At 70.5% G+C, this 57,671-nt stretch carries 37 protein-coding genes and 2 pseudogenes (2 of these 39 cut by a window edge); 19 read left to right on the forward strand and 20 right to left on the reverse strand.

What is annotated here, in order from left to right; all coding sequences use genetic code 11:
• The 6 genes in view from ACQRUO_RS00930 to ACQRUO_RS00955 are tightly spaced (at most 34 nt apart) and all read left to right on the forward strand, a layout consistent with a single transcriptional unit that may run on beyond the window.
• On the forward strand, window positions 1-3,286 hold the 3' portion of the coding sequence (locus ACQRUO_RS00930; RefSeq protein ID WP_428313691.1) for an amino acid adenylation domain-containing protein. It extends 1,292 nt beyond the left edge of the window; 3,286 of the gene's 4,578 nt are visible here — the last part of the coding sequence; its start codon lies beyond the left edge, outside the window; the stop codon is at window positions 3,284-3,286.
• A complete protein-coding gene (locus tag ACQRUO_RS00935) occupies window positions 3,283-10,701 on the forward strand; it encodes an amino acid adenylation domain-containing protein (protein WP_428313692.1) in 7,419 nt (2,472 codons plus the stop codon). The genes ACQRUO_RS00930 and ACQRUO_RS00935 overlap by 4 nt, the downstream gene beginning before the upstream one ends.
• A gap of 25 nt (window positions 10,702-10,726) precedes the next feature.
• The gene (locus tag ACQRUO_RS00940) at window positions 10,727-10,939 is read left to right on the forward strand and encodes an MbtH family protein (protein WP_428313693.1); all 213 of its coding nucleotides are present in this window, start codon (window positions 10,727-10,729) and stop codon (window positions 10,937-10,939) included.
• A gap of 34 nt (window positions 10,940-10,973) precedes the next feature.
• The gene (locus ACQRUO_RS00945; protein WP_428313694.1) at window positions 10,974-12,821 is read left to right on the forward strand and encodes a non-ribosomal peptide synthetase; all 1,848 of its coding nucleotides are present in this window, start codon (window positions 10,974-10,976) and stop codon (window positions 12,819-12,821) included.
• Window positions 12,821-13,294: a cobalamin B12-binding domain-containing protein gene (locus ACQRUO_RS00950; RefSeq protein WP_428313695.1), complete on the forward strand. Its 474-nt coding sequence runs from the start codon at window positions 12,821-12,823 to the stop codon at window positions 13,292-13,294. The genes ACQRUO_RS00945 and ACQRUO_RS00950 overlap by 1 nt, the downstream gene beginning before the upstream one ends.
• Complete coding sequence (locus ACQRUO_RS00955) at window positions 13,291-14,553, forward strand: methylaspartate mutase (RefSeq protein ID WP_428313696.1); 1,263 nt, start codon at window positions 13,291-13,293, stop codon at window positions 14,551-14,553. The genes ACQRUO_RS00950 and ACQRUO_RS00955 overlap by 4 nt, the downstream gene beginning before the upstream one ends.
• Window positions 14,554-14,951: 398 nt before the next feature.
• Here the strand turns inward: ACQRUO_RS00955 and ACQRUO_RS00960 are convergent, their stop codons facing one another.
• From ACQRUO_RS00960 to ACQRUO_RS00990, 7 genes are all read right to left on the reverse strand, one after another.
• The gene (locus ACQRUO_RS00960) at window positions 14,952-15,323 is read right to left on the reverse strand and encodes a hypothetical protein (RefSeq protein ID WP_428313697.1); all 372 of its coding nucleotides are present in this window, start codon (window positions 15,321-15,323) and stop codon (window positions 14,952-14,954) included.
• Window positions 15,324-15,483: 160 nt separating this feature from the next.
• Window positions 15,484-15,975: a hypothetical protein gene (locus ACQRUO_RS00965; RefSeq protein ID WP_428313698.1), complete on the reverse strand. Its 492-nt coding sequence runs from the start codon at window positions 15,973-15,975 to the stop codon at window positions 15,484-15,486.
• A gap of 104 nt (window positions 15,976-16,079) precedes the next feature.
• A complete protein-coding gene (locus ACQRUO_RS00970) occupies window positions 16,080-16,427 on the reverse strand; it encodes a hypothetical protein (RefSeq protein WP_428313699.1) in 348 nt (115 codons plus the stop codon).
• Window positions 16,428-16,893: 466 nt separating this feature from the next.
• The gene (locus tag ACQRUO_RS00975) at window positions 16,894-17,880 is read right to left on the reverse strand and encodes a hypothetical protein (RefSeq protein ID WP_428313700.1); all 987 of its coding nucleotides are present in this window, start codon (window positions 17,878-17,880) and stop codon (window positions 16,894-16,896) included.
• A 267-nt stretch (window positions 17,881-18,147) separates the two neighbouring features.
• The gene (locus ACQRUO_RS00980; RefSeq protein ID WP_428313701.1) at window positions 18,148-18,594 is read right to left on the reverse strand and encodes a hypothetical protein; all 447 of its coding nucleotides are present in this window, start codon (window positions 18,592-18,594) and stop codon (window positions 18,148-18,150) included.
• 41 nt (window positions 18,595-18,635) lie between these two features.
• On the reverse strand, window positions 18,636-19,202 hold the full coding sequence (locus ACQRUO_RS00985) for a hypothetical protein (RefSeq protein WP_428313702.1): 567 nt from the start codon (window positions 19,200-19,202) through the stop codon (window positions 18,636-18,638).
• A 14-nt stretch (window positions 19,203-19,216) separates the two neighbouring features.
• Entirely contained in the window at window positions 19,217-26,182 is a 6,966-nt protein-coding gene (locus ACQRUO_RS00990; protein ID WP_428313703.1) for an RHS repeat-associated core domain-containing protein, read from the reverse strand.
• 869 nt (window positions 26,183-27,051) lie between these two features.
• Between ACQRUO_RS00990 and ACQRUO_RS00995 the strand changes: the two genes are divergently transcribed.
• The 4 genes and pseudogenes from ACQRUO_RS00995 to ACQRUO_RS01010 all read left to right on the forward strand — a co-directional run bounded on the left by ACQRUO_RS00995 (window position 27,052) and on the right by ACQRUO_RS01010 (window position 32,557).
• The gene (locus tag ACQRUO_RS00995; protein ID WP_428313704.1) at window positions 27,052-30,645 is read left to right on the forward strand and encodes a ricin-type beta-trefoil lectin domain protein; all 3,594 of its coding nucleotides are present in this window, start codon (window positions 27,052-27,054) and stop codon (window positions 30,643-30,645) included.
• A 769-nt stretch (window positions 30,646-31,414) separates the two neighbouring features.
• Window positions 31,415-31,666: pseudogene (locus ACQRUO_RS01000) on the forward strand (LLM class flavin-dependent oxidoreductase); the annotation flags it as partial.
• 73 nt (window positions 31,667-31,739) lie between these two features.
• Window positions 31,740-32,300 (forward strand): class I SAM-dependent methyltransferase, encoded by a 561-nt coding sequence (locus ACQRUO_RS01005; protein WP_428313705.1) that lies wholly within the window; start codon window positions 31,740-31,742, stop codon window positions 32,298-32,300.
• Window positions 32,297-32,557 carry a hypothetical protein gene (locus ACQRUO_RS01010; RefSeq protein WP_428313753.1) on the forward strand — a complete coding sequence of 87 codons (261 nt, stop codon included), beginning with the start codon at window positions 32,297-32,299 and terminating at the stop codon, window positions 32,555-32,557. The genes ACQRUO_RS01005 and ACQRUO_RS01010 overlap by 4 nt, the downstream gene beginning before the upstream one ends.
• Window positions 32,558-32,940: 383 nt before the next feature.
• Here the strand turns inward: ACQRUO_RS01010 and ACQRUO_RS01015 are convergent.
• A pseudogene (locus ACQRUO_RS01015) lies at window positions 32,941-33,024 on the reverse strand (uracil-DNA glycosylase); the annotation flags it as partial.
• Between the two features lie 751 nt (window positions 33,025-33,775).
• Here ACQRUO_RS01015 and ACQRUO_RS01020 point away from each other — a divergent pair.
• The 3 genes from ACQRUO_RS01020 to ACQRUO_RS01030 all read left to right on the forward strand — a co-directional run bounded on the left by ACQRUO_RS01020 (window position 33,776) and on the right by ACQRUO_RS01030 (window position 37,969).
• Window positions 33,776-34,261 carry a hypothetical protein gene (locus tag ACQRUO_RS01020; protein ID WP_428313706.1) on the forward strand — a complete coding sequence of 162 codons (486 nt, stop codon included), beginning with the start codon at window positions 33,776-33,778 and terminating at the stop codon, window positions 34,259-34,261.
• Window positions 34,262-34,320: 59 nt separating this feature from the next.
• Window positions 34,321-35,763: a CHAP domain-containing protein gene (locus ACQRUO_RS01025; RefSeq protein WP_428313707.1), complete on the forward strand. Its 1,443-nt coding sequence runs from the start codon at window positions 34,321-34,323 to the stop codon at window positions 35,761-35,763.
• Between the two features lie 256 nt (window positions 35,764-36,019).
• A complete protein-coding gene (locus ACQRUO_RS01030; RefSeq protein WP_428313708.1) occupies window positions 36,020-37,969 on the forward strand; it encodes a glycoside hydrolase domain-containing protein in 1,950 nt (649 codons plus the stop codon).
• A gap of 75 nt (window positions 37,970-38,044) precedes the next feature.
• Here the strand turns inward: ACQRUO_RS01030 and ACQRUO_RS01035 are convergent, their stop codons facing one another.
• From ACQRUO_RS01035 to ACQRUO_RS01045, 3 genes are all read right to left on the reverse strand, one after another.
• The gene (locus ACQRUO_RS01035) at window positions 38,045-39,250 is read right to left on the reverse strand and encodes an MAB_1171c family putative transporter (RefSeq protein ID WP_428313709.1); all 1,206 of its coding nucleotides are present in this window, start codon (window positions 39,248-39,250) and stop codon (window positions 38,045-38,047) included.
• Between the two features lie 7 nt (window positions 39,251-39,257).
• A complete protein-coding gene (locus ACQRUO_RS01040) occupies window positions 39,258-39,725 on the reverse strand; it encodes a hypothetical protein (protein ID WP_428313710.1) in 468 nt (155 codons plus the stop codon).
• 61 nt (window positions 39,726-39,786) lie between these two features.
• Entirely contained in the window at window positions 39,787-40,320 is a 534-nt protein-coding gene (locus ACQRUO_RS01045; protein ID WP_428313711.1) for a hypothetical protein, read from the reverse strand.
• Between the two features lie 623 nt (window positions 40,321-40,943).
• On the opposite strand from ACQRUO_RS01045, the gene ACQRUO_RS01050 reads away from it, so the two are divergent.
• The 5 genes from ACQRUO_RS01050 (at window position 40,944) to ACQRUO_RS01070 (ending at window position 45,714) form a co-directional block, all read left to right on the forward strand.
• On the forward strand, window positions 40,944-42,632 hold the full coding sequence (locus ACQRUO_RS01050) for an ATP-binding protein (RefSeq protein ID WP_428313749.1): 1,689 nt from the start codon (window positions 40,944-40,946) through the stop codon (window positions 42,630-42,632).
• 17 nt (window positions 42,633-42,649) lie between these two features.
• Entirely contained in the window at window positions 42,650-43,039 is a 390-nt protein-coding gene (locus ACQRUO_RS01055) for a roadblock/LC7 domain-containing protein (protein ID WP_428313750.1), read from the forward strand.
• A gap of 118 nt (window positions 43,040-43,157) precedes the next feature.
• Window positions 43,158-43,523, forward strand: a complete 366-nt coding sequence (locus tag ACQRUO_RS01060; protein WP_428313712.1) for a DUF742 domain-containing protein — start codon at window positions 43,158-43,160, stop codon at window positions 43,521-43,523.
• Complete coding sequence (locus tag ACQRUO_RS01065) at window positions 43,504-44,121, forward strand: GTP-binding protein (protein ID WP_428313713.1); 618 nt, start codon at window positions 43,504-43,506, stop codon at window positions 44,119-44,121. Before ACQRUO_RS01060 ends, ACQRUO_RS01065 begins: the two co-directional genes overlap by 20 nt.
• Before the next feature lie 81 nt (window positions 44,122-44,202).
• Entirely contained in the window at window positions 44,203-45,714 is a 1,512-nt protein-coding gene (locus tag ACQRUO_RS01070; RefSeq protein ID WP_428313714.1) for a cytochrome P450, read from the forward strand.
• A 19-nt stretch (window positions 45,715-45,733) separates the two neighbouring features.
• Here ACQRUO_RS01070 and ACQRUO_RS01075 read toward each other — a convergent pair whose 3' ends face one another.
• Window positions 45,734-46,624 carry a LysR family transcriptional regulator gene (locus tag ACQRUO_RS01075; RefSeq protein ID WP_428313715.1) on the reverse strand — a complete coding sequence of 297 codons (891 nt, stop codon included), beginning with the start codon at window positions 46,622-46,624 and terminating at the stop codon, window positions 45,734-45,736.
• Window positions 46,625-46,708: 84 nt separating this feature from the next.
• Between ACQRUO_RS01075 and ACQRUO_RS01080 the strand changes: the two genes are divergently transcribed.
• Entirely contained in the window at window positions 46,709-47,665 is a 957-nt protein-coding gene (locus ACQRUO_RS01080) for an EamA family transporter (RefSeq protein ID WP_428313716.1), read from the forward strand.
• Window positions 47,666-47,678: 13 nt separating this feature from the next.
• Here ACQRUO_RS01080 and ACQRUO_RS01085 read toward each other — a convergent pair whose 3' ends face one another.
• The 8 genes from ACQRUO_RS01085 to ACQRUO_RS01120 all read right to left on the reverse strand — a co-directional run.
• Window positions 47,679-48,851 carry an FAD-dependent monooxygenase gene (locus ACQRUO_RS01085; RefSeq protein WP_428313717.1) on the reverse strand — a complete coding sequence of 391 codons (1,173 nt, stop codon included), beginning with the start codon at window positions 48,849-48,851 and terminating at the stop codon, window positions 47,679-47,681.
• Window positions 48,848-50,725, reverse strand: coding sequence for an anthranilate synthase family protein (locus ACQRUO_RS01090; RefSeq protein WP_428313718.1), 1,878 nt, complete (start codon window positions 50,723-50,725; stop codon window positions 48,848-48,850). The genes ACQRUO_RS01085 and ACQRUO_RS01090 overlap by 4 nt, the downstream gene beginning before the upstream one ends.
• Before the next feature lie 74 nt (window positions 50,726-50,799).
• Entirely contained in the window at window positions 50,800-51,462 is a 663-nt protein-coding gene (locus ACQRUO_RS01095) for an isochorismatase family protein (protein WP_428313719.1), read from the reverse strand.
• 34 nt (window positions 51,463-51,496) lie between these two features.
• A complete protein-coding gene (locus ACQRUO_RS01100; RefSeq protein ID WP_428313720.1) occupies window positions 51,497-52,282 on the reverse strand; it encodes a 2,3-dihydro-2,3-dihydroxybenzoate dehydrogenase in 786 nt (261 codons plus the stop codon).
• A complete protein-coding gene (locus tag ACQRUO_RS01105) occupies window positions 52,279-53,796 on the reverse strand; it encodes an FAD-dependent oxidoreductase (RefSeq protein ID WP_428313721.1) in 1,518 nt (505 codons plus the stop codon). The genes ACQRUO_RS01100 and ACQRUO_RS01105 overlap by 4 nt, the downstream gene beginning before the upstream one ends.
• 2 nt (window positions 53,797-53,798) lie before the next feature.
• A complete protein-coding gene (locus ACQRUO_RS01110) occupies window positions 53,799-55,742 on the reverse strand; it encodes a prenyltransferase/squalene oxidase repeat-containing protein (RefSeq protein ID WP_428313722.1) in 1,944 nt (647 codons plus the stop codon).
• Window positions 55,739-56,170: a DUF2834 domain-containing protein gene (locus ACQRUO_RS01115; RefSeq protein WP_428313723.1), complete on the reverse strand. Its 432-nt coding sequence runs from the start codon at window positions 56,168-56,170 to the stop codon at window positions 55,739-55,741. The genes ACQRUO_RS01110 and ACQRUO_RS01115 overlap by 4 nt, the downstream gene beginning before the upstream one ends.
• A protein-coding gene (locus ACQRUO_RS01120) for a flavin-containing monooxygenase (protein WP_428313724.1) crosses the window boundary here: on the reverse strand, window positions 56,157-57,671 show its 3' portion. 162 nt of this gene lie beyond the right edge of the window; only the last 1,515 of its 1,677 coding nucleotides appear in the window; its start codon lies beyond the right edge, outside the window — the gene reads right to left on this strand; its stop codon occupies window positions 56,157-56,159. The genes ACQRUO_RS01115 and ACQRUO_RS01120 overlap by 14 nt, the downstream gene beginning before the upstream one ends.

Below are 57,671 nucleotides of genomic sequence, written 5' to 3' on the forward strand. Positions count from 1 at the left end.
GAACGCCTTGACGCCAGTCAGCGCCTTCGACGTGGCCCCGGTCCGGGGCATGCGACTGCTGGCACCCCTGGGGCCGTTCCCGAGCACGGCACCGACCAAGTCCGACTTCCCGCTGACGGGTGGACAGCGTCGCATGTGGACGGCCCACCAGCTTCGTCCGGACTCCGCCGAGCACGCGTGTCCGATGGCGTTGGCCCTGGACGGGCGGCTGGACCGCGCTGCGTTGTTTGAGGCCCTCACCGGGCTTGTTGCCCGCCATGAGGCGCTTCGTGCCCGCATTACCACTTCGGCCGACGGCCGACCGCAGTGGACTCTTCGCCGGCCGGCCCTGCTGATGCCCCGCTTCGCTGACGTGCGCGGCGTATCCGACCCCGCCGCCGCACTGGCGGCATGCTTGACGGACGAGCTCGCTCGCCCGTTCGACCTCACTGCTGGGCCGCTGGCCCGGGTGCTGTTGGTGCGGATCGCTGACAACCGTCACGTCCTGCTTCTGAACGTCGCGCACGTGGCCTTCGACGGTCAGTCCCTGGAACTGGTCCGCGGCGAGCTGCTGCACCTGTACGGCCAAGCCCTCGGAGATGAAGGTTCGGCACTGGCCGTACCGGCCTCGTTCCGTGACTACACCGTGGCACGGGCAGCCGAGGAGGAAGAGCTTGCTCCCGCGCGGCTCTACTGGTGGCGCGAGTACCTGCAGGCGGCCGGGCCCGTGGACCCGCCGGTCGATGTCCCCCGGACAGGACCGCGTAGCGGGAAGGGGGCCGCGCACGCCTTCACCGTCCCGACCGAGACCGTAGCCGCGCTCCGTCTCCTGGCAGCGAGCGCCCGCACCACCCCGAACGTGGTCCTACTGGCCTGCTTCCACGCGCTCATCTCCCGCTGGACCGGAAGCGCCCGGGTCTGTGTCGGCACCCCGACGGCCGACCGCCTGCACGCGAGCGGCGAGGACGTTGTCGGCTTCTTCGTCGACAGCGTGCCCCGGCTGGCTGATCTCTCCGCTGATCCCTCGATGAGGGCACTGGTGGAGTTGGTCCGCGCCGACACTCTGATCACCCACAAGCACACCCGAGGCCGTATCCGAGTAAGCGACGGGTACTCGGCCGCCAGCTGCTCGTTCGAGGGGCTGCTCGATGAACTCCAACGGCGCGGAGAGGTCCGCGAGGGGGCCCTGTTCAACGTGCTGTTCGACGTGCGGCATGTGGACCGGGCACCAGTACATGTCGCAGGTCTGGCTGTCCGTGAGGCGACACTTCCGCGGATCAGCGCCTCAGCGGAGCTGACCTTCGACCTGGAGTTGGACGCGGAGGGCCGCCTCCGCGGCACGGTCGAGTACGCGTCGGACATGTTCACCTCGGAGACGATCGAGAAGCTGGCCGCTCGCTTCCTGGCTGTGGTGGGGCAGACGGTGGCAGTCCCGGACACACGGGTAAGCGCACTCGACCTGGTCGTGCCGGCGGATCCGCCGAGCGTCCGGTCGTGGTCGGCCCCTGCACCGACGGAACCGACGGATCTTCGGCCGGTCCACGAGCTCGTCTTCGAGTGCGCGGACCGCACGCCCGACGCGCTGGCCGTGGTGTGCGGCGCTGACCGGCTGACATACGCGGAGCTGGCCAACCGGGTCGAGCGGCTGGCTCGGCGACTGGCCGCTCTAGGTGTCCGTGCCGAACAACCCGTCGCGGTACACCTGTCCCGAGGTGTCCAGTCGGTCGTCGCGCTGCTGGCGGTGGTCCGGGCTGGCGGGGCTTTCCTGCCGATCGACTCCACTCTGCCGGACGAGCGCAAGAGCATGTTCCTGCAGGACGCCGGTGTCCGCCTCGCTATCACCGACGCCGAACTCGCTCCCCTCCCACCGCACGAGAACCTGGTTCTCCTCGATGCAGCGGACTGTGAGGTTGATGACGAGACGCCGCTGCCCTCCGTGGACCGTCAGCAGTTGGCCTATCTCATCTACACCTCGGGCACGACCGGACGGCCCAAGGCTGTCATGGGCCTGCACGGAGCGTTGACGCAGCACTGCCGGACGATGGCCGCCGCCTACGGGCTCAACGACCGTGACCGGGTGCTCCAGTTCGCCAGCCACTCCTTCGACGCCTCTCTCGAGCAGACCCTTCCGACCCTGGTGTCCGGCGCGACCCTCGTCCTGCGCCCGGACGAGCTCTGGCAACCGGAGGAGTTCGCGGCGGTACTGCGACGACACGCGATCACCGTCGCCGAACTACCCCCCGCCTACTGGGCTGCAGTCGTGAACCGGCTCGGCGACGACACGCCGCCTGCGTGCCTCAGGCTTCTCGTCCTCGGCGGCGAGGCGGTCCCCGCCGAGGTTGCCCGCCGCTGGCTGGTGCGGGCACCCATGTGCCGGCTGGTGAACACCTACGGGCCGACGGAGGCAACCATCACCGCGACCGCGCTGGAGGTCACCGCGGCCGAGGCGGCCACCGGAGTCGTCGCCATCGGCGGGCCGCGGCACGGCGTAAGGGTGAGCGTCCTCGATCCCGCCATGCGATCGGTCCCTCCGGGCACGGTAGGCGAGCTCTACATCGGAGGCAGCGTCACCCGTGGCTACCTGAACCGTCCGGGGCTGACCGCCGACCGCTTCGTGCCCGATCCTGCCTTCCCCGGTGAGCGCATGTACCGCAGCGGTGACCTGGTGCGGGTCCGGCCCGACGGCCTGCTCGACTTCCTGGGCAGGGCCGACGACCAGGTCAAGATCCGCGGATATCGGGTCGAGCTGGGCGAGGTCGCGGCCCGGCTCGCTGAGCATCCCGGCGTGGAAACAGCGACGGTTCTCGACTTCCTGCCGCCGGAACCGGGTGCTGACCGCTTCCTGGTCGGTTACGTCGTGCCTAGCGGTAACGGGCAGCTGAACCCTGCTGCACTGAGCGAGTTCTGCGCCGGTGCGCTGCCGCCGTACATGGTTCCCGCCCTGTTCGTGGAGCTCGGCGGGCTGCCCGTGACCAGCGCGGGCAAGGTGGACCGGCGTGCCTTGCCCGACCCGCTGGTTGCCGGGCTCAGGGGTGCCGAGCAGACGGATCCTCGCAATGAGCTGGAAGAACTGGTGGCGGAACTGTTTGCCGCGGTTCTGGCTGTACCGGTCCCCGGTGTGTTCGAGGACTTCTTCCACCTGGGCGGGCATTCCCTGCGCGCCGCCCAACTGGTCGCGCGGCTGCGCGAAACCTTCGACATCGACTTCTCCCTGACGGAGTTGTACGCGACGCGGACGATCGCCTCGGTATCCGAAGCGGTGCTGAACGCTCTCGTCCCCGCGGACATCCAGGAAGGCACACCATGACCACCCACGTGCTGCCACAGACGGCGCCGGCCCCCGCGGCAACCGAACCGGACCAGCGACTTGCAGCGGTACGCGACCGACTCGCCCGAGCGGGTGCGCGCCTTCGCGGCACCCCTGACGCCGACACACTGCTGGTCCTGCCCCCTGGGCCCGCCCCTCTGGCCGCAGGACAAGCCGGGATCTGGTTCTCCGAGCAGCTCACACCGGGAACGCCCCTGTACAACGTGCCTCTCGCGATCCGGTTGACTGGCCTGGTGGCACCGACCGTGCTGCGCTCCGCGCTGGACTGGGTGGTATGGCGCCACGGCGCGCTTCGCACCACCTTCCAGGTCGGCCCGGACGGGGAGCCCGTCCAGGAGGTCGGTGCCCCCGGAGCTGTGGACCTCGAGGTGCTGGACGTCACCGAGCAGGATCTGCCCGACGCACTGCGGCGGGAAGCCGAGCAACCGTTCGACCTGGAAAAGGGCCCGCTGCTGCGTGCCCGCCTCTACCGGATCAATGCCGAAGAACACGTGCTGCTCACGACCGTCCACCACATCGTCTTCGACGGCTGGTCCGCCGACCTCTTCCTGAAGGACCTGGCAGCCGCCTGCGAGGCTCGCCACACCGACAACGGTCCCGCTCTCGTTGAACGGAGCCCGGCGCTGCCCGAGGGCGTCCCGGCTCCTCAGTTCCGCGACTTCGCCGGCTGGCAGGCTCGCCGTCTCGCGGGCCCGGAGTTGGATGCGCAGCTCGGGTACTGGCGCGAGCGCCTTGCCGGAATGCCCGACCTGGAAATCCCCAGCGACCGCGTGCGCCCAGCCACGCGGGACTGGCGCGGCCACAGCGCAAGGCGGGTGGTGCCCGTTGGCACGGAAGCAGCCGTACGCCGCCTCGCAGAATCCAACGACACCACGCCGTTCACCGTGCTGCTTGCCGCCGTCGCCACGTTCCTCCACCGGCTCAGCGGCCAGGACGACTTCGCGCTCGGCGTCCCGGTCGCCGGCCGCGGCCGCACCGAGTTGGAGTCCGTGATCGGCTTCTTCGTCAACACGGTCCCGGTCCGGATGGACTTCGCCGGTCGGCCCACCTTCCACGAGGTGCTCCGTCGCACGGTCACGGGCTCTCGCGAGGACTTCTCACGGCCGGACATCCCCTTCGACCAGCTCGTCCGCGAGCTCCGCCGGGAGCGGGACACCGGCAGCCAGCCACTGGTGCAGGCCATGATCGGCACCGAGTCGGCCGGTGCACCGATCCGGCTGGGTAAGGCCCTGGGCAGGGAAGTACCTGTCGATGTCGCCTTCGCGAAATGCGACATCGATCTGAGTGTTCAGGACGACGGTGGGAGCATCATCGTCAATCTGGTCGTGCCCGCTGATCTCTTCGGGTCCACCGCCGCGGGGCGGCTGGCTGGTCAGTTCCTCACCCTTCTTGACGGCCTGGTCGCCGCGCCCGGTCTTCCCGTGTCGGACCTGGAACTGCTGAACGCAGCCGAGTTGCACACCGTCCTGCACGATTGGAACGACACAGCACGGCCGCAACCTGAGCGGTCGTTCGTCGAGCGTTTCCAGGAGCGATGCACAGAGACGCCCGACGCGATGGCGGTGGCCTGCGGCGACGAGTCGCTGAGCTACCGAGAGCTCAACGAGCGGGCCAACCGGATGGCGCGGCTGCTGGTCGACCGGGGTGCGGGTGTCGAGCGCTTCGTGGCGGTACTGCTCCGCCGCTCCCCCGACCTCGTAGTGGCGCTGCTGGCGGTGCTCAAGTCCGGGGCAGCGTATCTGCCGATCGATCCCGACTTCCCGGCGGACCGCATCGGCTACATGCTGGAGGACGCTCAACCTGCCCTCCTGGTGACCGACGCCAGCACTGCGGTCCGCCTGGCGATGCTGAGCGACGGCACGGAACGCGTCCTCGTCGACGAGGTCGATGCGTCAACCGTCGTGGACGAGAACCTGCCCGCGGTCCCCTCTGACCACCCCGCCTACGTGATCTACACGTCCGGATCGACCGGCCGGCCCAAGGGCGTGGTGGTGCTGCGGTCCGCCCTCGACAACTTCCTGGGCGCCATGGCCGACCGCTTCGTCCTCACCCCGGCCGACCGCGTCCTGGCAACCACCACGATCTGCTTCGACATCGCCGGGCTGGAGCTGTACCTGCCGCTACTGAGTGGCGCCGGGGTCGTACTGGCCGACACGGACACGGCGCGCGACCCGAAGGCGCTGCTCGAGCTCATGACCTGTCACGGCGTAACCCTCGCCCAGGCGACCCCCAGTCTGTGGCAGGCCCTGCTTCCGGAGGAATCCCGATCGGCGCTGTCTGGGGTCCGGGTACTGGTGGGCGGCGAGGCACTGCCCGTCGAACTCGCCCGTGCCCTGGGTGAATCCGCCCATGCGGTCACGAACATGTACGGCCCGACGGAAACCACGGTCTGGTCCACCAACCGCCCGGTGGACAACGACAGCGCCAGCCGCGGGTCCATCGGCTTCCCCATCGACAACACCCAGGTGTACGTACTCGACAGCGGCCTGCGGCCGACTGCGATCGGTGTCCCCGGCGAGCTGTTCATCGCCGGGGCGGGCCTCGCGCGCGGCTACTGGAACCGTCCGAGGCTGACCGCCGAGAAGTTCCTACCCGATCCGTTCGGGCCTCCGGGCACGCGGATGTACCGCACTGGGGACCTGGCCCGCTGGTCGGCGCGCGGTGATCTCGAGTACTTGGGTCGCAGCGACCACCAGGTCAAACTGCGCGGGTTCCGGATCGAGCTGGGCGAGATCGAGACGGCCCTGACAGGAACCGGCGCGGTACGGCGGGCGGCCGTGGTGGTGCGCGAGGACCGGGTGGGCGATAAGCGGCTCGTGGCGTACGTGATTCCAGTGGGCCCAGCGGACACGGAGCAGCTCCAGAGGGAGCTCTCCCGGACGCTGCCCGACTACATGGTCCCGTCGGCGATCGTCCCGCTGAGCGACTTCCCAATGACCCCGAACGGAAAGCTCGACCGCGCGGCCTTGCCGGCGCCCGACTACGGCACGCGAACCACCAGCCGCCGTCCCCGGGGCCGGCGTGAGGAAGTCCTGTGCGCGCTGTTCGCGGAGGTGCTTGGCCTGCCGGAGGTCGCCGTCGACGACAACTTCTTCCACCTCGGCGGCCACTCGCTCCTCGCATTCCGTCTGCTCGCCTGTATCCAGCAGGAGTTCGGCGTGGAGTTCCCCCTGCGCCGCCTCTTCACCGCTCCGACCGCGGCAGCCGTCGCCGATTTCCTGGCCGCTCTGCCGACCTCGGACAACTGCACGGGCGAGAGCGGACGCACGCCGCTCGTCGCGGTGAGCCGGGGCGAACCCCTGCCCCTCTCCATGATGCAGGAGTCGGTCTGGCTCGCCGACCAACTCGCGTCGGCCGACGGCGGCTACAACGTGCCGCTGGCGCTCAGGCTCACCGGCCGACTTGACCGGGAGGCACTGCGGTACGCGCTCGACCGGATCGTGGAGCGCCACGAGGTGCTCCGCACTCGCATCAGCGTCGGCGCCGACGGGGTGCCCTATCAGCTGGCCGACACGACGGGGCACGGAGCCGTGCTCGATGAGCGCGACGCAGCGGAGGCGGCGGATCTGACTGACCTCGTCCTCATCGAAGCAGCCCGCGGCTTCGACCTGGCCTCAGAGCATCCCCTGCGCAGCGTGCTCTGGCGCATCTCCGGTCGGGAGCACCTCCTGCTTCTGACCGCCCACCATGTCGCGGTCGACGCATGGTCGATGGATCTCGTGCAGCGCGAACTCGCCGAGTTCTACGCCGCAGCAACTGACGGCCGCGGGCCGAGCCTCGATCCGCTTCCCATCCAACAAGCCGACTACGCCGTGTGGGAGCGGGCTCGGCTGGACAGCACGCAGCACGCCGCCGAACTGGCCTTCTGGCGCACCGAGCTGGCCGGCGCCGTTGCCACCGAGGTGCCAGGGGACTTTCCCCGGCCCGCGACGCGCAGCGGTCGCGGCGGCTCGGTCGCCTTCACCGTGGCGTCGGAGGAGGCCCGTGGCATCCGCGAGGTGGCGCGCCGACACGGTACGACGGTGTCCACCGTGGTGCTCGCGGCACTACAGACGCTCCTGTCCCGGATCACCGGCCAGGACGACATCGTCCTCGGCAGCACGGTAGCCGGGCGTGGCGACCCGCTGCTGGAGAAGGTCGTCGGCTGCATGCTCAACACCGTCGTGCTGCGCGGCGACCTGGCCGGTGCGCCGACCTTCGCAGAACTGATCGAGCGCATCCGAACCCGCACCGTGGAAGCCCTGGCCCACCAGGAGATTCCGTTCGACCGGCTGATGGGAGAACTTCGTGCGGCCCGCGATGCCGGCCGAACCCCGCCGTTCCAGATCATGTACAACTTCAGCGCGCAGCAGCCCTCCGAACACCACCTCGCCGAACTGGCTGTCGAGCAAGTTCCCGTGCCCGTAACGACCTGCAAGTTCGACCTCGTCCTCAGCGTCGTCGACGACGGCTCGTGCCTGGAAGGCGCGCTTGAGTACGCAAGCGACCTCTACCTGCACGACACGGCCCGCCGCATCGCCGCATCGTTGACTCGACTACTCACCGCGGCCGTCTCCGCCCCGGACACGCCGTTGACGGGCCTGCCATTGGTGCCCGAGGCGGATCTGGCCCTGATGATGCGGTGGGGGGTGTCCGAACAGCAGCTGACCAGCGCGCTGACGGTACATCAGCTTGTGGAGGACCAGACCGACCGCACCCCACAACGGACCGCCCTGCGCGCAGGCGGCAACAGTCTGAGCTTCGCAGAGCTCGACGATCGGGCGAACCGTCTGGCCAACGCGCTGTTGAGTGGCACGCTGGGGGCACCCCCGATCACGCCCGAAGCCCCGGTGGCCCTCTTGCTCGATCGCAGCCCCGAGCTGGTTGTGGCCATGCTCGCCGTACTAAAGGCCGGCGGGTACTTCATCCCGATGGACCCCGGCTATCCACCTGCGCGCCTGGCCAGGATCGCCTCCGCGGTGGCGCCGGCCGTGGTATTGAGCCGCGGCGATCTGGTCCGGCGCCTGTCCGACCCGCAGCTCTTCGGCGTGGTGCCGGTCGTGGCTGTCGAGGATGCGGCTTCGGTGCTCTCCCGGATGCCGACACACCGCCCGAACCTGTCTGTGGATCCGCGCGGCCTGATCTACTCGATCTTCACCTCCGGCTCCACCGGACACCCCAAGGGCGTCGCGGTCGAGCACATCGGCGCGGTGCGCTACCTCTCGTGGGCGGCCCGGAACTACCCCGGTTCCGGCGAGCACGGCACGCTCGTTCACTCGTCAGTCGGCTTCGACCTGACGATGTCGAGCCTGCTCGAACCGCTCGTGTCCGGGCGAGGCATGACGCTGCTGCCGGCCGACGCGACGTTGGCGGACCTCGCCCATGAGTTGTCCGGGCCACTCGCATTCGACTACGTGCGGCTGACGCCCTCCCATCTTCGACACTTGATCGCCCACTGGAGTGACAACAGCCTGGAGCCTGCCGCGCGCGGCTGGGTTGTGGGCGGCGAGGTGCTGGACCCGCAGCTCGTAGAACGACTGCTCCAGTTACGTCCGGACGCGGTCGTGGTCAATCACTACGGGCCGACGGAGACAGTCATCGGACGGGTGGTCCACCCGGTGCGTGCGGGCGACCACCTGACCCCCGACGCTCCCCTCCCGCTAGGAGCCCCGCTCGGTGCGACCCGGCTCCAGGTCCTCGACCCCCGGCTCGAACCGGTCCCGATCGGGGCGGTCGGTGAGCTGTACATCGGCGGCGAGGGCGTCGCGCGCGGCTACATCGGCAGGGCTGCCCTGACCGCTGAGCGCTTTCTGCCCGACCCCCAGGACCAACCGGGCGCTCGCATGTACCGCACCGGTGATCTGGTGCGCTGGCGCACGGACGGGCTTCTCGACTTCGTCGGCAGGGTCGACCACCAGGTGAAGCTGCGGGGCTACCGCATCGAACTCGGTGAGATCGAAGCTCACCTGACCGAGGCCCCCGGCGTGGATCGCGCCGTAGCGCTGGTGCGTGGCGAGCAGCTGGTTGCGTACCTCGTCCGTGCACAGGGCCAGGCGCCGGCCACCATCTCGGCACTGCGTCGGTTCTGCGCGGAGCAGCTGCCGGAGTTCATGGTGCCGAGCCAGTGGGTGTTCCTCGACTCGTTCCCGCTCACCCCGCATGGCAAGGTCGATCACCAGGCGCTGCCCGAACCCTCTGGTGAACGACCGGAGCTGGAGCACCGGTATGTGGCTCCGCGCACCCCTGGCGAGCAACTGCTGGCGGAGCTGTGGGCCACAGTGCTGGGGCTCGACGAGGTCGGCATCGAGGACAACTTCTTCGACCTTGGTGGCACTTCCGTAGCCGTCATCCGGCTCGCGGCGGCCTGCAACCGAGCCGGTGTCAGGCTCTCACCGAAGGACGTGTTCGAGCACCAGACCGTTCGTGCACAAGCTCTGCGGACGATCGAGCTGGAGCGCGAGGACACGAACGCGCCCCTCCTCGACACCGTCTTCGGCGCGGGGCACACGGGCACCACCCGAACGCTGGTGACGCTGCGGGTCGACGGGGCGGAGCGCCCCCTGTTCTGCGTTCACCCCAGTGGAGGCAGCGTTGGCTGGTACCTCCCGATAGCCCGCGCGCTGCCGCAGGGGCATCCGGTGCATGCCTTCCAGCCGCTCGGCATGGACGGGCGTGAATCGCCGCTGGAGACCATCGAGGAAATGGCTCACGCCTACCTAACCGACATGCGCCAGGTGCAACCCGAGGGGCCGTACGTACTGGTCGGCTGGTCCCTCGGAGGCGCCATCGCTTTCGAGATGGCGCGGCAGCTGGACGACTCGGGCCAGCAGGTCGAACTCGTTCTGCTGGAGCCGACCCTGCCTGGTGTGGACAGGACGATCGAACTGCACCGACCGGCCGTCCTCAGCTATCTGCAGGGCGCCGAGCTGGCAGAGCGGATCCTTCAGCTCCCCGAGGGCGCCCCCGAGCGCGACCGCCTTCGCGAGGAGCTCACGGAGATGCTGGAGGCGGCAGGCTACTCGGCCGGAGAGGTCAGCCTCGGCGACTCCCTCCCGATGCGCGCGTGCGGTCAGATGCTCGCAGCCCTCGCCTCCTACAGGCCGCAGCCCCTCCGAGACGCTTCCGGCGTGCGCACCTGGTTCGTCGTCTCGACCGAGTGCACGGACGCGAGCCCAGAGCACCCATCCGGTACCTCTCACTTTGCCTACGCCTCTTACTTCGAAGGCTGGCAGGCGCTGCTGGGGAGGGACGGGTCACCAGAGACGACGCGGATACCGGGAATCCACGCCACGATGCTCGCCACCGAGCATCTTCCGACCGTCGCCGGCCACTGCACGACTGCGCTACGAGCTGCGGACGCGCGCTCGCGACGCCGTCGCACTCCCGAACCGCTGACCTCTCGAACCGCACAGTAGCTGCAAGTCACAGAAGGGCACCCACGTGTCAGACCGCAATGTCGACAACGAGTTCAAGGTCGTCGTCAACCACGAGGAGCAGTACTCGATCTGGCCGGTCTCCAGGCAGACACCGGAGGGCTGGCGTGAGGAGGGGACCGAGGGCACCCGCGAAGCCTGCCTGGTGCACATCGAGGCCGTGTGGACGGATCTGCGTCCACTGAGCCTCAGGCAGCGCCTGGCAGCCGGGCTCCATTGACTCCTGTCACCACCCATCCACGAAGGACTGCAGCATGACCGCGACGTTCGACAGCACCATCGCACCGAACACCTCCACGATGGCACCGCCGGCCTTCGACACCGCGTTGTACCCCGGCACCATCGTCTCCGCGCTCCGCAGTGTGGCTGCGCTCCACCCCGACGCCCCGGCGCTCGTCGACCCCGAGGGAACGTTGACCTACCGCGAGCTGTGGTCCACGGTCAACGCTCTCGCCGCCAACCTGCGCCGCTTCGGGATTGCCCGGGGCGACCGGGTCGGCGTAGCCGCCGAACGGACGCGGCACAGCCTGTTGTCCATGCTCGCCCTCGCCCGGGCGGGGGCCGCGTACGTCCCGCTAGACGGCACCCAGCCGGCCACCCGCCTTCAACGCATGATCGCCGGCAGCGGAGTGCGCACAGTGGTGGGCCGCTCCGCTGCCCTCACGGCCGTCCCGCAGGGCCTCCCCGTCGAGTTCGTCCACATCGACCTGGCGTTGCGTTCCGCCGCGGCGGCGGACACGGCCATGCCCGACCCCAAGGACCCGGTGTACGTCATCCATACTTCCGGATCCACTGGTGACCCAAAGGGTGTGCTGGTGCCGCACCGAGCGCTCCACACTGCAGCCCAGTCGCTCATCGGGCTGTGCGGCATTGGCCCTGGGGATCGGGTGCTCAGCTTCGCGTCGCTGAGCTGGGACACAAGCGGAGAGGAGATCTACTCGGCGTTCCTGTCAGGTGCCACGCTCGTGATCGACCCTGCTGCGAACAGCGGCTCCATCCCCGCGTTCCTGGGTGCCTTGCGACGCAACCGCATCACCGTGGTGGACCTGCCGACCGCCTTCTGGAACGAACTGGTCGCGTTCCTGGACGAGGACGGCGCCTCCGACGATGTTGCGGCGGAGCTGGGGGACGTGCGGCTCGTCATCATCGGCGGGGAGGAGGTGCGCGCCCCCCAGGTGCGCGCCTGGGCCAAGCGCATCCCCGACCGCATCAGGCTCCTCAACACCTACGGTCAGACCGAGACGGTGCTGGTCACACACGCTGCGGAGCTCAGCGGGGGCATCGGACGCGATCTGTGTCCTGACGACAGGGTGCCGATCGGTACTCCTCTGGGCCACGTGCAGCAGTTGCTCGTCCCCAGGAGTGGTGCGGACGGCGCAGCAGAGCTGCTGGTGGGCGGCCCGACGCTCAGCCTCGGCTACATCGGAAAGCCGGAGGAGACGGCCGCACGGTTCCGCCCCGGACCCGACGGCACCGGGCTCTACTACCACACGGGCGACCTGGTCGCGGAACGCCCGGACGGCCAGCTGGACTTCGTAGGGCGCTGCGACCGGCAGATCAAGATCCGCGGTCTGCGCGTCGAGCCTGAGGAGGTGGAGCGTGTCCTGCACGCCCACCCGGACCTGCAGGCCGCAGCCGTGGCACCCAGCACCGAGCCGTCCGGTGCGATGGTCCTGACCGCCTGCATCGTCCCGCTCGACCCACACCGCGCTAGCGCTCCGAGTGCCGAACAGGTCCGTGCCTGGCTGGCGGAGCGCCTGCCCGACTATCTCGTGCCCAAGCACATCCGCGCCGTCGACCGACTCCCCCTTCTCCCGAACGGAAAGGTAAACCTCAAGATGATTGCCCAGAACACCTCTGCGCCCGCCGCGACCGCCACGATCGAGGAGATTGCCGCCGAGCTGGCCGAACTGTGCTCTGCCGTCCTTGGAAGCCCCTGCAGTGCGACTGACGACTTCTTCGACGCAGGCGGCGACTCGCTGCTGGCAACCCGGCTGATCTCCAAGGTGTACCGGCGCTTCAACGCCGAACTCACCTACGTCGACGTCTTTGACCACCGCACCCCGGCCGAGCTCGCCGTCCTGATCAGCGGGCGTCTGTGATGGACGCCCACGCTCTGGGGCTCGGCTCGCCCGCCGTGCCCCACCTGCGGGTGCTCGTAGCTGGCACATCTTCGGACGCCCACACATGGAATCTGATGTACCTCCAGCTCGCGCTGGAGGAGGCCGGGCACGAGGTCATCAACCTCGGTCCCTGCGTTCCGGACGAACTGCTAGCCGACACCTGCGTAGGAACACGGCCCGACGCCCTGGTCCTCAGCTCTGTCAACGGCCACGGCCATGCCGACGCCGCCCGCGCGGTCGCAACGCTCCGCCGTGACGCACGGATCACCACGATGCCGATCGTCGTCGGGGGGCTGCTGGGCACCGCAGGGCGTCCGAACGCCGACTACACGGGACTGCTCCTGGCCGCCGGCGTAACCGCCGTCCTGGAGCCCGACGAGTTGCCAGAGCTGCTCCGCTTCCTGGCCGGTATTCGCGCCGATTCGTCACACGAACTCGAGGCAGTCGGATGACGAGTCCGGCCGACTCAGGGTTTGCCGCACGACTGGGCGACGCTCGGCAGAACGGTCTGGTCATCGTCCAGCCCCGCATGGGATTCGCCGATCCGTCCGTGATGCGCGCAGGGCTGACCGCCGTACGCGATGCAAGGGCGACCACGGTCGGCACGATCACTCTGGACAGTTACACCCGAGTCGGGGACCTGCGCAGCGCAAAGGCGGCACTGCGGGACCGAACCGATCTCAACGGCTACCCGCTGTGCAGCCACGAGGAGGACACGACCCTCGCCATGCTGGCCAATGTCCGCGGTCCTGGCTTCCCGATCCAGGTACGGCACGGTTCGGCCATGCCGGGGCACATCATCGAGGCAATGGCACGGGTCGGGCTCGACTCCACCGAGGGCGGACCGGTGTCCTACTGCCTGCCCTACGGCCGCACACCGCTGAGGTCCGCGGTCATCGAGTGGGCGTGGGCCTGCGACCGGCTCGCACAGCTGGCGACGGTCGACCGGCCGACCCATCTGGAAAGCTTCGGCGGCTGCCTGCTGGGGCAACTGTGCCCCCCGTCGCTCCTGGTAGCAGTCTCGGTGTTGGAGGGCTTGTTCTTCGCGCAGCACGGGGTGCCGAGCATCTCGCTGAGCTACGCGCAGCAGACCCATCCGGGACAAGACCTGGAGGCGCTCGCGGCTCTCCGGCGACTTATGGACGAACTGCTCCCCAGCCTGGACACCCATATCGTCCTCTACACCTACATGGGTGTGTTCCCGCGAACTCGGCGCGGAGCTCTGGCCCTGCTCGACGAAAGCGCCCGACTCGCCGTCTTCGGCGGCGCAAGCCGGCTGATCGTCAAGACCGTGGTCGAATCCAGCCGGATCCCGTCGATCGCCGACAACGTGGAGGCGCTAGAGAGAGCCGAGTGCGAGGTGCAGCGGGCCCGTCTGATGCGGGCAAACGGCGGGCACCTCTGCGAGCCCACGCAATCGGGCCTTTACGAGGAGGCCCGAGCGATAATCGACACGGTGAGATCGCTACATCCGGACCTGGGCCGTGGCTTGCTCCAGGCGTTCGGCCGTGGGCTGGTCGATGTTCCCTACTGCTTGCACCCTGACACGTCAGGGAAGACCAGAAGCCGCGTTGGCAAGGACGGGCGTCTGGAATGGACCCACATCGGATCGCTGCCCATCAGGGGGCCACGCCCGGCAGGTCACGCTGTTGGTGCCTCGGAGCTGAGCCGGATGCTCCGATACGTGGCAGACCGCTTCGACGCAATGTAGCCCCGCGTGCCGCCCACAGAGCCGAAGCGCTGCGGGCGGCACGCGGGATGCAGTGATCAGGCCTGAATAATGGCGAAGCCGTTCCTGCGGGGCTAGAGTTCCGCGAGATCTCTGCGGCCTGTTCGCTACGGCTATGGCAACACCAGCTCGCCCAGCACCCCCGATCGCCGTAGGCCCACGGTGTGTGTCCCCCCTCGGACACTTCGTTACGTACATGAAAAGGCGGACCGTGACTTAGTAGTCACGGTCCGCTTTTTTCATGTCGTAGACCAGGTTCAGACCGAAAGCCTCGTAGATCGGCGCCTTGCATTCGGGGTGCGCGCGCAGGAGCCGGTCAGTGAGGCCGCCCAGCTGTTCGGTCTGCTGACTGGTCAGCGACGCCGGGGGGCTGCGACGAGCTAGGCGAGGCGGTTCTGAGCGGCAGCCTGCTGGAGCCGGGCCTCGTTGATCCATTGGGAGATCGTGACGAGGTCGCCGCCGGCATCCAGGGCGGCGCGGTAGCGAGCGGGTTGGGCGGTGGCCGCCGCCTCGATCTCATCGCGGGCGCCCTGGAGGGTGGCGTCGTCGGGGGTGATGGCCGCCTGTGCTTCCTGGAGTTCGAGGGCGTGGCCCTTGACGTACTCGCTGCCATAGACGCACCGGTATTGGGGGTGACCGTTGTTGAGATACGACACTTCCTCACCGCGTCCGGCAAGACGTACGGCTCGCCGAGGATCGCGCTCGACCTGCGGTGCCGGCGGCATGCCACCCGTGGAGTTCGAACGGATCATCAGCAAAGGACGAGCTGAGGCCCGCCGGAGGCCAAGGCCGCATAGCGGAAGACTCGGCGGCGCCAACGTCCACGACCCTCACAGCTCCGACCTCCTGAGCCGCCGTTATCGGAACGGGCGCGGGGGGCGAGCCACACCATGTGTGGCCCGCCCCCTGGTCTTACGCCGGGCACAGGGCGATCCCCCGGGCGATGAGCTCCTGCTCCTTCTCCCGGACCAGGTCGACAACCTGAGGGTACGGAAGTTCAAGGCGGGGCATCATCAGCATCGCCAGCGTGCCGTGCGCCACCAACGCGGGCAGCCACAGGTCCGGCGGGACTCTCGGAATCCGGCCGAGCGCGGCGTGGATCGCCACCTCGCCCACCGCCCGCTCGGGCACGTTCGGCCGCCCGATGCCCTCGTACTCATCAAGCAGCCCGTCCTCGCTGGTGCCCGCCAGAGCAAGGTAGCGTTCCAGAAGACAGGCGAACACCTCCTGGACGATCAAGCCCTGCTCCGGCTCGTCGGGGACCTCGCCGAACCGCGCCACGTACCGCTTGTGCTCCTCGGGCCGGTCGACGAGGCGGGTGACCAGCCACCGTCCGAGCAGCGACTGCGGCTCGACCTCCTCCTTTCCCAGCAATCGCCGGAATCCGGCTCCCAGACCGCTCACCTACGCGTTCCCCGCTATTCTCGTCGGCACCAGTGTCGCGAGCCCAGATAGCCCGAAGAACGACCTGCGACGGTACGGCCCGGGTCAGGTCTGCCCTGCGGTGACTATCCGGTCGTGCCCCGCCACCGTTTGGCGATGTACTTCCCGCCCGGCACCGCCGCTCGTGGAAGCATGGTCGCGCCGACCAGGATGTCGCCGGCACCTGACGAGTTCGGCGTCTTCCCCGGCGACTCCGGCGGCAGCTTGCCCACGGTGGTGCTCAGCGACCCGGCGCCAGGCCCGCGCGTTGCCAGGTGGTCGCCGGTGCTCTCCCACTCGCCCAATGCGTCCGTGATGGACTGCAGGTGGGCCCGCACCGTGATCGGGTCTTTGATGTACGTGCACTCATCGTCGGTCTGGGTGCCGAGCGGGCCCGCGTCGTTGTGCACCAGAATCGAGACCCCGTCGGCCACTACGCAGTACGTGCGGAGGCCAGAGAACCTGGGTTCGGGCACCCCACGTCGAAGCCCTGCCGGAAACGGCCATATCGATTGCCTGGTCGATGTCTCGCGCCATCGGAAGCAAGCACTCTCAGGAGTACGGCTCACCTGCCGTGGAGTTCTCCAGCGAATTCTTCAATTCGAGGACATCAAGACTTGAGTCCAGACTGGATGTACCCAAGAAGTACATGATGCGCCACTGCCAGTGCTGCAATCCCGCACAGTTCAGGACTTCTGCCAGCGTCAGCAGATCCCGACTGGACGGATAGGCCGGAAGGTCAACTTAAATCATCCACAGGACCCGTCGAGCGACATCGCCGGCGTGCGCTCTGTGTCTTGGCACCGCCGTACCAGGCCCGTCCTGCTCGCCAACCTGACGTCCGACCAGCTCTCAACTCCTCCTCCTGGCAGGTCGCTCCTCGCACCGGGCTCAGCTGCCCTACCGCCGGGTGCCCCTGCCAGTGATCCGAGCGACTTCCACTTCGACCTCGGCGGGGTCGAAACTGCGGCTCGCAAAGAGCCGGTCCAGTCTCATGGCCGTCAGCCGGGCGATCTCCTGGTGGTCGGCCTCGACACTCTCGGCGATGCGCCGCAGCTGCGAAGAGTGCTCGGGAGTTACAATCGCCTCGCCGAAAACGTTCTTGGTCACCATCTGCATCGCCATCCTCGCCGGTTCCTGATCAACCGGGATTCCGTCGACCAGCCCGTTCTCACCGTTCAGCTCAGCCCTGATGGCCACCTCTGCATCCCGAGGCGCAAACAGGTGACGCCCTTCCTCTCCCACCGCTGCCAGATAGTTGCTGATGACTCGGGCGACCTCACGCGGGTCGCACGGCTCCGAGAACTTCCAGCGAATCGCGGTGCGAAAGAACAGCAGCGACGCCACCGCGAAGTAAGAGTTACACCTCGCTAGGGCAGGCGAGGCCTCCGACTCAGTGCGAGCGGCCCAGACCGCGGCCACGGCCTCTTGATACTCCTTGCGCTCCGTCATCGACGGACGCTTCTCCGGAGCCCAGGCGACGGCCGGGTGGAGGACGACACCACGTTCCTCGATCCGCTGCTCAACCTCGCATATGAGGCCCACGAGCTGGCGCTTCCGCCACTTCAGCCGGGGCAGCATCAGGTAGCACAGGGCGCTCTGCCCCCGCACCAGCTCCGAATAGGTCACCTCGGCCGGGACCTCGGGGATGCGCTTTCGGGCCGCCGCGATCAGCACCAAACACAGGGCCCGATCCGGGACTCCGGCCGCCGCCGGGGTGCGCTCGGCCTCCTCCAACAGGCCGCTCTCATTCGTGCCGTCCAGGTGTAGGTAACTGTCCAGAAGGCGCTCGAACACCCACTCCAAGAGCTCGACCTGCTCCGGCCCGTCAGGGATCTCGTCGAAACGCAGGGCGTACTGCCGACGCAACTCGACCTGGTTGGTCAACCCAGCTGCCAGCCATTGTCCCAGGAGCGACCTCGGCTGTCGGGAAGCTGTCAGCCGCCACCACTCGCTCCGCGAAGCCTTCATGGGAAGCACCCGACCATGTGCTCAAGGCCAGACACAACCCATCGGGTGAGCTGGCGTTGCCGTAAGCTGCAACGGGACCTCTGGTTGTCGATCATCTTGCTCGACGCAGGTGATCTACCAGAGGTCCCGTTCCTGACCATCAAGGACTCGGGCCAGCCGCCGATCAGTCAAACGACATGTCCTCTAGGCGAGGATTAGTTGTACGCCGTTGGCCTCCGCTGCCGCCTCAGCCCGCGCGACCACTTGTGCGAGCGCCGCCGGGGAGAGCCCTTCATCGCGGATCACCGCGACCAGCAGGCCCGCAAAAATGCCCAGCACGTCGTCACGGGCGATTCCGGCCAGGGAGACCGTCTCCTCACCGAGGGCGTGCCGGATCAACGCCTCCGCCTCCAGCCGGGGCAGGTACTCGGGATGATTCAGCCGATCCCGTGCAGCAGCGACGAAGTCCGAGATGTCCTGCACCGGTTGGTCGGCCGTGAACCGCCTGGCCATGAGCTCCGCGAACACCAGATCGCTGATCACGGTCTGGGCCTCGCCCTCTTCCGTCGTCAGCGTCTTCAACCGCGCTTCGTACCACTCGACCTGCTCTGGTTGTTTGAGCAACACTGCGAGGAGCCAGCGGCCGAACACTGTCCTTGCTTCCGAAGTCCCTCTCCTGGCAAATCGCCACCTCATGTCCACCTCACCGAGTCGACCTCCTCGACCATCGCCTCAAACTCCGCCCGACTCACGTCGCGCCCGACAAAGATCCGATCCAGTTTCAGGTCCGTCAGGATGGCGAGCTCGCTGTGCTCCCCGGCCGCCCGCATCGTGATCTGGCGCAGGTCGGCGAAGGCAGCCGGGCTCACTACGGCCTCCTCGAAGGAAAACCGCGTCACCACCATCAGGGCACTGCGCACCGGAAGGCAGTCGATCGGAACCTCGGCAACCAGCGAGATCTCACCGTTCACCTCCGCCCTGATGAACGCTTCGGCCTCGCGCAGCGCCAAGCGCTCTCCGACCCCCGGAGGAAGCTGGGCAACCCAGGCTGCCAGCGCCCGGCTGACCTCGCGCGGGTCGCACGGCACTGGGAAGCGCCACCTGATCGCACCCCGAAAGAACCGGACCGCAGCCATCGGATAACGGGAGTTGTTCCATGCCAGTGCGCGAGCGACCTGCTGCGCGGTCTCAGCCGCCCAGACTCCGGCCACCGCCGCACCGAGCCCATCCGGCTCGCCGTCAAGACCATCAATCACCATCCCGAGCCTCCTTCCTAACCGTTTCGGCGTGAGAACAGCCACCGAGCACCCTGCCAGAGCATTGTGCCGGTCCGCAGGCCAGCGATCAGTAAGGTGCTGTACGGATCAGTGAACGGATGCTCGATATTCGTCCCATCGAACCCGTGCGGCTGCATTGTCGCGGACTTGAGCTCGCTGCTCACGTCATTCGCGTCACCGGCCACCGTCTTGAACCTATCGAGCGGGGTTGTCTTCCAGGGCGCCTCCTGCTTGGACTGCTTGGACACCCGGGTCGCGGACCCACCGGCCGCGGGCGGCTCGCAGTGGCACATCGGGTCGCCGTCGACGTGGATCCCGGCCGGGCACGCGTCGTTGTGCACCAGTACCGGGACCCCGTCGGCCACCACGTAGTACGTGTGGAGGTTGGCGACGGTGAGGTTGTAGGCGGTGCGGGGCTCGGTCTGGTAGTTGCGGACGGTCAGGACGGTGGTGGTGCCCAGGTCCGTGCCGGAGGCCACCTTGTCGCCAACTCGAAGGGCAGCGGCATCGGTCCAGCGCTGGGTGGTGTCGTCCCAGTACGGGTGGTGCTGGGTGGAGGTGATGGCGCCGTTGGTGGGCACCGTCGCGGCCACCGCACCAGCCTGCGGTGCCTGGCCGGCAGCCGGGGTGTCGGTCGCGAAGGTCAGGTCGGTGAACTGGGTGTCGTTGGGTGTGATGATGGTCTGGGTGACCGTCTCCGCCGAGGTCTGCCCGGTCTGCGGGTCCGCCGAGGCCACCTGGTCGCCGACCGCGAGGGTGTTGATCGCCTTCGTCGTGCCGTTGGCCAGCAGCACCTGGGTGCCCGCCGGGAAGCTGTTGGCGCAGGCCCTCCCAACCTTGGAGAGCGCCGAGGTGAACGCGTCACCGAGCAGCGGCGCGGCCTTCTGCAGGAGTTTCTTGCCGAGGACGCTGGCGCCTTCGGTGGCGACGCCGGCGACCGCGCCGGTGACCGCGCCGCTCGCCATGTCCTCCAGCACCCCGCCCGGTGTGGTGGGTGCGTTGGGACTGAGCAGGTCGTAGGTGGCGGCGCCCGCAGCACCTGCGGCAGCCCCGCACCCGGCCACGGCCAGGAGGCTGGCGCCTCCGGTCTCGGCCGCGCCGGCGACGGATCCGCCGAGGCAGCCGCTGTAGGTGACGGTCTCCACGACCGCCTGACCGATGTCGGCGCGGTGGTTCCAGGCCCACTTGGCGCCGCTGACGGTGGCGTGGCTGACGTGCTTGGCGCCGCTGGTGATGACGCCGCCGACCTTCTTGCCGGCGTGCTTGAGCCAGCTCGTCACCGGGTTGCCGTTGTGGGCCTTGCCGCCGCCGTTGCTCGGGGTGCTGGGTGGTGGTTCGACCTGGCCGATGCCGGAGGGGTCGAGCGGCGGTGGGGTGTGGATGTCGGGCAGGGTGGCCTGGCAGGCGTCGTCGCAGCCCTCCCCGTTGGAGTCGGCCTGGCGCATGGCCCCGGTGGGGTCGCTGCTGGAGACCGGGTCGTTGTCGCTGTAGGCGTAGCCGTTCCACTGCTGCGGGCTGGCAACGTCGATCAGCGGGTCCGGATTGAGGAATCGGCCGTGAACCGGGTCGTACTCGCGTACACCGAGGTTGGTCAGGCCAGTGGCGGTGTCGAGCGTGCCGCCGACGAAGCCCTTGTCACCGGACCAGGCACCGGAGGCGGGCTGGGTGCCGCGCGGGTTGCCGAAGGGATCCATCGGACGGCGGGTGATCGTCTGCCCGGGGTCGGTGTTGATCTGGACCTGGGCGGTGCCGTGGGGGTCGGAGGCCTGGTAGACCAGGCTGCCGCCACCGGTCGCCGCGGTGACCCGGGTGATGGTCAGACCACCGGGCGAGGGGTAGTAGCGGACATCGGAGAGCGAGCCGCTGGCGCTGTTGAGAGTGAGCTCGTCCATCCCCAGTTCGAGGGTGGTCGAGCCAGGGTCGCGGCGGATCAGCTGGGTGCCGTCCGCGTCGTAGAGGTAGGTGGTCCCGCCCTGCTGGCCGGTGGCCTGGACCGAGGCGAGCGTGTCGTCGTTGTTCCAGCCCAGTGTGGTGGTTCCGCTGGTGCCGGTGATGGCGGTCGTGTTGCCGAGCTGGTCGTACTGGAAGGTGGTCTTCTGCGTGCCGCCACTGGTGGAACTGGTGGTGGAGGAGAGTAGGGCGTGCGGACCGCCGGAGCCGCTGTTGGCCTGGCCGGAGGCGCCGAACGTCTGAGTGGTGGTGGCGTCGTTGGCGGTGTTACCGGTGACGTCGTGCTGGACCAGCTGGGTGCGATTGCCGGTGGTGTCGTACTGGTAGGACTGCCAGTACGGTGCCGGGCCGCCCACGCTGGGCGTGGTGCCGGTCATCGCCGGGCCGTTCGTGTTGGCGCACCCGCCGATGCCCGGGACGGAGACCGGAGAGCCGGAGCCCGAGGGTGCGCCGGAGGAGTCGGTCCAGGTGCCGGTGGGCTTGGTGGTGACGGCGCCGGTGTCGGTCCACGCCTGGGACAGCCGGGCCAGGTAGTCGTAGGTGTAGCACTGGCGGTCGCCGGCCGAGGCGTTCTGCAGGTCGGTGGCCGAGGTCAGCTGACCGGCCTGGTCGTAGGTGTAGCTGGTCTGGTCGAGCGAGGTGGTGCCGACCTGGCGGTCGAGGAACGACTGCACGACGTGGCCGGTGGCGATGTCGTACTGCTGGGTGGAGACCACCTGGGTGCCGTAGTCGCCGAGTGTGGTGCGGATCGCGTTGCCGAAAGCGTCGTACTGGACGTCCTGCACCAGCGTGTCGTTGCCCCACGAGTTCCAGAGGTTCCCGCGGATGTCGTAGACGTTGCTGACGGTCTCGGCCGGCAGGCCACCCATCGCCGGCAGCGTGGTGCTGGCCACCGTGCCCAGGATGTTGTTGTAGGTGTTGCTGGTGGTGTACGTACCGGCCAGGGCACCCTCGATGGACGGGATGGTCACCGTCGTGCCGAGCGGGCGGTAGGCCGTGTCGTAGCCGGTGACGGCCTGGGTGTAGGCGTTACCGGAGGCGCCGCCCACGTAGCGGGTGGAGCCGGTGGGCTTGCCCTTGGCCAGGGTGTCGTAGCTCCACGAGGCCAACTCGTTGGCCGGGGCCACCGAGCCGTTGTACTCCCCGGTCTTACGGCCCAGCAGGTCGTAGGTGTAGGCCAGGGTGTTGCCCTTGGCGTCGGTGGTGTGGTCGACCCGGGAGTTGACGTCGTAGAACGTCTTCGTGGTGCCGGTGTCGGGGTCGGAGGCGGAGATCTCCCGGCCCATCAGGTCGTAGCCGTAGGACCAGGTGTTGCCCGCGGCGTCCGTGCGGGTCGCCGGCGAACCGGCCGGCGTGTAGGTGTAGGTGGTGGCATCGGCGTCGGCGACGTTGCCGGTCGGCGTGGAGCTGCGGTACTGCCACACAGCAGTCGTGTGGCCGCGCGCATCGGTGGACGTCGAGGTCGGCGTGCCGCCCTGGGGCGGGGTGACGTCGGTGCGGTCCGCGCCCGGGTAGGCGGTGGTGGTCGACCACTGCGGCTGGGCGTAGGACATGAACGCCGAGTTGGTGACCCGGCCCTGACCGTCGTAGGTCAGCCAGGTCTCCGAAGGAACCTGGGAGTCCTGCGGCTGGTAGACGCTGCTGTTGGGGAAGGTGGTCTTCTCGTAGTACGGAGCCGAGGTCTTGACCACCCAGCCGTGCGAGTCGTAGACCGTGTCGGAGATCAGGCGGCCGGTGGCGATGGTCGGCGACTCCGACTGGGTCTGGCGCAGCCGGCCCAGGCCGTCGTAGAGCTGGGTCTGGTACGAGTAGGTGCTGTCCTCGTTCAGCGACTGGCTGGTGACTACCGAGGGGCCGGTGACGCCGTTGACGGCGTAGGAGTACTTGTAGCTCGCGTTGGCGTTGGTGGGCTGCTGGGGCAGCCAGACCGCGGTGAGTCGGCCCAGGCCGTCGTACTGCTCGGTGGTGGCCCGGCCGTTGGCGTCGGTGGAGACCAGCGGCAGTCCGCGGCCGGGGTCCTGGGACACGGTGGTAGCCCAGGAGGCACCCATCGGGCCGGTCAGGGTGACCGCGGTCGGCAGCGCGCCGGTGGCCGGGGTGTAGGCCGTCGTCGACGTCGCCGCCGGTGCGGCCGGGTTGGGGCCGGTCAGCTGGCTGCCGTTGACGTCGTAGGTCGAGCCGTCGGTGGCGGTGGTGCTGGCCGGGCGGCCGTAGACGTCGAAGGTGGCCCGCGCGGAGTTCACGAAGACCGGGTTGCCCGAGCCGTCGTAGTGGTCGATCTGCTGGGAGCTGGTGGTCTCGCCCAGCGACCCGGCCTGGCCGAACGGCTGGTTGTCGTAGATGCTGCGGACATCGCTGATGGTGTTCGTCGCGTTCGCCGGTGTCCCGCAGGCACCGGTGACCGTCTTCTTCTCGTCCAGCAGGGTCAGCAGCATCGAATTGGCGGCGCTGCTGGCGTAGGAGTCGGTGGTGCAGACCTCCGGCGAGGCGGCCGTGCCGTCGCCCTGGTCGTCGACCTGGATCTCCCGGTTGCCGTGCGCCGGGTCGCTGGTGGCTACCGTCGTCGTGGTCCGCCAGGAGCCGTTCGCCAGCAGCGCCTTGTCGACCGTGGTCATCTGGGATGCGGGGAAGCGGGCGATCAGATCGGGCATCCCACCGGACTGCTTGTGGTCGGCGGTGGTCTGCTGCCCGTTGGTAGTGGTACCGCTCATCGAGGTGACCGTGCCGCCGGCCTGGGTGTAGACCTGGGTCGCCACCTCACTGCCCGCCAGCCAGTCGCTGTCGGTGATGGAACCGCCCAGCGGGCTGGCCACGCTGACGCTGCGCGTGGTGCCGTCCGCCTTCACGTCGCCGTCCATGCCCCGCAGGTACGTCACCGTCTGCTGGGTCTTCGGCGCCTCACCGGTGTAGCCGGAGCCGGTGACGGTGTCGACCGACTGGTAGCCGCGGAACCCGTCCCAGGTACGGGTCTTGGGGTCGGTGAACTCGGCGTCGTTGCGGTGCCAGGCCGCCCCACCGTTGTAGGTGTACGACGTCGCCTTGATCAGCGAACCGGTCACCGCGTCCTGCTCGCTCACCGAGGTGACCAGGTACTTGTTGAACCAGTCGCTCACCGGAGTGGTCGACGAGGAGCCCGGCAGGTACCAGTGCACCGGCATGCAGGCCATCGTGTTGCCGTCCTCCGAGGACGGCATCGTGTTGTTGACCCGCGAGCACTGCGGCGAGCTGTACGCCACGTCGATCTGCCCACCGGTCTCGGTGGTGATCTGCTGGATACGCGGCCGGTTGAAGATCGGGGCGGCCGGAACCAGCCCGTCCACGCGGTTGGCCAGCTCACGCGCGGTGAACGTCACCGCGGGCAGCGTGGCGTTCGCCTGCCCGTCGGAACCGGTGCGCTGGATCGAGGCCAACCACAGCGACGGCTTCGTGCCGTCCCCCGGATCAGGGAAGGTGTGGGTCAGCGCCCAGGTGTCCACCGTCCGGTAGGTGGAGCCGACCAGGACCTGCGTGGTGATCGAGGTCAGCCGCTTCGTGGTGAAGAACGCCGGGCTGACGTTGGTGCACGGCATCGCCGTGCACACCTGGTCCAGCGGAACGTCCGGCCACGACGAGGTGTTCGCCGTGGTCCGCTGCGAGGGGTCGCAGGTGATCGAACCCGACGGCAGGCAGCGCTCCGAGGTTCCGAAGAGCACCTCCGCAGCAGGCTGAAGCGAACCGTGTGCCGCGACCTGCTCCGACAGGCGCTGACCCCAAGCGATCTGCGTCGGGTAGCCACCGCGCACGTACGAGGTCAGCTGGCCGCTGCCGTTGTTCTGGCCGCCGCCACGGTTGTAGGAGTTCGTTTCCGACGCGTAGTCGTAGGTGACCAGGTTCTGGTGCGGGTCCACCACGAAGTCCAGGTTCCAGCGCCACCCCATCGTGCAGTTGGAGCCCTGCCCCGAAGCGGAGCTGTAGCAGGGGTCGCCACTGTTCGGCGAGTACACCGGTTCGCCCCACGCCGAGTTCGTCGCCGGGTCCGAGCCGTCGCCGCCCGGCAGGTGGTTCTGCCCGAAGTAGTACTGGGTGCCGTCTCCGGTGGTGACCTTCCAGTACTCGCCGTTGTTCAGCCCGTTCGGCGCACCCGTCAACTGCTCGATCCTCGAGCCGTCGTCGCTCTGCAGGTGCCACACACCGGTGGTGTCGTCGCGCACCAGCGTCCCGGAGTGGCCGCCCAGCGACAGCGTCGCGTTCTGACCGCCCCAGCACAGGTCACCCGAGTTGGCGATCCCGTCGTTGCTGCACGACTTGTACGAACGCTCGATGAACCCGGGCGAGTAGCTCCACCCGTCACCGATCCACGAGGACTGCGAGTTGGTGGAGGACGTCATGCCGTCCACCGCGGACGAGTCGTAGGACAGCTCGACGTTCGGCGCCTTGCCGCCCATCCCGCCCGGCAGCTGGATCGGGTACGAGTAGGTGAAGTTGCCCAGGTTCGACCCGGCGCCCCAACTCATCGACGGCGTCAACGATGTCGCCGCGTATGAGCCGCCCGAGCCCGACGGACCCGAGGTCGCCGCCAGCACCATCGGCGCGGCCGTGCTCGCACTCGCTGCGGCAGTGTCGGCACTGACCGCGCCGGCCGCGCCGGCCGCTTTGTCCCTCGTGGCGGCCGGCTTCGGCAGTGCCACCTCGGCGGTCAGCTTGTCCGAGGCCGGGTCGACCTGGGAGGCCACCGGGGTCTGTGTCTGGCACTGCGCGAGCTGTGGAGTGGTCAGCGCGCACGCCGGTAGCTCGACCAGCCTTGCGCGGTCAGCCCAGAGTCCGGCGCCCAGCGCTTTCAGGTCGAGTCCGACGTCGACCGTGCGACCGGCGCTGCCGGCACCGGCCGCGGTGTCACCGTCGGACAGCGCCACCACCGGACCGTCGACCCCGGCAGCCTTGGCCTTGGCCGGGTCCGCCAGATCCACCGTGACCGGATGCGCCGCACCCGTGTCCTTCGCCGCTGGCGCCAGCGCGACCGGCAGTGAACCCACCTGCACCGCACCGCCCGTGCCGGCATCCGGCACCGCCCCGGCGCCAGCGACCCGGGGCGCCCTCGCCACCGGTGCGCTCCCGCCAACGACCACCGTGGCCGATCCGGCCGCGACCGGCGCCGACGTGCTCCCTGGATTCCAGGCCTTCGGTACCGGGTACTTGGCCGGCTCCGGCGGCTCGATCTTCAGGTTCCCACCGGTCACCGACTTCGTCCCGGCACCCAACGGAGTGTTCGGCGGAGCCCAAGTCTTCCCGTGCGGCCGCCGCGCGGCCCAAACCTCCGTCGACGGCGCCGCCAACAGCGTGGCCGCCATGGCCGCGATCACCGCCAGGGTGAGCCAGCGGTGCGGCCGCCCTATCAGCCAGTTCCCTAAGTATGTTCGGACACGCCAGGCTCTCACGAGCACCCCCATGTGTCGTGCACGTTGCCGGCAAGGAGGATGGAAGCTCACGCCACCCGTCCGTGCCGTCCGGAAATCCCCCGCTGTTGCGCACCGCATCCAAGCATGGTGATCATGACAAGAGTGCCGATTTGTGGTTGATTTGAGCCTTCCAGCGCACTCAAATCAGACATCGGACCACAATGGCCGCACAGTCTTGACTGGATCCTCATGGGGCCCGCATCGTTCCCGTCTGAACACCACCGTCGCCAGAGGCGGACTCCGACGAAGAGGACACGTGCATCAGCATGCCGACCAGTAGGCCATCACCTGACCGATCGTTAGACCTGAGGCTCCGTAGGGGGATACGGCGCCCTGGCGGGCTGCTCGCGGGCATGCTGCTCTCGGCTGCGCTGACGGCCACGCCCGTGGCGCACGCCGTCGGTCAACCCACCGATGCTCCCGCAACCGCCCAGTCGCCACCCGCCATGTCCGCCCAGCAGCAGGCGGTCGCCCAGGCCGTGGCCAACGCGCGTACTCAGGCGAAGGCGACCGGACAAGCAGTAGTCATCGACGCGCTGACGACCGCAACCTCGGAGACAACCGTCGGCCCGGACGGCCGTTTCGCCACAACGGACTACGCCCAGCCCGTCCGGGTTCAGCGCGCCGGCTCGTGGACCGCCATCGACACCACGCTGCACACCAATCCCGACGGCACGCTCAGCCCGGCTGTCACTCCACAGGCGCTCACGCTTTCCGGTGGTGGCAGCGGCGCACTCGCGACTCTCGCCACCGACGACGGCCATCAGCTCAGCGTGGAGAGCCCGTTCAATCTTCCCAAGCCGACGTTGAACGGCTCCACCGCGACCTACGCCGGCGTGCTCGGCCCGGATGTCGACCTCCAGGTGACCGCCGAGCCCGACGGCGGTTGGCGTGATGTCATCGAGGTCAAGACCGCGCAGGCGGCAGCCGATCCGGTGCTCGCCAAGCTCCACTTCCCGATCACGACCACCGGCCTGACGGCAGCCCAGGACAAGTCCGGCAACATCAGCTTCAACGACTCGCAGGGCAAGACACGCCTGAGTGCACCCACCGCCTTCCAGTGGGACTCTTCGGGGCCGACCACGGCTGCACTGCCGCACGGCACCGCGACGAATGAGACCGCGACCAGTCCTGCAGCAGCCCCTGACTCCACTGCTGACGGCCCCGGAGATCATGCTGTGCTGGCACAGATGACCACCGCCGTCTCCGCCCGGGGGATCGACCTGACCCCTGACCCGAGCACGTTCGGACACGGCACGGGCCCCTGGTTCCTGGACCCGACGATCACCGCCGACAGCGGCACCCAGGCCTCCGTCCAGGTCCAGGAGAACTTCCCGGACACCAAGAACTACAACGCGCTGAGCGACCTGGGAACCGGCTACTGCGGATACTCCGACTGCAACGGCTACGGCCGTTACCGCGCCTACTTCCAACTCGGGATCAACTCCGCGATCTACACCACGCCGAGCGGCGCGCCGGCCGCGCCGACGGTCTACAACTCGACGCTGTACACCAACGTCTCCAGCCAAGCCGCCCCCAGCACCCCGACCCCGATGGGCGTCTACTCGACCGGAGCAATCGACGGCAACACCACCTGGAACAACCAGCCCTGCGCCGGCAACCTGTCCAACTGCGGGAAGGTGACCGGCAAAACCATCACCGGCACCGGCGCCCTGACCTTCGACGTGACCTCCACCTTCCAGCAACTCGCCGCCAACCACGCCGGCACCTGGACCTTCGCCCTGATCCCTGACGACGAGAACAACAAGAGCTACCGCGTCCACTTCAGCAACAACCCGCACGTCACCACCACGTACGACATCACCCCCAGCACCTGGAGCCCGGCCACCTCGCCGCAACCCGGCTGGGCGAACCCGCCGTCCGGCCTGCCCGCCAGCTACCAGTGCAACAGCGGAGTCGGAAACCCCTGGGATCACGTCGGCTGGATCGGCGCCAACCAGAACATCACCCTGTCGGCCAGCAGCTGGTCACCCGCAGGTCTCGGCCTGGTGACCAACTTCCACATGTGGGACGACAACGACTCCACCTGGTCCCTCAACCAGAACTCCGCGCCCGGCAGCAACTGGAACGCCGGCAGCGGCGCGCTGAGCATCACAGCCGGTTCCCTCACCGACGGCCACCAGTACGGCTGGACGGCCAGCACCAGCGACGGCCAGCTCACCTCGCCCACCACGCCCTGGTGCTACTTCCGCGTCGACAAGACGCCCCCGACTGTGGGCCTCACCTCGACCGACTTCCCGCCCTCCGGCACACCCAACCCAACCCCGAAGGTCTTCGCAGGAGACCCGAACCACCCCGGCACGTTCACCCTCACCGGCACCGACCCGGCCCCGGCCGGCGGCAACGCATCCGGCGTCGCCTGCATGCGCTGGACCTCCATCGCGGCCGACGCCAACGTCATCGGTTGGCACTGCGGTGACCCCAGCGGCAAGTCGGAGGGAATCGTCTCTGGGACCAGCGGCACGTTCACCTACAGCCCGGGCACCTGGGGCACCAACACCATCTGGTTCCAGGCCCAGGACAACGCCGGCAACTACAGCCAGGTCGGCGCCTACACCTTCTACGCGCCCTGGAACAGCAACCACACCCCCGTGTTCGGCAACGTCACCGGCGACAACCAGCCTGACGTCCTGACCGCGGACGGCAGCGGCAACCTGCGGGTCATGGAGGCCAACACCGACCCCGACACCGACCCCAGCGCCCCAGCCGCCGCCGCGCCCGGAGCACGAGACCCCATGTACCAGGGCACCACCTGGGCCAACTACCAAATCACCCACCGGGCCAGTCTCAGCAAGAGCGCCTCCGACGACGACGTCCTGGTGCACAACACCACCGCCGGCAGTGACCTGGCCAAGCACCTCTACAAGCTGAAGAACGACGGCAACGGGCACTTCGACGGCCTGCCGGCCGACATCTCCAAGCCCACCACCTGCTTCAACGCCGCCAGCACCACGCCCGTGGACTGCGGCACCCTGAACTACGACTCCACCGACTGGTCCGCCACCAGCCAGATCCTCGCACTCGGCACACCAACCGGTGAGAGCAGCACGAAGGTCACCCTGCCCGACCCCAACAACCCCGGCCAGACGATCACGAAGTACGTCATCTCCCAGACGTCACTGCTCACTGTCGAGAACGGCGCGCTGTGGCTCTACTCCCCCACCCCCGGGGGCACCCTGGCCAACGCCCGAAAGCTGTCGGCCGACAACACGTGGAACGGCTACGACCTGATCAATCCCGGACCCGCCGCCGGCACCAACCAGGCCACCCTGTGGGCCCGCAACCAAGCCACCGGGCAGGTCCGCTCGTACGCCATCACCGGCGGCAGCACGCCCGACTACAGTCTCCTCAACAACCCCGCCGACGGCTTCCTGATCCTCGACGGCAGCGGCACCACCGCGGCCAACTACCCGAAGATCGGCTCCTCCGGCGACCTCGACGGCGATGGCCTGCCGGACCTGTGGACCATCGACGCCAAGGGCCAGTTCGCCATCTGGAAGGGCACCACCACCAGCACCACGGCGGGGACCAATCAGGTCACCGGCTTCGTCAATCCCCTCGCCATGGGCTATGCCAACGCCGCCGTCCAGGTCCAGTCGAACTACTCACCCAGCCAGTGCATGGACGCCTTCGGCGGCCCGTCCGCCGGCAACGGGATCGACGTCTGGGGCTGCTGGAATGGTGTCAACCAGCGCTTCTCGATGGCCTTCGACGGCACCCTCCAGGTCGGCGGCGAGTGCGTCACACTGGCCGCGAACGCCACCGGCAACGGCACCAAGGTGGACCTTGCCACCTGCGTATCCGCCGCCACGGACGCCGCCACCGCCGCCGCCCAGCAGTGGCGCTACGACCCCGCCACCGGCCGTATCACCAGCCCCGCCACCGCATCCACCGGCGTTCCCGCCCGATGCCTGGAAGAACCCGGCTGGGCCACCGCCAACGGCACCCTGCTCGGCATCTGGGACTGCACCGGGGGCGCCAACCAGTCCTGGACCCTGAACCCGCAGAACAGCGGCTGACCCAACAGGTACGCCAACCCCAGCATGCGTCGGGGGTTAATAATATGTTCTTTTTTCCCCCCTCTACCCCCCCCCCCCCCCCCCCCCCCCCCCCCCCCACCCCCCCCCCCCCCCCCCCCCCCCACCCCCCCCCCCCCCCCCCCCCCCACCCCCCCCCCCCCCCCCCCCCCCCCCCCCCCCCCCCCCCCCCCCCCCCCCCCCCCCCCCCCCCGACGCCCCGCGAAAAGGTCATCCGGCACCACAGCGGCGCCGATCAGGCAAACCGGTCCAGGCCTCGGTGATGGTGGCTCAGATAATTTGCCGGGCCATCGTGTTCTCGAGATCGAGCCGAACGGATCCCACCATAGCGACGCCAAAGGGCTGACCTTGCCGGTCACTCGCCAGTCCGCTATGCCAGTGTCAGTTGCCCGCATGGAAGCGGAATGTGCATGTGGGGGGCGTGTCCCCCTCGGACACATTGTGAGTATGACCTGATCGCATCGCTGATCAGGTCATACTCCTTTTGCTTTTACTCTCGCCGTCCGGCCGCGCCGCCCACCCGACACCCCCCTGAGCGCGCCCTCCGGGCCTGCCGCCCCGGTCCCAAACCTGGTTCATCGCACAGCACCCGGTCCTCTCTTCCATTCGGGCATCCAGTCGCCACGCCCGCGCGGTCGCTGCTTCACTGTCTGCCGACGCCAGGGCTCGACCGGGCCTTCCGCGTCCTGAACAGGTGTTTCTGTGGGAGGTGTTGGCGTTGGTGCCCGGCGAGAGAGCTGTCCCGCTGTCGGTGCTCGATCTCGTTCCGCTCGCCTCGGGCTCGACTCCGGGCGAGGCGTTGCGGCGGACCGTCGACCTGGCGCGGCACGCCGAGCGGCTCGGGTACGCCCGGTACTGGGTGGCCGAGCACCACCTGACTCCGAGCGTCGTCGCAGCCGCGCCGGCGGTGCTCATGGCACTGATCGCGGGTGCGACCGAGCGGATCCGGGTCGGGTCGGGCGCGGTGCAGACCGGGCATCAACGTCCGGTGGTCATCGCGGAGCAGGTCGGGACCAACCTCTCCCCTCGCGGCTGCGAGAAACATGATGCGTTGACAGCGTGGCTAGGTTCGGATCATGAGCGAACGCGGGGCGGACGGCAGTGCAGGGGATGCGGACTACGGCAGGATAGGCGGCGGGTACGCCACCTACCGGCAGCCGGACGCGAGGATCGAGCAGGTGATCACCGCCGCCTTGGGCGGGGCACGCACGGTGGTCAACGTCGGGGCCGGGGCGGGGTCGTACGAGTCGGCCGCACTGGAGGTGACGGCGGTCGAGCCGTCGGCGGCGATGCGTGCCCAGCGGCCCGCGCACCTGTCGGCCGCCGTCGATGGCGTCGCCGAGCACCTGCCGTTCGGCGACGATTCGTTCGACGCGGCGATGACCACCTTCAGCGTGCACCAGTGGAGCGACTTCAAGGCAGGGCTGCACGAGATGCGCCGCGTGGCGCGGGGCCCCGCGGTCGTGCTGACCTGCGACCCCGATCTCGTGCGGAACTTCTGGCTGTACGCGTATGCGCCGGAGGTGTTGGACACCGAGGCGCGCCGCTATCCGGCGATCGCGGATCTGACCGAGGCCCTCGGTGGACATACGACGGTGACCCGGGTACCGAGGCCCTCGGTGGACATACGACGGTGACCCGGGTACCGATACCCGTCGACTGCACCGACGGCTTCAACGAGGCGTACTACGCGCGCCCCGAGATGCTGCTCGACCCCGGTGCCCGGCAGGCCTGTTCGGCCTGGAGCTTCGTCGACGAGCAGGTGCGCGACCGGTTCGCCGCGGATCTGCGGGGCGACCTGGACAGCGGAGCGTGGGACGCCCGGTTCGGCGCGCTGCGGCAACTACCTTTTTACGAAGGTTCGTTGGTGGCGGTGCGGTCCGTTTCGGCCTGATAGCAGCTCACGGCTCGTGGTGGGCCTGTGCGATCTGCTGCTGACAGTCCCGGCCCCCGGCTGAAGACGGTGGAAGACGTCTTCGCCCACGCCGACGCTGGGGGAATGAAGAGGCGCCGCCGGCAACCTTCCCACATGATGATCAGTCAGCTTGGCGACGAGGTCGGCGAGTTCATCCAGGCCCAGGACCCCACCGGGCGTCGGTCCTCGCGGCAGCCTCGGCCTCGAGCAGCTCCCCGAGCGTCGCTCGGCCACTCCGCCGACATGTTCGATCCTGCCAGCCGAGCGTACCAACCCGAGCAGGCGTGGCAGGTCTGTTGTCCAGGATTCGCAGCGGGATTGCGTGGACCTGGCAGACCGCCGTGGCAGTCGCCGGCCCATCGATCACCCGCCTGACGTGCCGGCAGGAGCGACCCGAAGAAGCCGCGGTCGGCCGACATCGGACTCGGGTGCGCCGACTCGACGGCGGCGTCGACCACCCGATTACCTTCCCCACTCAGCAATGTTCAACAAAGTGAACCGCTGGCCTGGCGCCGAACGTGAAGCTAGTACCATCTGTCTAAATTAGTCCACCTTGTCCGCCTTTCCCTCATGTACAGCGAGTCATGGCCATTCACTTTATGGGTTGACACCGCGTTCGAGTGACGGAAAAGATGGCATCCGTTGGCCGTCGAGGTCAGCGAGGGGGAGTAGCCGGATCGTAGGACTGCCAGCCCTCATGACGATCCATCTGGAAGTCGCTTCAGGGCTGTTCCCAGCCGGTCGGCCAAGGGCGCCGTCCCCGTGCCACCGCGTCCCACACCACCCATGGCGTTCTTCGCCATGCCCGTCAATTCGCAGCGCCGCCAATCGAGCGAGCACATCGCTGAGGGAACCCGAGGAGGTATCGCCATGCCCAATGCCCCATGCCGACCTGCCGTCATCGCGCTCGCCGTGGTCGCGGCTGCCGTCGCACTTGGGACGTTCGGGTGCGGCCACCCGTCAGGGCACCACAGCCCCGCAGTGGGGCCGCCAAGCGTCTCAGCCCTGCCAAACGTCTCAGCCCTGCCAACCGTCTCCGCTCAGCCGAAGTCGCCCGTGACACCTGAGGCTGCGGGCGGGCTCGGGGCCAGCGGCAGTGCTGCACCACGGCCACTCGCCACGGCGACCCAAGCACTGCCAGCAGCACCGGCAGCACCATCCCCGGCGATCTCCCGCGCGCCCCAGGCCCACCCCACCATGGCATCCGCCGTGCCGGCGGCTCCGGTCGCGACCAGGCCCTCGGCGACCGCCACAGCAGGACATCCGGATGGCATCGAGGCCCGCATCACCGACCTGCCGGCCACCTTGGGCATCGGAGCCGCCCCTGTCGAGTTCTCGATCGTGCTCACCGACGACGCCGGGAGCGCGGCACCCTCCGTGTCGCCGCTGTTCCAGCTGACCGGTAGCACGGGGAGCGCGGTCCCGGCCACCGTCGAGCGGCTCGACCCGGATGCCGGTCGCTGGGTGTCGGTGCCGGTCTCTGACGACGACTCAGCTCCGATCGGTGCCGCCGGAAAGACGCCGTACAGCATTCCGGCCGGCGGCTCGCTGACTGTCCACTACCGGATCTCGGTGCCGGCCGGATCGCAGCCGCAGGACATGCAGTCGTACTTCTTCGTCGTCGGCGCCGACGGCCGTCAGCTGGCGACCGCCTCCCAGCCCGTGCGGGTGGCCGCCGCCTGACCGGCCCCTACGAATCCTCATCTCACCGCAACCTTCACGATTCCCGTCAAGGAGCCCACGTGTCAAAGAAGATCAAGCGTTTCAGCGCGGTCGGCACCGCGACCGCACTGGCTGCGGCAGCGCTCGGCCTGCTCTCGGCCGGCGCGGCCCACGCCTCCGGGGTGAGCGGCATAGTGAACACGGCTTCGGGTCAGCTGGGCAGCGGCCCGTGTGGCAACGGCGGCGCCGGCTACTACGCGCCGGGCAGCGGTCAGGGCAGCTCGTGCAACGGTTCCGGCGGTGAGTCCCATGCCTGGTGTGCCGACTTCGCCGGGTGGGTCTGGGCCCAGAACGGTGTGCAGAACCTCGGTGTCCTCAACGACCTGGCCAACAGCTTCCGGGACTACGCCAACGACTACGACGGCGGTCTGTCCTCCACTCCGCAGGTCGGCGACGCGGTTTTCTTCCACCCGAACTCCTTCAGTGGCGCGGACTACGACCACGTCGCCATCGTCACCGCTGTGCACGCCGACGGCACGATCGACTGGATCGGCGGAAACCAGGGCGGCGGCATCGTGTCGCAGGACACGAACATGCCCGGCACGGTCGGTGCCTACGAGTGGACCAGTCACGGGTATGCCGTGGACCTCCAGGGGTACGCCAAGCCGGTCGGGGTCGGGGCGCAGTTGCCGGCGATCATGCGGGTGGACACGTTGGTGAGCGGCAAGGTGTATGACAACCAGCGGAATGCTGGCGGTAGTTGGGGTGGGGCGGCGCTGCTGGACGGTAACGGTCAGATCACCCAGATCGCCACCGCGGCGCTGACCGACGGAACCTTCCACGTCGATACCCTGGTCGCCGGCAAGGTCTACGACAACCAGCGCAACCCCGACGGCACCTGGAACGGCGCAGCCCTGCTCGACGGCAGCGGCCAGGTCACCCAGATCGCCGCGACCGGCCTGGCCGACGGCACCATGCACGTCCAAACCCTCGCCGCAGGCAAGGTCTACGACAACCAGCGCAACACCAACGGCACCTGGAACGGCGCAGCCCTGCTCGACGGCAACGGCCAGATCGCTGCCATCTCCGCCGCCGGCCTGACGGACGGAACCATGCACGTCCAAACCCTGGTCGCCGGCAAGGTCTACGACAACCAGCGCAACCCCGACGGCACCTGGAACGGCGCAGCCCTCCTGGACGGCAACGGCCAGATCGCTGCCATCTCCGCCGCCGGCCTGACGGACGGAACCATGCACGTCCAAACCCTGGTCACCGGCAAGGTCTACGACAACCAGCGCAACACCAACGGCACCTGGAACGGCGCAGCCCTCCTGGACGGCAACGGCCAAATCACCGCCATCTCCGCCGCCGGCCTGGCCGACGGCACCATGCACGTCCAAACCCTCGCCGCAGGCAAGGTCTACGACAACCAGCGCAACACCAACGGCACCTGGAACGGTGCGTCTCTCCTGGACGGCAACGGCCAAATCACCGCCATCTCCGCCGCCGGCTTCGGCGAATAAACCCCCCGACCAGTCGAATCCGGCCGCCGGCAGCGTGCCCCAGGCTCGGGCCGGCCGGGATCCCGGAGCCGGCGGGCGGCCCAGTCACCTCGGTCGCCCGCCGGCTCCGTTCGGCGATCGCTCAATTCCTCGAAGCACCTCATCCGACGGCTCTGCAGAAGGAGATCGAACCTTGTCGAATCGACCAAGGCTTGCTACATGGAAGGCAGTTCTGGCCTTCGGTGCAACTCTGGCGGCGACGACCTCCGTCACCGGAGTGGCCCATGCCGCAGCGGGCGGCGGGACCAAGACGGCGTCCTATCTCGGCTACCACTTCCGGGTCCCGGGGGACTGGCAGGTCGTCGACCTCGCGCACGCCCCGTCCCACTGCGTGCGCTTCGACCAGCACGCTGTCTATCTCGGCACTCCGAGCACGCTGCAGAACTGTCCGAGCCACCTTTCCGGCCGCACCGAGGCGCTGCTCGTCGGGCCCCGAGCCGATGCCGGTACCAGCACCGTGACCACGGACAACACTCCGGCCGGCGAGCTCGACGCCATCGCACCGCGTCTGACCGTCACCGCTACGTACGCGAGTGATCGCACGCTGGTCCAGGACATCCTGCAGCAGGCCGGACTGGCCCGGGCGACCACCGCCGCGAACCGCAGCCGAGCCGCTGCCGCTGCCGCTCCGGTGTCCCCCAACCTCTCGGCCTCGGTTGCCAGTTCCAGCACCGACTACACCGGCTACGGCTTCGACACCTGCGCGGCCCCCAGCTCGAGTGCCATGGGTGCGTGGCTGGGGTCGTCGCCATACCGCGCAGTGGGAATCTACATCGGCGGCGGCCGAGCCTGCGCCCAGCCCGCGCTGACGGCCGGTTGGGTTCAGCAGCAGGCGGCCGCGGGTTGGCATTTCATCCCGACTTACGTGGGCACCCAGGCCGGCGCCATCACCGACCCCACGGGCCAGGGAACCGCGTCGGCAGACGACGCGGTCAACCAGGCCGCCGCGCTCGGTTTCGGCCCCGGTTCGACGATCTACGACGACATGGAGCAGTACGGTTCCGGCTACCGCAGCGCGGTGCTGGGCTACCTGTCGGCCTGGACGGCCGAGCTGCACGCCCGCGGCTACCGCTCCGGTGTCTACTCCAGTTCCTCCGCCGGCATCGTGGACCTGGCCGACAACGACACCGGCTACACCATGCCGGACGCGATTTGGGACGCGGACTGGAACGGTGCCGCGGACACCAACGAGCCGGCCATCCCCTCCTCGCTCTGGTCCAACCACCAACGCATCCACCAGTACCAGGGCAACGTCACCCAGAGCTACGGCGGCGTCGCCATGAACATCGACACCGACTACTTGAACGTCGCGCTGGGATCCGGGGCGCAGTTGCCGGCGATCATGCGGGTGGACACGTTGGTGAGCGGCAAGGTGTATGACAACCAGCGGAACGCTGATGGTAGTTGGGGTGGGGCGGCGCTGCTGGACGGTAACGGTCAGATCACCCAGATCGCCACCGCGGCGCTGACCGACGGAACCTTCCACGTCGACACCCTGGTCGCCGGCAAGGTCTACGACAACCAGCGCAACCCCGACGGCACCTGGAACGGCGCAGCCCTGCTCGACGGCAGCGGCCAGGTCACCCAGATCGCCGCGACCGGCCTGGCCGACGGCACCATGCACGTCCAAACCCTCGCCGCAGGCAAGGTCTACGACAACCAACGCAACACCAACGGCACCTGGAACGGCGCAGCCCTGCTCGACGGCAACGGCCAAATCACCGCCATCTCCGCCGCCGGCCTGACGGACGGCACCATGCACGTCCAGACCCTGGTCGCCGGTCAGCTCTACGACAACCAGCGCAACACCAACGGCACCTGGAACGGCGCAGCCCTCCTGGACAGCAACGGCCAAATCACCGCCATCTCCTCCGCCGGCCTAGCCGACGGCACCATGCACGTCCAAACCCTGGTCACCGGCAAGGTCTACGACAACCAGCGCAACACCAACGGCACCTGGAACGGCGCAGCCCTCCTCGACGGCAACGGCCAGATCGCTGCCATCTCCTCCGCGGGCCTGACGGACGGAACCATGCACGTCCAGACCCTGGTCACCGGCAAGGTCTACGACAACCAACGCAACACCAACGGCACCTGGAACGGTGCAGCCCTGCTCGACGGCAACGGCCAAATCACCGCCATTTCCGCCGCCGCATTCGAGGGCTGACCCTCAAGGCCCGGTTCGCCGGGGCGAGTCACCGACGAGCCCTGGCGAACCGAGGATCCCGACCCACCGCTGTGGTCAGGAGACCCGCTCCGGAAGGGATGGGTCGTCGTCCGTGGTGACCCCGGCGGCCAGACACAGGGTGCGGACTGTGGAGGTGACGGCCGACCTCCGTGTCATGGCCGCGACCTGCCGGAACCAGTCGACCTCCGCGCCGAAGTCCGCTCTCCCCGCCACCGCGGTCTGCTCGGCGATTTGTGGCGGTGCACCGGTCAGCTCCGCCCGAACCGCGAAGCGCAGCAGGGCCGCCTCGACCGCAGCTTCCAGCTCCGCCCCGGCCAGCCCGGCTCCGGACAGCAGTTCCACCGCCGCCGCTCGACGCCGCGGCGGAAGGTGCCCGTCGAGAGCGAGGATGCAGTCGCGTACCTCGATGACGTAGCGGTAGACCACCAGCCGCGGGTCGCGCCGAAGCTCGGCGGGGAGCACCAGGACCACCTCGGGTGTCGCCGACCGCAGCAGCTCCCACAGTGGCCGGATCGCCCTGGCGTCACGCCGGGCCCGGTGGCGGAGGGCCTGCTCGGCGAGGCTCGGCCAGGACATTCCCCCCACGAACAGGAGCAGGGTGCAGGCCAGCAGCACCTGGCTGGTGGCCGCGACCGCCGAGGAGTTCAGGCCGCGCCAGCCGACCTCATTGGCGACCACGTAGACCAACCGATGTGCCGCGTAGAGGAGTCCGAAGCTGCAGGACGCGCCGAGGATCCTCATGGAAGTACGGAGCGGCCCCGACGACGCGTGCCTGCCGTAGCGCAGGACCATCCGGCCGGCGCCGACGACGGCCCCCGACACATAGGCGAGGAAGATCGCCCAGTACATGCCCGCAAGGGGCGAGTTCGCGTCAGCGGTCAAGAGGTCGGCGTTGTCATCGGGGCGCTTGAGTGCGAGAAATGTGATGGTGAGGCCGATCGCGGACCCGGCCAGGAGCGCCCAGCGTGCCCGGGCGAGCCGACCCGGCGCGCTGCCCGTGACTTCGCGGAGGAACTCGAAGAGGGCCGTCGCGGCACAGAGGGAGAGGATCGCCACGGGCAGATTGGCGAAGCTCGCGATCCCGACGAGGTCGTCGATCACCTTGCGGACAGCGGGCACGCCGATGGTGAACGAGACGGCCCACAGGGCCCACATGGCCCACAACGCACGACTGTGGCGTGACGCCGTGCGCAGCCCTCGGGCCCTCCAGAGAGTGATCAGCCAGACGAGTGGCACCACCACCATGTCGAACGGTCTCATCGCCTGATCACCCCTCCCTGCCGGTGAACGAACCCATGACCCGCGCGAGGGTGTCGGCAGCTTCAGGGGAAGCCGTCTCGCCGGCCACCGGAGTCGCGGTGAAGCGCTGCCATATAAGGGAGGCCAGCAACTCGGCTTCCTGCTCCTGACGGTCGGTGGCCTCCGAACGTCCCCGTGCCAGCAGCCGGGCGGCCATCGCCGGGTCGAGATCGGGAAAGAGCCGGCTGAGGGCCTCCGGTGCCGCGGCGGAGTTCTGCTGATGGTCCAACAGCATGTGGGCCAGCTCGTGCAGGATGATGTGCGTCTGGTGCAACGGACTGGTCACCGGCGTGTAGTAGACCTGGTCCGCGTTCGGAAACGCCAGCCACATGCCGCATATGGAGCTTCGCACGCCCGCGGCGCTCGGCAGTGGGATCAACCGCAGCGGCCGACCTCGCTGTTCGGCGACCGACGCGCACAGCGCTTCGATCTCCATGGGCCGTGGGACATCCAGAGTCTCCAGCAGTCCTTCACAACGTGCCTTCAACGCCTTCAGTTCACGGCGTTTCATCCTGAGGTGTGCTCCCCGATGCCGTCGGGGAGTCGGTTGTCTTCCCCAGCTGCTCCTCGAGTGCCCCGCCCTGTTCGACGAGCGAGCGCACGATGTCCAGGCCCTGTGTGGACATCGTGGCTACTGTAGCCGCACGCAGTGCTACCGAGCGCACGTCATTGGCCTGCATCGCGGCGATGAGTGCCAACTGGGCGGACACCCGGGCGGCGACGTCGTCATCGATGAAGTACCCGAGCGGCACACCGAAGAAGTCGCCGAGTGCGCGCAGCGAGGCCACCGTGGGATTGTTCGCCTTGCCGTTGACCAGCGCCCACAGGCGGCCCACCGAGAGCTTCGGCGCACCCGGACCGCCCTGCGACTTGATGCCGTTCACGACCTCCTGGAGCGTGAATCGACGTCCCAAGGGCTGCACGTAGGCAAACAGGTATTCGACGCGCTGGCCGAGCAACACCGCCTCGGGATCGGGAGCCTGTTCACTCTCCCTGTCCCCGGCGGTCGGTTCTTCTGCGCGGTCCCCCATCGGTCACCGCCTCCTTGCCCGTGAATTGGAGGCTACCCTACCGCTCCAAGCCGGAGGCCGACCCGCTCCGTTCGCCATCAGCCCGGACTTCGGGGCGCGCGCCGACGCCCTGGAAGTCGCCGACCAGGACGACTCCACTGCCACGGTTCCGGGCGGCCGTGTTGCCGGTCGCCACCGGAGTGATGAATCTCCCCGTGCAGGTACCAGCCATCGCTCGAAGGAGTGAGGTCAAGCCGGCTGCCGTCCGCTGAGGCCGTGTCCCTTTCGGACGCTTCGTCACGCACGCCGCAAGTGCGGGCCGGGACTCACCGGTCGCCATCCGCTTCGAGGGGCGTCCACTGTACGCCATCTGCGACGGACCGGTGGAACCCGCAGCAACAACCCGCAGCCCCACTTAGCACGAACCCACTCTCACTCGCCACAACTCGCCGAGAAAACCCCTCACTTGAGCGAATCTGACCCGGGTCGGCCATGCGAGAAGGAAAGAGCGGCCAACCTAGTGCGGGCGCCAGCACCGGCCCCACCAGGCGGGAAGGCCCACCCGAACCGTCCGAGCGGGGCGAGTCGGGGTGGCCGCCGGCTGCCTGTCCGTCCCCTACTCTTTCGATCGTGTGAGGATGCTGATGCTTCGTGCTGGATCGTCGCCCGGCAGCCGGCCCGCCGCTCCGGTGCTCGGGTGGCTGGTGCCCACGGTCGTGATGGCGGCCACCGCTGCGCTCGCCGCGTCGCTGGTCTCCGTCGGCGCCCGTGCGGGGGTCCTGTGGTGCGGGCTGGTGGGGACCGTGGCGGTGGCACTGGTGGCCGCCGAGGTCGTGCGGCGGGGGCGCCTGCTGGCGGGGCTGCGCGAGCAGTTGGCCGAGCAGGAGGCCGAGTTGCTCGATCGGCTGGCCCGGCAGGAGGCCGAGACGGTGCTGCTGGCGAAGGTCACGCTGCCCGAGGCGATCGGCCGGCTGCAGCACGGCGAGTTCCCCGAGGACGTGCTGCGGACGTACGAACACGAGCCCGAGCCCGAGGTCCACGTGGTGGACCAGCAGTTCGAGGCGGCGCGGCTGGCGGTGCTGCGGTCCGTGCTGGAGGCCGTCGACAACGAGGAGGCGATGCGCGAGTCCGCCCAGCGGGCCTTCGTCAACATCGCCCGCCGGGTGCAGGCGATCGTCCACCGGCAGGCGCTGGACCTGCGCGAGATGGAGGACCGGCACGGCAACGTCCCGGCCGTCTTCGACGACCTGCTGCGCCTGGACCACGGCAACGCGCTGATCGGTCGACTGGCCGACAGCATCGCCGTCCTCGGTGGCGCCCGGCCCGGGCGGCAGTGGGGTCGGGCGGTGGCGCTGTACAGCGTGCTGCGCGGCGGCATGTCGCGGATCCTGGACTACCAGCGGGTGGAACTGCACCCGGTGTCGCAGGTCGCCGTGGTCGGGCCCGCGGTCGAGCCGCTGATCCACGCGGTCGCCGAGCTGCTCGACAACGCCACCCGGTACTCCCCGCCGCACACCAGGGTCCATCTGACCGCCGTCGAGGTGCAGACCGGGATAGCGATCGAGATCGAGGACGGCGGGCTCAGTCTGAGCGAGGAGGGTCGGGCCCGCGCCGAGCGCATGCTCAGGGAGGCGCAGGCCGGCATCGACCTCAACGACCTCGGCGAGACGCCCCGGCTCGGCCTGGCGGTGGTCGGCCGGCTGGCGCAGGCGTACGGGTTCCAGGTCTCGCTGCGCCCGTCCGCCTACGGCGGGGTGCGCGCCGTGCTGATCGTGCCGCAGACCCTCATCACCACGGTGCCCGCGACCGGCCGGGCGCACGGCATCGGCGTGGCGTCCGGCCCCCGGCCGGCGACGAGCAGCCGTTCCCGGTTGACGGGCCGGCTGCGGTCGCCGCAGTCCTCGCAGCAGTCGATGACGGCCCGCACGACCGGCTCCGGGCCCTCCTTCGGGTCGTCCCTGGGCTCCGCGGCGAGGTCGGGTCCGATGGACGACGACTATCCGGTGGTGACCGAGCGCGCCGCGAACGGCCTGCCGCAGCGCCGCCGCCGTGGGGGCGCGTCCTCCTTCGCGAGCGGTTCCCCGGTGTCGCGCGCGCCCGAGGTACCGCGCGGTACCGAGGCGTCGCGCGGTACCGAGGCGCCCCGCGGCGCCGGAACGTCCCGCGGTACCGGGGCGTCCCGCTTCCCCCAGCCGGCCGTCGAGCCGGTCCAGCCAGGCATGTGGCTGGCCGCGTTCCACGAGGGGGTGAACGGCCAGGCGCCGTCCCCGAACGCGGCCGGCCACACCAGTGAAGAGACCTCTGACGAGACTTCAGGGAAGGGTGACCAGTGATTCAGCGCCGGACGAACATGGACTGGATGCTCAAGGAGCTGGCGGACACCGTCCCGCACATCCGGAACATCATCGTGCTCTCCGCCGACGGCCTGCGGATGGCCCAGCACGGCACCGACCCCGACACCGCCGACCGCCTCGCCGCCGCGTGCGCGGGGCTGCAGAGTTTGGCCACCGCCGTGGGGCACGAGTTCCCCGAGGGCGACGGCCGGATGCGGATGGTCGTGATCGAGGTGCGGGGCGGCTTCTTCTACCTGATGGCGGCCGGCTCCCGCGCCTACCTCGCGGTGCTGGCCGACGAGGGCGTCGACGCGGGGCTGGTGGGCCAGCGGATGCGGGACCTGGTCGCACGGATCGGCGACCACCTCAGCACGCCGCCGCGCAATGACGAGCAGGTCTTTGCGTGAGCGCGCGGTGGCGGCACCCCCGGGCGGTGGGGCCACCCCCCGCCCGCCCGCCGGGCCGGGGGCACCGGGGAAGCGGCGGGCACATGAACCGGCGGAGCGAGTACGGCGAGGCAGGCGCATGAGCGAACCCGACCAGGACCCGGACTGGGACGGCAGCGACCCCGAACGCATCTACGTGATCACGGGCGGCCGCAGCAGCGACGGCGATCAGACCACGTTCGACCTGATCACCCTGATCGTCTCGCGCTCGGAGCCGACGACCACGATGCAGCCCGAGCACGCGGCGATCCTGCGGCTCTGCGGCTCGCCGCTGTCCGTGGCCGAGATCTCCGCCTACCTGCGGCTGCCGGCGAGCGCGGTCACCGTGCTGCTGGCGGACCTCCTCGGCGAGGGCCGGATCGAGGCCCGCGCCTGTATCCCGAAGGCGATCCTTCCCGACCGTGACCTGTTGGAGGCGGTGATCCATGGACTTCAGCGACTCTGAGACCGTGGTCGGTCCGGCGAGCGCGGACCTGCTCCCGGACTCGACCGCCATGGCGGTCAAGGTGGTCGTCGTGGGCGGTTTTGGCGTCGGCAAGACGACGCTGGTCAGCTCGGTGAGCGAGATCCGCCCGCTGACCACCGAGGAGACGATGACGCAGGCCGGCGCGGACGTCGACAACCTCGCCGGGGTCGAGCGGAAGACCTCCACCACAGTCGCGATGGACTTCGGCCGGATCAGGATCAGCGAGGAGCTGGTGCTGTACGTCTTCGGGACCCCCGGGCAGGAGCGGTTCTGGTTCCTCTGGAACGGCCTCTTCGAGGGAGCGCTCGGGGCGGTGGTGCTGGTCGACACGCGCCGGCTGGAGGTCAGCTTCGACGTGATCGGACGGCTGGAGGACCGCGGCGTGCCCTTCGTCGTGGCGCTCAACGCCTTCCCCGAGTCCCCGGACTACCCGCTCGAGGACCTGCGGGCCGCGCTCGACCTGCCCGCGGACGTACCGATCATCGCGTGCGACGCCCGGCTCCGCGAGTCCTGCCGGGACGTCCTGCTGGCCCTGATGCACTACCTCTACAACCTCTCGGCGCAGCCGGTGGGATGACCGCGCCACCCGGGCCGCCGGTCTCCCCGACGGCGGCCATCCAGCTCCCCGACGACCGCCCGACGCTGATCCGGAGACACCTTGAGCACCTCGTTCCCTGACGACGACGCCTCCCCCACCCCGCCGCCCGGCTGCCCCGCGCACGGACTGGGTGCCGACGGACTCGGCGCCAACGGCCTGCGGCGCCTCTACGGCCCGGAGGCCGAGGCCGACCCGGCGGGCCTGTACGAGAAGCTCCGCGCCGAGCACGGCGAGGTGGCGCCCGTGCTGCTGCACGGTGACGTACCGGCCTGGCTGATCCTCGGTCACGCGGCGAACCTCGCGGCCATGCGCACGCCGTCCCGGTTCTCCCGGGACTCCCGCCGCTGGACGGCGTTCCAGAAGGGGGAGATCGCGCCCACCTCCCCGCTGATGCCGGTGATCGCCTGGCAGCCGCTGTGCGTGTTCGCCGACGGCGACACGCACAAGCGGCTGCGCGGCGCGGTGACCGACAGCCTGAACCGGTTCGACCGGCGCGGCGTGCGCCGCTACGTCACCCGCTTCACCGACCAGCTGATCCAGGAGTTCGGGCCCACCGGCCGGGCGGACCTGGTGGCGCAGTTCGCCGAGTGCCTGCCGATGCTGGTGATGACGCAGCTGGTCGGGATGCCGGAGGAGTACGGGCCAAAACTGGTCGACGCCGCCCGGGACCTGATGAAGGGCACCGAGACGGCCGTCGCGAGCAACGAGTACGTGGTGGCGACGCTGCGCCGGATGATGGAGCGCAAGCGGGTGGCTCCCGGCAACGACCTGGTGACCTGGCTGATGCAGCACGAGGCCGGGCTGACCGACGACGAGGTGCTGGAGCACCTGCGGGTGGTGCTGCTCGCCGCGCACGAGAACACGGTCAACCTGATCTCGGACACCCTGAAGATGGTCCTCACCGACAAGCGGTTCCGCGCCCACCTGTCCGGCGGCCAGATGACCCTGCCCGACGCGCTGGACCAGGTCCTCTGGGACTCCCCGCCGATGCTGCTGGTGGCGGGCCGGTGGGCCACCGGCGACACCGAACTCGGCGGCCAGCAGATCAAGGCCGGGGACATGCTGCTGCTCGGTCTCGCGGCCGGCAACGTCGATCCGGCGGTCCGTCCCGACCTGTCGGAACCGCTCTTCGGCAACCGCTCCCACCTGACCTTCGGCAGCGGTCCGCACGAGTGCCCCGGCCAGGACATCGGCCGGGCCATCGCCGAGACCGGCATCGACATCCTGCTGACCCGGCTGCCGGACCTCGAACCCGCCGTACCCGAGGACGAGTTCACCTGGACCTCGGCCTGGATCTCCAAGCACCTGGTCGAGCTGCCGGTCCGCTTCGCCCCCCGGACGCCCGAGGAACTGGCGGCGGTGGCCGTACCGACCACGCCGCAGACCACGCCGCCGAGCATGCCCAGCACCCCGCCGCCGTCCGCGACCCCGACGGCGACAGTGTCCGCCCCGGCGCCGTCCGCACCGACTCCGGCGACGGCCACGGCGCCGGAGTCGCCGGTCCCGCAGGCCACCGTCCCGCGGCAGCGCCGCGGCTGGTGGAGCTTGCTGACCGGCAGGTTCCGGCGCTGACCCCACCGCTCGGGGTCGGTCAGCGGCTCGCGTTGGCGTTGAGCAGGTCGGTCACCAACGCGAGCGGCGGCCAGTCGAGGCGGCCGTGCCGGGCCACCGCGTAGGCGCGCAGTTCGACGTCGGGGCCGGCCAGCGGCACCAGTCGCACGTCGGGCAGGGTCGGGAAGGCGGTCGGCAGCAGCGCCACGCCCAGGCCCACCGCGATCATCTCCTGCACCAGGTCGAGGCTGTCGGCCTGGTGGGTGACCCGGGGCCGGAACCCCGCCATCGAGGCGAGCGTGCGGATCACCTCCTCGTCGGCCGTGTTGCGGGAGTTGACGATCCAGTCGTGCGTCCGGAACCGGGCGAAGACGTCCAAGGTGGTCCCGTCACCGGGCTCGGCGCCGGCCGGCACGCCGAGCCCCCAGCTGGTGGTCCACAGCGGGGTCGCGCTGACCGTGGGGTCGGCGGCGGCCGGGGCCAGGTTGTAGTCGTAGGTGAGCGCGAGGTCCACCTCGTCGGCGGCCAGCAGCTCCAGGGACTCGGCGGGCTCGTGTTCGCGGATGAGGACGTGCACCCGCGGGCTGGTCCGGGCGAGCTCGACCACGATGGGCAGCAGGTACCCGCGGATGGCGGTGGCGAAGCCGGCGACCCGCAGGGTGCCGTTGGGCTCGGCGCCCGGGCCGAGGTCGCGGTGCGCCGTCTCGACCGCGGCGAGGATGGTCACCGCGTGCTCGGCGAGCCGCCGGCCCGCCGGTGTCAGCCGGACCAGCCGCCCGGCGGGCTCGATCAGCGCGGTGTCCATCTCGCGGGCGAGGGTGGCGATCTGCTGCGAGACCGTCGAGGTGGTGATGCCGAGCACATCCGCGACCGCGCGCATCGAGCCCAGCCGGGACAACTCCGCGAGGATCTGCAGCCGTCGTGTCTCCATCCGGCCATTGTTCAGCTTCTCCGAACGGATTGTCCATGATCGGCACGTGGACGGCAACGGTGCGCGCGTCATGTACTGGGGTCCATGAGCCCACTGGAAGCCGTCGACCGTCCCCTCGCCCGCCGCCCGCGCCTGCGCTCCGCCCAGGGCGGCGCCCTGATGGCCATGGCGGCGATGTCCTCGGTCCAGCTCGGACTGGCCCTGTCGGTGCCGCTCTTCGCCCAGCTCGGTGCCGTGGGCACGGCCGGCCTGCGACTCGCCTGGGCCGGTCTGCTCGTCCTGGTCCTGATCCGGCCGCGCCCGCGTGACTTCGCCGGCCGGGACCTGCTGGCCTGCGCACTGCTGGGCCTGGTGACCGCCGGCATGGTGCTGCTCTTCATGCTCTCCACCGCCCGCATACCGCTGGGCACCGCGAGCGCGCTGGAGTTCCTCGGCCCGCTGGCGGTCTCGCTGCTCCGCCCCGGCGGCGGGCGCAAGCACTGGGCGGCGGCCGCCGCCGTCGGCGTCCTGCTGCTCACCGAGCCCTGGCAGGGCGGGATCGACCCGGCCGGCCTCGGCTTCGCGCTGGGCGCGGCAGCCTGCTGGGCCGGGTACATCCTGCTGACCCAGCACGTCGGCGACCGGGTCACCGGGCTGAACGGACTGGCCGTCTCGCTCCCGGTGGCCGGCGCCGTCGCCCTGCTGGTCGCCACACCGTCCGAACTCGCCCACGCGACCTGGCCGCTGGTCCTCGTCATGCTGGGGCTGGCCGCGCTGAGCACCGTGCTGCCGTTCACGCTCGAGTTCCTCGCGCTGCGCCGCCTCACCGCAGGCGCGTTCGGCACGCTGATGAGCCTGGAGCCGGCGATCGCGCTGGTGATGGGCGTCCTGGTGCTCGGTCAGGTCCCCGGCCCGGCGTCGGCGGCCGGCGTCGTCCTGGTGGTGGTCGCCGGCGCCGGCGCCACCCGCACCGGCGGACGGGAGCCGGAGGTGGCGGCGGCGCCGGCGAACCCGGACGCCGCCGCCGAGCGCGACGTCCGGGAGCCGGCGCTCTGCGCCTGAGCCCGCGGGCCGCTTAGGGCTGCGGCGTGTGCACCCAGGCGAGGTGGTCGTGCAGGGCGTCCTCGGTGAGGGGGCGGAGCAGGGCGTTGCGGGCGGCCGCGGCCGGGCCGGACGGGTGGTAGAGGTCGGTGCCGATCCAGCGGGCGAGGCGTTGGATGCGGGCGGTGCGGGTGCGGCGGGCGGCGTCGTAGTCGGCGAGGCGGGCGGGGAGGTTCTCGGGGGTGGCGGGAGCCAGCAGCGCGCCGAGCGCGACGGCGTCCTCCAGCGCCTGGCAGGCGCCCTGGGCGGCGTACTGGAGCATGGGGTGGGCGGCGTCGCCGAGCAGCGTGACGCGGCCCCGGCTCCACTCGTCGACCGGGTCGCGGTCGCACAGCACCCAGCGGCGCCACTGCTCGCCGAGTTCGAGCAGGGCGCGCGGGGTGGCGGCGAGCCGGGGGAAGCGGTCGAGCACGGTGGCGCGGGCGGTGGGCTGTCCGGAGACGGCTTCGGTGGCGCCGTCGTCGACGATGGCGGCGAGGTTGAAGCTGGCGCCGCCGGCCACCACGTAGTGCACGACGTGGTAGCCCGGCCCGGCCCAGAGGGTGACGGCCTCGGAGCGCAGTTGCGGGGGCACCTCGGCGATCGGCACCAGGGTCCGGTAGATGGTGTGACCGGTGGGCCGGGGCGGGCCGTCGCCGAGCAGTTGGGCGCGGACGGCGGAGCGGATGCCGTCGGCGCCGACCAGCAGGTCCCCGTGGTGGGTGCGGCCGTCGGCGGTGGTGACGGTGACCCGGGCCGGGCCCTGGGCGTGCTCGGCGACTTCGGCGCCGGCCAGCAGCCGGATCCGGTCGGCGGCGCGGCAGGCCTCGACCAGCGGGGTGAGCAGGTCGCTGCGGTGGACCACGGCGTACGGGTTGCCGAACCGGCGGCGGTAGCGGTCGCCGACCGGGACGGCGGTGAGCCGCTCGCCGGTGACGGCGTCCATCAGGCGCAACTCCTCGACCAGGACCGCGCGTTCGCGCACCGCGCGGCCGACGCCGAGCCGGTCGAGGGCGGCGAAGCCGTTGGGGGCGAGCTGGATGCCGGCCCCGATCTCGGTGAAGGCGTCCTGCCGTTCCAGGACGGTGACCTGGTGGCCGGCCGAGGCGAGGGCCAGGGCGGTGGCGAGGCCGCCGATGCCGCCGCCGGCGACGAGGGCGTGGATCATGGCGCACCTCCGGTGCGTCTGGTGGGCGCCAGGGCGCCGCTGAGCAGGGTGGCGAGGATGCGCGGCCCGTCCTCGGTGAGCACGGACTCGGCGTGGAACTGGACGGAGGCGAAGTGCGGCCCGCGCAGGGCGTGGACCTCGCCGTCGTGCGGGTCGCGGCTGATCGCGATCGGCCCGGCCACGGGGTGCTGCAGCGTGTCGCGGTCGGCGCGGGCGGCGTGGGTGTTGTAGAAGCCGACGTGTTCGCGGCGGCCGAACAGTTCGATGCTGCGGCGCACGCCCTGGTTGGGGTGGGTGCGGCGGGCCAGCGGCAGCCCGAGGTGGGCGGCGAGGACCTGGTGGCTGAGGCAGACCGCGAAGAACGGGCGGCGGGTGTCGAGCAGGGTGCGCAGCAGGGCCGTCAGGTGGGTGACGGCGGGGTGGTCGGGGTCGCGCGGGTCGCCGGGGCCGGGGCCGAGGAGGACCAGGTCGTACCCGGCCGGGTCCGGGATCCGGTCGTGCCGGCTGACGGTGGCGTGCAGGCCGAGGGCGCTGATCTGCTGGGCGAGCATCGCGGTGAAGGTGTCCTCGGCGTCGACCAGGAGGGCGCGGCGACCGGCCAGCGCCGGGTGGGGCCGGGTGCGGTGGGACGGTTCGGCGACCCAGAAGTCGGCGGTGCGGGCCTGGTGGACGCCGAGCGCGGCCTGGACCTCGGGGTGGGTGGCGAACCGTTCGGGGGTGCGGTCGGTGAGCGCGGCCAGCAGGGCGGCGGCCTTGACCCGGGTCTCGCGGGCCTCGGCCTCGGGCCGGCTGTGCCGGACCAGGGTGGCACCGACGCCGATGCCGAGGCGGCCGTCCGGGGTGAGGTCGGCGGTGCGGATCAGGATGGTGGAGTCGAGGGTGCGCCGCCCGTTCGGGTCGCGTCCGACCAGGGCGGCGATGCCGCTGTAGTAGCCGCGCCCGGTGGGTTCGTGGCGGGCGATGACGGCGGCGGCGTTCTCCAGCGGCGAGCCGGTGACGGTGGGGGCGAACATGGTCTCCCGGAGGATGTGCCGCACGTCGTGCTCGGTGTGGCCCTCGATCAGGTACTCGGTGTGGGCGAGCCGGGTCATCTCCTTGAGCCGGGGGCCGATCAGCCGGGGGCCGGTCGGGCAGATCCGGGCCATCATCTTGAGCTCCTCGTCGACGACCATGGACAGTTCGTCGGCTTCCTTGCGGTCGTCGAGGAAGGCGAGGACGCCCTCCAGGGTCGGGCCGCCGGGCGGGTAGCAGTAGGTGCCGCTGATCGGGTTCATGACGGCGGTGGAGTCGCGCAGGCCGAGGTGGCGTTCGGGGCTGGCGCCGACCAGGACGCGGTCGCCGGTGTGCACCAGGAAGGTCCAGTGGGTGCCGCGCTCGCGTTCCAGCAGGCGGCGGTAGCAGGACAGGACGGCGGTGGTGGAGAAGTCGGGCAGCCGGGCGGTGAAGGTCCGCCGGAGCACGAAGTTGGCGCCCTGGCCGGTGCCGATCTCCTCGGCGACGACGCGGCGCACGGCGTCCGCGTAGGCCTGGTCGGAGAGGTCGAAGCCGGCCTGGTCGAGCCTGACCGGTTCGTCGGGCAGCCGGGCGAGGACGTCCGCGAGCGGCAGGGTCTGCTGGGCGCTGACGGTCATCGCGACCAACGGGTGGCCGTCGTCGTGGGCGGTGTAGCCGCGTTCGGCGAGCTGGCGGTAGGGCACCAGGACCAGCAGCTCGTGGCCGCCGGTGGCGGGGCTCCCGGGCGCGGGGTCCTCGGTCAGCGGCAGCTCGGCCAGGGTGGCGCAGGGCGCGGGGTCGGCGAGCAGCACCTCGACGGTGCCGGGGTCGGTGTGCGGGCGGTGCAGCAGTGCGAACGCCCCGGCGGTGCCGTGCAGCACGCGGTCGAGCAGGTCCGGCCCCGCTGCTCCCCCGCGCGGCGGACCGGACGGCGCGCTCGGTCCGGCCGCCCCGGTCAGCACGGCTGCCCCGCCGTTGCGGCGCCCAGCGCGGCGCAGACCGCCGCGGTGCTGGTGACGGCGGCGCAGCGCCGGGCCGCGTAGGCCAGGGCGCCGCGGTGCTCCTCGGCGTCGAGGTCGGCCACCGCATCGCCGACCAGGAAGGCCTGGATGTCCTGGCCGAACGCGTCCAGCGCGGTGGTGAGCACGCCGATCCTGGCGTACACCCCGCACAGCAGCAGTTGGTCGCGCCCGGCCTCGCGCAGCCGGGCGAGCAGGTCGGTGCGGACGAAGGCGCTGTACCGCCACTTGGTGAACTGCCAGTCGTGGGCGGCCGGTTCGAGTGGGGCGACGATGCGGCGGTGGTCCGGGGTGAGGGTCATGCCGGGGCCCCAGAAGTCGGCGAGCAGCCCGCGTTCCCCCGGGGTCATGCCGCCGGGCTGGGCGGTGTAGGCGACGGGGACGCCGTGGGCGGCGCACTGGCTGCGCAGCCGGGCGATGTTGCGGATCAGCGGCTCCCGGGGCGAGCTGCCGACGGGGAAGGGGCGCAGGAAGTACTCCTGCATGTCGTGGACGAGCAGGACGGCGCGGTGCGGGTCGGCGCGCCAGTCGACGACCGGCGCGGGGAGCTCGTCCGGTTGGGGCATCGGGTAGGGCTCGACCGGTGGGAGACCGGACATCGGTGGCACGGTCCTTTCGGGGGCTGGCGGGGCGTCAGGCGGGTGCGCCGAGGGTGGCGCCGCCGTCGACGGTGAGGGTCTCCAAGGTGATGTGACCGGCCTGCTCGGAGAGCAGGAAGCGGACGGCCTGCGCGACGTCGAGGGGGGTGGCGACCTTGCCCAGCGGGATCGCGGTGCGGTACGCGTCGGGGTTGCCGGCGACGGCGGCGCGGGTGGCGGTGCCGGGCGGGTGCATGCCGTGCAGCATCGGGGTGTCGGTGGAGCCGGGCGCGACCACGTTGCAGCGGATGCCGTACCGGGCGACCTCCAGGCCGAGGCACCGGGTGAAGGCGGCCGCCGCGGCCTTGGAGGCGGCGTAGGCGGCCATCTCGGTGCGGGCGGTGGCGGCGGCGTTGGAGGCGACGGTGACCAGGGCGCCGCGCCGGCGCGGGACCATCCGGTTGACGACGGCGCGGGAGAGCAGGAAGACGCCGGTGGTGTTGACGGCGAGGGTGGTCTGCCAGTCCTCCTCGCTCAGCCGCCGCGCCTCGGCGAGCCGCAGCACGCCCGCCGCGTTGACCAGGCGGTCGATCGGGCCGATCCGCTGCTCGACGGCCTCCACCAGCGCCTCCACGGCCGGGCCGGCGGTGACGTCCGCCGGGCGGGCGAGCACCGGCAGGCCGTCCGCGGCGAGCCGGTCGACGACGGCGGTCAGCCGTGCCTCGTCCCGGTCGACGGCGACGACGGTGCTGCCCTGCTCGGCCAGCACCCGGGCGACGGCGGCACCGATGCCGCCGGCGGCACCGCTGACCAGGGCGATGCCGCCGCTCCCGGGGCTCATGCCCGCCGCCTGCGGGTCCGGGCGGCCACGGCGAGCGGCGCCAGCGCCGTGCGGACGAGGCGGGCGGTGGCCGGGCTGACGGTGGGGATGGCGTCGATCCGGACCGGCGGCAGCTGCGGGCGCAGCGCGCGGCGGACGGACTCGGCGGCGCGCAGGCCGGAACTGACCGCGCCCTCCATGCCGGTCATGCCGGGCGGCGCGGCGCAGTAGTCGCCGGCCAGGTGGAGGTTGGTCAGCGCGGTGCCGTTCTGCGGGCGGAGCCGGTCGGTGCCGGGGCCCGGGGTGAAGTACGGCGCCGTCAGGTGGGGTTGGTAGCAGACGTGCTCGATGTCCGCCGGCTCGAACCCGGGCAGGTAGCTGCGCAGTTCGTCCACCAGGACGGCGACCGCCTCGGCTTCGGGCAGGTGGGCGAGGCGTTCCACCCGGCCCACCACGCAGTTGAGGACGGTGGTGCGGTGGCCGGCCCAGTTCTGGCCGACGTCGAGCAGGGTGATCGCGTGCGGCGAGCCGACCAGCCGGATGTGCTCGGCGGGCAGCTGCGGCAGGCGCCGGTGCAGGTGCAGGTGCAGGGCGCCGAGCGGGCGGGAGTTCAACTCCCGGACGCCGTGCGCGGGCAGCAGCGCGCCGGTGAGGTCGGGGCCGAGCTCGGTCACCCGGCCGTGCGGGACGGCGAGGACCAGGTGACCGGTGACCGCTTCGGTGGTGGTGTGGTCGGGGGTGCGCACGGTGATGCTGCGCAGGCGGCGGCCGCCGATGGTGGCGGCGGTGAGCTGGTGCCCGGTGTGCACCTTGACGCCGGCGGCGGCCAGGCGCTGCTGGAAGGGGTCGATCAGCCAGTGCTGGAGGTCGCCGCGGGGCATCCGGATCCGGCCGGGGCGGCGCAGGAAGGCGGCGATGCTGCCGCGGAACTCGGCGGCCGAGGCGGCGCGGCTCTCGGCGGCGGTGGAGGCGATGAAGAAGTGCTCGATGTCCGCGACGGTCTCCTCGGTGAGGTAGCGCCGGCTGCGCAGGAAGTCCTGCAGGGACTCGTCGCGGGTGGTGTAGTCCTGGGCGAGCAGGTCGATCACGCCGTAGAGGAAGAGCAGCCCGTCGGCGACCGTGGTGGCCCGGCTGCCGCCGTGGGTGCCCGGGCGGGCCGGGCGGATCTGGTGGAACTTGCCGGTGGGGCGCAGGCTGCCGGTGAGGCCGAGCTCGTCGATCACCCGCAGGGTGTTGCGGTAGAAGGTCGGGAAGATGTGGACGCCGTGGTCCTCGGTGCGGCCGTCGATCCGGCGGGCGCCGGCCTTGCCGCCGAGCTCGGGGGCGGCTTCCAGCAGCCGGACGGGCAGGCCGAGGCCGCTGAGCGCCCAGGCGGCGGTCATGCCGGCGAGGCCGCCGCCGATCACGGTCACCTCGTCGGTCGGCGGGGCGTCGGGGGCGTCGGTCGTGCCCGGCGCGTCGGTGGTGCCCGGCGTCTCGGTCGCGCCCGGCGTCTCGGTCGACTCGGGCTCGGGTACGTCGTGGTGGTCGTTCACGGCTACCGTCCTCCCCGGGTGGCGGTCCGGTGCGCGGACAGGGCCGTCACCGTGTAGATGAGCCGCAGCAGGCTGTCCCGGTAGGTGAGGCCCTCGCGGTAGACGATCCAGGTGTGCTGCGGTTCGGCCCAGTCGCCGTCGTCCTGCTGGGTGCGGACCAGGAACTCCAGGCCGGCGCGGACGGGTTCGGTGTCGGCCCGGCCGGCGGCGATCAGCGCCAGCAGCGCCCAGCTGGTCTGGGAGGGGGTGCTGGTGCCGCGGCCGATCCAGGACGGGTCCGTCAGGGCCCGGATGTCCTCGCCCCAACCGCCGTCCTCCTGCTGGTGGGCGGCGATCCAGGCGCAGGCCCGGACCAGGGCGGGGTCGTCGCCGGGGACGCCGCAGGCGGCGAGCCCGGTGACGGCGGCGCTGGTGCCGTGCAGGTGGTGGCAGGCCCACCAGCCGGGCCAGGAACCGTCCGGCTGCTGGTGGTCGCGGAGCCAGGCGATGGCGCGGCGGGCGGCGGGGGTGTCGCCCTGGCCGTCGGCGCCGAGGGCTTCCAGGACGTGCCCGGTGACGTCGGCCGAGGGCGCCTCCAGCAGGCCGATGCCGGCCAGCCGGTCACGGCCCGGCAGGCGCCAGCGCAGCGGTTCGAAGGCGGCCCAACCGCCGTCGTCGCACTGCTGGGAGACCAGCCAGGCGACGGCGCGGCGGCAGGCGGCGTCGACCGCCGGGTCGCTGCCGGGCGGGTGGGCGCGGCGCAGCGCGGCGACGACGAAGCCGGTGTCGTCGGCGTCCGGGTTGGTGTTGTTGGCGAAGACGAACGGCCAGCCGCCGGGGGCCGGGTCGGGGGTCAGGACGGCCCAGTCGCCGGGTTCGGTGACCTCGTTGTCGAGGAGCCACCGCACGGCGGTCTCGGTGGCCTTGGCGTCGGCGCCGGGGGCCGCGAGGGTGGCCCGGAGGGCGAGGGCGGTGTCCATGACGACGGGGATCCACAGGTCGACGTGGCGCTGTCCGTCGTGCTGGGTGACGTACTCGTCGAGCGCGGCCAGCGCGCGGGTGCGGACCGGGTGGTCGGCGGGCAGGCCGGCCGCGTCGAGGCCGATCAGCGCGTTGGCGGTCTGCGGCCAGTTGCCGCCCCAGCCGCCGTCGCGTTCCTGGGTGCGCAGCAGGTACCGGGCGGCCTTGCGGATCGCGCGGCGGCGCAGCGGGGGCAGCGCGCAGCGTGCGTACCAGTGGCTGAGGGTGGTGGCGGCGCGCAGCGGCAGCGGCCGGCGCGGGCGCCCGGTGGTGGGGCGGGCGTGCAGTTCGCCGATGTCGAACCCGGTGGGGACCACCGAACGGCGGGCCATCAGCAGGCTGTTGGCGACCAGCACGCCGCGGCCGGCGGCGCCGAGGTGGTAGATGCTGCCGGGGGCGTCGTCGGGCAGCAGCAGGAGCTCGGGCGGGAGCAGCGGGATGTCGCGCCAGGACCAGAGCCCGATCATGGCGAGCCAGGCGAGCATCAGCGGGTTGTCGAGCGCCTCTACGCCGCCGAGGCCGCGGACGGCGCCGGCGGCGGCGCGCAGCTCGGGTTCGTCGGGGTGGTGGCCGGCCAGCCGCAGCGCGACGTAGCAGAAGACGGAGACCAGGAGTTGGTCGTCGCCGCCGGGGTGGGCGGCCCAGCCGCCGGTGGGGGTCTGCTCGGCCAGGATGGTGCGGGCGGCGGCCGCGGTGGTGTGGTCGGTCGGGATGCGCAGGTAGTGGCGCAGCACGAGCTCGCCGGACTCGCCGATCAGGCTGGCCCGGCAGTCGCCCTGCCAGTGCCCGTCGGGGTGTTGGTGGCGGCGCAGCGCGTCGGCGGCGAGCGCCAGGGCCTCCTCGACGGTGCGGGCGGGCGCGGTACGGGCGGGCGCGGGCGCGGTGGTGGGGGCTGGGGTGGCGGTGGGTCCGGTCGCGTCGGTGGGTTCGGTCGCGTCGGTGGTCATCGCTGCGGCTCCTTCCTGGCGTGGGCGGTGGGCGTCGCCACCGGTGGTGGCGTGGCGGCGGTGCGGCTCGCGGCGATCCGGCGCTGGCGCACGTACATGAAGAGCGAGAAGCTGGCGATCAGGGCGAGGGCGGGGCCGCCGACGAGGTACGCCCAGACGTGGCGGATCCGCCGGCGCCGGGCCTCGATGACCATGTAGGCGCCGAGTGCGGCCCAGGTCAGCGCCAGGTCGGTGTAGACGAAGCAGGAGGCCAGGTTCCGGGTGGCGTCGTGCAGGAAGTCCGTCACCACGCCGATCGGTCCGGCGGCGGCGTCCCGGACGACGAAGGCGACGGCCAGGGTGCCCATCACCAGCGTGCCGACGGCGGCGAACAGCGCGTACATCCGGCACAGGAACCGGTCGTCGGGCCAGGGTTCAGTCGGTGGCACGGTGGGCTCCTGCGGGGCGCGGCGCCGGCTCGAGGTCGGGGTCGGGGTCGATGGCGGGGTCGGGGTCGGGGTCGGGGTCGATGGCGGCGGTGGCGGCGTGGTCGTAGTGGTAGTCGTCGAGGTCGAAGTGCCGGGCCCGCCAGGCGGCTTCGTAGGTGGACGAGGGGCGGACCGCCGGGGCGTCGCCGTGCTCGTCGAAGTAGTAGCTGTGGGTGCCGCCGCAACTCGGGTGCGCGAACACGGTGCCGGGCTGGCGGCGCAGCGCGCGGCGGAACGAGGCGTCGTGCTTCTCGGTGCGGACGACGGCCTGGGTGGCACCGCGGCGGCGGGCCTCGGTGATGACCCGGGTGAGGTGGGTGACCTGGTAGTCGATCATGCCGAACCAGGAGCCGCCGGTGAACGAGTACGGGCCGACGATGAACCAGAGGTTGGGGTAGCCCTTGACCGAGGTGCCCTCGTAGGTCTGGAAGCGCTCGGTGCGCCAGAACTCCCGCAGGTCCCGGCCGCCCGGCCCGTGCACGGGGAAGGGCGGCAGGTTGTCCAGCACGTGGAAGCCGGTGGCCAGCACCAGGACGTCGCAGGGGTGTTCGGTACCGTCCGCGGTGGCGACGCCGGTGGCGGTGATCCGTTCGATGGGCTCGGTGTGCAGCCGGACGTTGTCGCGGGTGAAGGTGCGCCAGTAGCCCTTGCCGAACGACGGCCGTTTGCAGCCGAGCCGGTAGCGCGGGGCCAGGGCGGCCATCAACGCCCGGTCGCCCCTGACCTGTTGGCGCAGGTAGTGGCGGGCGAAGGCCTCGCCGGCGCGCACCAGGAAGGGGAACCGCCGGTACTGGATCATGGCGATGACGAAGCTGACCTCGGTCGCGGTGTCGGTGGCCAGCCGCACCCCGCGCTGGATCCAGGGCGCGGCGGCGAACAGCCGGCGCACGGCCACCGGCACCGGGACGTCCGGCTTGGGGAACACCCAGGTGGGGGTGCGCTGGTAGACGTCGAGGCGTTGCACCCGGGGCGCCACCTCGGGGACCAGCTGGACGGCGGAGGCGCCGGTGCCGACCACGGCCACCCGCTGTCCGGTCAGGTCGAGTTCGGCGTCCCAGCGAGCGGTGTGCACGACCCGGCCGGTGTAGTCGTCGAGGCCCTCGAGGCGGGGCGTCTTGGGTCGGGTGAGCCAGCCGGTGGCACAGACCAGGTAGCGGCCGGTCACCGTGGCGCCGTCCGCCAGCGCGACCTGCCACAGGTGCCGCTCCTCGTCGTAACGCGCTTGCACCACCTGTGAGTTCAGGCGCAGTCGGGAGCGCAGCCGGTACCGGTCGAGGCACTGCTCGGCGTACGCCTTGAGCTCCGCGCCGGGCGGGAAGGCCCGGGACCAGGAGGGCTGCGGGGCGAAGGCGAAGGAGTAGGAGAAGGCGCTGATGTCCACGGCGACGCCGGGGTAGCGGTTGGCGTGCCAGGAGCCGCCGGCGCCGTCCTGCTCGTCGAGGATCAGGAAGTCCTCGATGCC

Source organism: Kitasatospora sp. LaBMicrA B282 (genome assembly GCF_050325825.1).
GTDB lineage: Bacteria > Actinomycetota > Actinomycetes > Streptomycetales > Streptomycetaceae > Kitasatospora.

Coding starts and splice junctions, on each gene's coding strand:
- ACQRUO_RS01075 (WP_428313715.1), bottom strand. CDS start 46,624: ATGGAGACACGACGGCTGCAGATCCTCGCGGAGTTGTCCCGGCTGGGC.
- ACQRUO_RS01085 (WP_428313717.1), bottom strand. CDS start 48,851: ATGATCCACGCCCTCGTCGCCGGCGGCGGCATCGGCGGCCTCGCCACC.
- ACQRUO_RS00935 (WP_428313692.1), top strand. CDS start 3,283: ATGACCACCCACGTGCTGCCACAGACGGCGCCGGCCCCCGCGGCAACC.
- ACQRUO_RS00955 (WP_428313696.1), top strand. CDS start 13,291: ATGACGAGTCCGGCCGACTCAGGGTTTGCCGCACGACTGGGCGACGCT.
- ACQRUO_RS01095 (WP_428313719.1), bottom strand. CDS start 51,462: ATGTCCGGTCTCCCACCGGTCGAGCCCTACCCGATGCCCCAACCGGAC.
- ACQRUO_RS01050 (WP_428313749.1), top strand. CDS start 40,944: ATGCTTCGTGCTGGATCGTCGCCCGGCAGCCGGCCCGCCGCTCCGGTG.
- ACQRUO_RS01060 (WP_428313712.1), top strand. CDS start 43,158: ATGAGCGAACCCGACCAGGACCCGGACTGGGACGGCAGCGACCCCGAA.
- ACQRUO_RS00945 (WP_428313694.1), top strand. CDS start 10,974: ATGACCGCGACGTTCGACAGCACCATCGCACCGAACACCTCCACGATG.
- ACQRUO_RS00960 (WP_428313697.1), bottom strand. CDS start 15,323: ATGATCCGTTCGAACTCCACGGGTGGCATGCCGCCGGCACCGCAGGTC.
- ACQRUO_RS01080 (WP_428313716.1), top strand. CDS start 46,709: ATGAGCCCACTGGAAGCCGTCGACCGTCCCCTCGCCCGCCGCCCGCGC.
- ACQRUO_RS01065 (WP_428313713.1), top strand. CDS start 43,504: ATGGACTTCAGCGACTCTGAGACCGTGGTCGGTCCGGCGAGCGCGGAC.
- ACQRUO_RS01040 (WP_428313710.1), bottom strand. CDS start 39,725: ATGGAGATCGAAGCGCTGTGCGCGTCGGTCGCCGAACAGCGAGGTCGG.
- ACQRUO_RS01005 (WP_428313705.1), top strand. CDS start 31,740: ATGAGCGAACGCGGGGCGGACGGCAGTGCAGGGGATGCGGACTACGGC.
- ACQRUO_RS01045 (WP_428313711.1), bottom strand. CDS start 40,320: ATGGGGGACCGCGCAGAAGAACCGACCGCCGGGGACAGGGAGAGTGAA.
- ACQRUO_RS01020 (WP_428313706.1), top strand. CDS start 33,776: ATGGCATCCGCCGTGCCGGCGGCTCCGGTCGCGACCAGGCCCTCGGCG.
- ACQRUO_RS00985 (WP_428313702.1), bottom strand. CDS start 19,202: ATGGTGATTGATGGTCTTGACGGCGAGCCGGATGGGCTCGGTGCGGCG.
- ACQRUO_RS01055 (WP_428313750.1), top strand. CDS start 42,650: ATGGACTGGATGCTCAAGGAGCTGGCGGACACCGTCCCGCACATCCGG.
- ACQRUO_RS01035 (WP_428313709.1), bottom strand. CDS start 39,250: ATGAGACCGTTCGACATGGTGGTGGTGCCACTCGTCTGGCTGATCACT.
- ACQRUO_RS01100 (WP_428313720.1), bottom strand. CDS start 52,282: ATGAGCCCCGGGAGCGGCGGCATCGCCCTGGTCAGCGGTGCCGCCGGC.
- ACQRUO_RS00995 (WP_428313704.1), top strand. CDS start 27,052: ATGTCCGCCCAGCAGCAGGCGGTCGCCCAGGCCGTGGCCAACGCGCGT.
- ACQRUO_RS01110 (WP_428313722.1), bottom strand. CDS start 55,742: ATGACCACCGACGCGACCGAACCCACCGACGCGACCGGACCCACCGCC.
- ACQRUO_RS00950 (WP_428313695.1), top strand. CDS start 12,821: ATGGACGCCCACGCTCTGGGGCTCGGCTCGCCCGCCGTGCCCCACCTG.